The organism is uncultured Tenacibaculum sp. (assembly GCF_947498805.1).
Taxonomy (GTDB): domain Bacteria; phylum Bacteroidota; class Bacteroidia; order Flavobacteriales; family Flavobacteriaceae; genus Polaribacter.
This window is the reverse complement of record NZ_CANMLT010000002.1, coordinates 403700-461370: the sequence shown is the minus strand read 5'-3', so window position 1 is coordinate 461370 and position 57671 is coordinate 403700. Positions and strand designations below refer to the sequence as shown.

Annotated in this window: 46 protein-coding genes (2 of these 46 running past the window's edge); 9 read left to right on the top strand and 37 right to left on the bottom strand. The window is 30.7% G+C overall.

Translation table 11 applies throughout. The features are described from left to right. The 3 genes from Q0873_RS05065 to Q0873_RS05055 all read right to left on the bottom strand — a co-directional run. Positions 1-242, bottom strand: partial view of a nuclear transport factor 2 family protein gene (locus Q0873_RS05065; protein WP_299104811.1) — the start only. Its footprint begins 931 nt before the window's first position; the window shows 242 of its 1173 coding nt (coding positions 1-242); its start codon is at positions 240-242; its stop codon lies off the left edge, out of view. Between the two features lie 86 nt (positions 243-328). Then, positions 329-1744, bottom strand: coding sequence for a T9SS type A sorting domain-containing protein (locus Q0873_RS05060; protein WP_299104809.1), 1416 nt, complete (start codon positions 1742-1744; stop codon positions 329-331). A 165-nt stretch (positions 1745-1909) separates the two neighbouring features. Beyond that, a complete protein-coding gene (locus tag Q0873_RS05055; RefSeq protein WP_299104807.1) occupies positions 1910-3580 on the bottom strand; it encodes a helix-turn-helix domain-containing protein in 1671 nt (556 codons plus the stop codon). Between the two features lie 325 nt (positions 3581-3905). On the opposite strand from Q0873_RS05055, the gene Q0873_RS05050 reads away from it, so the two are divergent. Further along, entirely contained in the window at positions 3906-4118 is a 213-nt protein-coding gene (locus Q0873_RS05050) for a hypothetical protein (protein ID WP_299104806.1), read from the top strand. A 169-nt stretch (positions 4119-4287) separates the two neighbouring features. Here the strand turns inward: Q0873_RS05050 and Q0873_RS05045 are convergent, their stop codons facing one another. The 8 genes from Q0873_RS05045 to Q0873_RS05010 all read right to left on the bottom strand — a co-directional run bounded on the left by Q0873_RS05045 (position 4288) and on the right by Q0873_RS05010 (position 17822). After that, positions 4288-6081, bottom strand: a complete 1794-nt coding sequence (locus Q0873_RS05045; protein WP_299104804.1) for a DUF885 domain-containing protein — start codon at positions 6079-6081, stop codon at positions 4288-4290. Between the two features lie 58 nt (positions 6082-6139). Beyond that, positions 6140-7468: a hypothetical protein gene (locus Q0873_RS05040; RefSeq protein WP_299104802.1), complete on the bottom strand. Its 1329-nt coding sequence runs from the start codon at positions 7466-7468 to the stop codon at positions 6140-6142. An 89-nt stretch (positions 7469-7557) separates the two neighbouring features. Next, positions 7558-9450: a molecular chaperone HtpG gene (gene htpG / locus Q0873_RS05035; RefSeq protein WP_299104800.1), complete on the bottom strand. Its 1893-nt coding sequence runs from the start codon at positions 9448-9450 to the stop codon at positions 7558-7560. Between the two features lie 136 nt (positions 9451-9586). After that, positions 9587-11998 carry a prolyl oligopeptidase family serine peptidase gene (locus Q0873_RS05030; protein ID WP_299104799.1) on the bottom strand — a complete coding sequence of 804 codons (2412 nt, stop codon included), beginning with the start codon at positions 11996-11998 and terminating at the stop codon, positions 9587-9589. A 147-nt stretch (positions 11999-12145) separates the two neighbouring features. After that, complete coding sequence (locus tag Q0873_RS05025; RefSeq protein ID WP_299104798.1) at positions 12146-12967, bottom strand: hypothetical protein; 822 nt, start codon at positions 12965-12967, stop codon at positions 12146-12148. Next, positions 12948-15845 (bottom strand): carboxypeptidase-like regulatory domain-containing protein, encoded by a 2898-nt coding sequence (locus tag Q0873_RS05020; protein WP_299104797.1) that lies wholly within the window; start codon positions 15843-15845, stop codon positions 12948-12950. Before Q0873_RS05020 ends, Q0873_RS05025 begins: the two co-directional genes overlap by 20 nt. 16 nt (positions 15846-15861) lie before the next feature. Beyond that, the gene (locus Q0873_RS05015; protein ID WP_299104796.1) at positions 15862-16938 is read right to left on the bottom strand and encodes an aminoglycoside phosphotransferase family protein; all 1077 of its coding nucleotides are present in this window, start codon (positions 16936-16938) and stop codon (positions 15862-15864) included. Further along, entirely contained in the window at positions 16923-17822 is a 900-nt protein-coding gene (locus Q0873_RS05010; protein ID WP_299104795.1) for a sugar phosphate nucleotidyltransferase, read from the bottom strand. The genes Q0873_RS05015 and Q0873_RS05010 overlap by 16 nt, the downstream gene beginning before the upstream one ends. A gap of 70 nt (positions 17823-17892) precedes the next feature. On the opposite strand from Q0873_RS05010, the gene Q0873_RS05005 reads away from it, so the two are divergent. After that, positions 17893-19695, top strand: a complete 1803-nt coding sequence (locus Q0873_RS05005; RefSeq protein WP_299104794.1) for a sodium:solute symporter family protein — start codon at positions 17893-17895, stop codon at positions 19693-19695. Between the two features lie 72 nt (positions 19696-19767). On the opposite strand, the gene Q0873_RS05000 is transcribed toward Q0873_RS05005, so the two are convergent. Further along, entirely contained in the window at positions 19768-21579 is a 1812-nt protein-coding gene (locus tag Q0873_RS05000; RefSeq protein WP_299104793.1) for a DEAD/DEAH box helicase, read from the bottom strand. Between the two features lie 128 nt (positions 21580-21707). Beyond that, positions 21708-23066: a hypothetical protein gene (locus Q0873_RS04995; protein WP_299104792.1), complete on the bottom strand. Its 1359-nt coding sequence runs from the start codon at positions 23064-23066 to the stop codon at positions 21708-21710. Between the two features lie 183 nt (positions 23067-23249). Here Q0873_RS04995 and Q0873_RS04990 point away from each other — a divergent pair, with 183 nt between their 5' ends. Next, positions 23250-24872, top strand: coding sequence for an ATP-binding cassette domain-containing protein (locus Q0873_RS04990; protein WP_299104791.1), 1623 nt, complete (start codon positions 23250-23252; stop codon positions 24870-24872). 58 nt (positions 24873-24930) lie between these two features. On the opposite strand, the gene Q0873_RS04985 is transcribed toward Q0873_RS04990, so the two are convergent. From Q0873_RS04985 to Q0873_RS04970, 4 genes are all read right to left on the bottom strand, one after another. Further along, positions 24931-25212 (bottom strand): hypothetical protein, encoded by a 282-nt coding sequence (locus tag Q0873_RS04985; protein ID WP_299104790.1) that lies wholly within the window; start codon positions 25210-25212, stop codon positions 24931-24933. 109 nt (positions 25213-25321) lie between these two features. Beyond that, a complete protein-coding gene (locus tag Q0873_RS04980) occupies positions 25322-25864 on the bottom strand; it encodes an RsmD family RNA methyltransferase (protein ID WP_299104789.1) in 543 nt (180 codons plus the stop codon). Between the two features lies 1 nt (position 25865). Further along, the gene (locus Q0873_RS04975; protein WP_299104788.1) at positions 25866-26684 is read right to left on the bottom strand and encodes a DUF3822 family protein; all 819 of its coding nucleotides are present in this window, start codon (positions 26682-26684) and stop codon (positions 25866-25868) included. Beyond that, a complete protein-coding gene (locus Q0873_RS04970) occupies positions 26668-27402 on the bottom strand; it encodes a hypothetical protein (RefSeq protein ID WP_299104787.1) in 735 nt (244 codons plus the stop codon). The genes Q0873_RS04975 and Q0873_RS04970 overlap by 17 nt, the downstream gene beginning before the upstream one ends. Before the next feature lie 103 nt (positions 27403-27505). On the opposite strand from Q0873_RS04970, the gene Q0873_RS04965 reads away from it, so the two are divergent. Next, the gene (locus Q0873_RS04965) at positions 27506-28933 is read left to right on the top strand and encodes an AAA family ATPase (RefSeq protein ID WP_299104786.1); all 1428 of its coding nucleotides are present in this window, start codon (positions 27506-27508) and stop codon (positions 28931-28933) included. A 77-nt stretch (positions 28934-29010) separates the two neighbouring features. Further along, on the top strand, positions 29011-31506 hold the full coding sequence (locus tag Q0873_RS04960; protein WP_299104785.1) for a PIG-L family deacetylase: 2496 nt from the start codon (positions 29011-29013) through the stop codon (positions 31504-31506). A 74-nt stretch (positions 31507-31580) separates the two neighbouring features. Here the strand turns inward: Q0873_RS04960 and Q0873_RS04955 are convergent, their stop codons facing one another. Further along, a complete protein-coding gene (locus Q0873_RS04955) occupies positions 31581-33200 on the bottom strand; it encodes a class I SAM-dependent methyltransferase (RefSeq protein WP_299104783.1) in 1620 nt (539 codons plus the stop codon). 75 nt (positions 33201-33275) lie between these two features. Next, positions 33276-33806, bottom strand: a complete 531-nt coding sequence (locus Q0873_RS04950; RefSeq protein WP_299104782.1) for a hypothetical protein — start codon at positions 33804-33806, stop codon at positions 33276-33278. A 70-nt stretch (positions 33807-33876) separates the two neighbouring features. Here Q0873_RS04950 and pepE point away from each other — a divergent pair, with 70 nt between their 5' ends. Continuing rightward, entirely contained in the window at positions 33877-34587 is a 711-nt protein-coding gene (pepE, locus tag Q0873_RS04945) for a dipeptidase PepE (protein ID WP_299104781.1), read from the top strand. A gap of 36 nt (positions 34588-34623) precedes the next feature. On the opposite strand, the gene folD is transcribed toward pepE, so the two are convergent. Then, entirely contained in the window at positions 34624-35502 is an 879-nt protein-coding gene (gene folD, locus Q0873_RS04940) for a bifunctional methylenetetrahydrofolate dehydrogenase/methenyltetrahydrofolate cyclohydrolase FolD (protein WP_299104779.1), read from the bottom strand. Between the two features lie 74 nt (positions 35503-35576). After that, a complete protein-coding gene (gene ffh / locus Q0873_RS04935; protein ID WP_299104778.1) occupies positions 35577-36905 on the bottom strand; it encodes a signal recognition particle protein in 1329 nt (442 codons plus the stop codon). A gap of 191 nt (positions 36906-37096) precedes the next feature. Between ffh and Q0873_RS04930 the strand changes: the two genes are divergently transcribed. After that, entirely contained in the window at positions 37097-38260 is a 1164-nt protein-coding gene (locus Q0873_RS04930; RefSeq protein WP_299104777.1) for a hypothetical protein, read from the top strand. Positions 38261-38373: 113 nt separating this feature from the next. Here Q0873_RS04930 and Q0873_RS04925 read toward each other — a convergent pair whose 3' ends face one another. The 13 genes from Q0873_RS04925 to Q0873_RS04865 all read right to left on the bottom strand — a co-directional run bounded on the left by Q0873_RS04925 (position 38374) and on the right by Q0873_RS04865 (position 53232). Beyond that, positions 38374-40320, bottom strand: coding sequence for a DUF4114 domain-containing protein (locus tag Q0873_RS04925; RefSeq protein WP_299104776.1), 1947 nt, complete (start codon positions 40318-40320; stop codon positions 38374-38376). Between the two features lie 20 nt (positions 40321-40340). Beyond that, on the bottom strand, positions 40341-41660 hold the full coding sequence (locus tag Q0873_RS04920) for a glycosyltransferase (RefSeq protein ID WP_299104775.1): 1320 nt from the start codon (positions 41658-41660) through the stop codon (positions 40341-40343). Then, positions 41657-43033 carry a hypothetical protein gene (locus Q0873_RS04915; protein ID WP_299104774.1) on the bottom strand — a complete coding sequence of 459 codons (1377 nt, stop codon included), beginning with the start codon at positions 43031-43033 and terminating at the stop codon, positions 41657-41659. The genes Q0873_RS04920 and Q0873_RS04915 overlap by 4 nt, the downstream gene beginning before the upstream one ends. Before the next feature lie 23 nt (positions 43034-43056). Then, a complete protein-coding gene (locus tag Q0873_RS04910; RefSeq protein WP_299104773.1) occupies positions 43057-44427 on the bottom strand; it encodes a nucleotide sugar dehydrogenase in 1371 nt (456 codons plus the stop codon). Positions 44428-44541: 114 nt separating this feature from the next. Next, positions 44542-45564 carry a hypothetical protein gene (locus Q0873_RS04905; protein WP_299104772.1) on the bottom strand — a complete coding sequence of 341 codons (1023 nt, stop codon included), beginning with the start codon at positions 45562-45564 and terminating at the stop codon, positions 44542-44544. Then, positions 45561-47078 (bottom strand): hypothetical protein, encoded by a 1518-nt coding sequence (locus Q0873_RS04900; RefSeq protein ID WP_299104771.1) that lies wholly within the window; start codon positions 47076-47078, stop codon positions 45561-45563. Before Q0873_RS04900 ends, Q0873_RS04905 begins: the two co-directional genes overlap by 4 nt. Before the next feature lie 495 nt (positions 47079-47573). Next, a complete protein-coding gene (locus Q0873_RS04895) occupies positions 47574-48098 on the bottom strand; it encodes a DinB family protein (protein ID WP_299104769.1) in 525 nt (174 codons plus the stop codon). A 37-nt stretch (positions 48099-48135) separates the two neighbouring features. Then, a complete protein-coding gene (locus Q0873_RS04890; RefSeq protein WP_299104768.1) occupies positions 48136-49779 on the bottom strand; it encodes a serine hydrolase in 1644 nt (547 codons plus the stop codon). Positions 49780-49820: 41 nt separating this feature from the next. Next, on the bottom strand, positions 49821-50648 hold the full coding sequence (locus Q0873_RS04885; RefSeq protein WP_299104767.1) for a helix-turn-helix transcriptional regulator: 828 nt from the start codon (positions 50646-50648) through the stop codon (positions 49821-49823). 71 nt (positions 50649-50719) lie between these two features. Further along, on the bottom strand, positions 50720-51256 hold the full coding sequence (locus Q0873_RS04880) for a GNAT family N-acetyltransferase (protein WP_299104765.1): 537 nt from the start codon (positions 51254-51256) through the stop codon (positions 50720-50722). A 23-nt stretch (positions 51257-51279) separates the two neighbouring features. After that, positions 51280-51834, bottom strand: a complete 555-nt coding sequence (locus Q0873_RS04875; RefSeq protein ID WP_299104764.1) for a DUF1572 family protein — start codon at positions 51832-51834, stop codon at positions 51280-51282. A 46-nt stretch (positions 51835-51880) separates the two neighbouring features. After that, positions 51881-52363 (bottom strand): peptide-methionine (R)-S-oxide reductase MsrB, encoded by a 483-nt coding sequence (gene msrB / locus Q0873_RS04870; RefSeq protein WP_299104763.1) that lies wholly within the window; start codon positions 52361-52363, stop codon positions 51881-51883. Further along, positions 52360-53232, bottom strand: a complete 873-nt coding sequence (locus Q0873_RS04865; protein ID WP_299104762.1) for an alpha/beta hydrolase — start codon at positions 53230-53232, stop codon at positions 52360-52362. Before Q0873_RS04865 ends, msrB begins: the two co-directional genes overlap by 4 nt. 127 nt (positions 53233-53359) lie before the next feature. Between Q0873_RS04865 and Q0873_RS04860 the strand changes: the two genes are divergently transcribed. Next, positions 53360-54172: a M48 family metallopeptidase gene (locus tag Q0873_RS04860; RefSeq protein WP_299104761.1), complete on the top strand. Its 813-nt coding sequence runs from the start codon at positions 53360-53362 to the stop codon at positions 54170-54172. A 75-nt stretch (positions 54173-54247) separates the two neighbouring features. On the opposite strand, the gene typA is transcribed toward Q0873_RS04860, so the two are convergent. The 3 genes from typA to Q0873_RS04845 all read right to left on the bottom strand — a co-directional run bounded on the left by typA (position 54248) and on the right by Q0873_RS04845 (position 57548). Then, positions 54248-56020: a translational GTPase TypA gene (typA, locus tag Q0873_RS04855; protein ID WP_299104760.1), complete on the bottom strand. Its 1773-nt coding sequence runs from the start codon at positions 56018-56020 to the stop codon at positions 54248-54250. Positions 56021-56082: 62 nt separating this feature from the next. After that, on the bottom strand, positions 56083-56385 hold the full coding sequence (locus Q0873_RS04850; protein WP_299104759.1) for an LETM1 domain-containing protein: 303 nt from the start codon (positions 56383-56385) through the stop codon (positions 56083-56085). Next, the gene (locus Q0873_RS04845; protein ID WP_299104758.1) at positions 56385-57548 is read right to left on the bottom strand and encodes a proline dehydrogenase family protein; all 1164 of its coding nucleotides are present in this window, start codon (positions 57546-57548) and stop codon (positions 56385-56387) included. The genes Q0873_RS04850 and Q0873_RS04845 overlap by 1 nt, the downstream gene beginning before the upstream one ends. Positions 57549-57649: 101 nt before the next feature. Here Q0873_RS04845 and aroB point away from each other — a divergent pair, with 101 nt between their 5' ends. Further along, positions 57650-57671: the 5' portion of a 3-dehydroquinate synthase gene (aroB, locus tag Q0873_RS04840; RefSeq protein WP_299104757.1), read on the top strand. Its footprint extends 1037 nt past the window's final position; 22 of the gene's 1059 nt are visible here — the first part of the coding sequence; its start codon is at positions 57650-57652; its stop codon lies off the right edge, out of view.

Sequence of the window (57671 nt, the reverse complement as noted above, 5' to 3'; positions counted from 1 at the left end):
CTATGGGTGTTTAGATTGTATGCTAGAATATCCGTTTGTCCGTTGTTATTAGAAGCAAATATAACAGTGTTGTTATCGTAAAAATGAGGTTGACTATCATATCCATCATTATTAGAAATGTTTTGACCATTGGAAACAGTCCATTTTTTATTATTTTGTTTTAAATCAAATAAATGAACTTCAGTATTTGTTTGAGCAATAGCATAAGAGGTAATAAATAATGAGAATAATAGCTTTTTCATTGGTAATAGTATTAGGTATCCAAAATACAAAATCCAGAGCTTTAAAACTCTGGATTTGATGAATAATCTAAATTAAATTTCAAAACTTATTCCTTTACGAACTTTTTTAAGATTGATTCATTTTTGTCTGTAACCATTTTAACCGAGTAGACACCTTTTTCTAGTTTAGATACATCAAGAGTAGTAGATGTCGTTTCTAGAACTTTTATAGCATTTAGATTATAGATTTCAATTTTTTGAATGTTTTTTCCTCCTTTGATATTTAAAATATCTATAGTTGGATTAGGGTAAATTGCTATTTCAGTGCTTGTTTTATATCCACCTATAGGAGAAGGTCCAATAACTGATTTGTCCGGTAGTACTGCATCGATTGTTTCTGCACAAGGATAAATGCTATATGTAGCACCACTATCTTTACTCCAAGAACTATTTGGTGTAAAGCCATTGTCAATTTGAATACATTTCAAGTTTGGATTATTAGTAACATTAAAAGTTGTAAAAATGCTATTCATTCCATTTGCAACATTTACTGTTTTTAAATCACAATTCCAGCTACTTAAGTTATTTAGACTTGTATTCTTAACTAATGATAATTTTTCTATAGGATTTCCCGCACAAAAAAGAACAGTTAAGTTTACGTTTTTATCTACATTTAACTTCGTTAGGTTATTTCCAGCACAAGCCAGAAAGGTAAGGTTTGTAAAAGCCTCTATTCCTGTTAAATCATTAATGTTTTTACTACCAATATTTAGATATGGTCCGTAGGCTTGTGCCTCAGAAACTTGAATTTCTCCATCGTTATTTGTATCAATTGCAGGAGTGTTATTTAACAAAGCATTTTTAAAATTACTATCTGGGATATTCACAATTTGTGATGAGCTACTTTTATATCCTGTTTTTGGAGCAGGAACAAAAACAGTTTTATCTGGTAATGCAGGATCTATACTTTGTCTACAAGGATAATTGCTATAGACTGCATTGGCATCTTTATTCCAATTGCTTAAAGGATTAAAATATCGATCTATTTGAATACATTTTAAGCTTGGATTTTGCCTTAGATCAAAAACTGTTAAGGCCGCATTATTGCCATTGGCAACATTTACACTTTTTAAATTATTATTATATGCGTAAAGAGTTTGTAACTGATTGTTATGAGTTAAAACTAACTTTTCTAACTGATTCCCCATGGCGAATAACATCGTTAATTTTGTGTTATATCTGAGATTTAAAGTGGTTAATTTATTCCCATCACATGCTAGTATTGGTGTGTTGATAAAGGCTTCAATCCCAGTTAGGTCAGTGATGTTTTTACCCGAAACAACAATTGGATTTGTCCATGCATGTGCTTCAGAAACTTGAATTTCTCCATCATTGTTAGTATCAATGCTGTGGGTGTTACTTAATAGTGCATTTTTAAAGTTGGAGTCAGGAATGTTTACGGTTTGACTAAATCCTAGATTGGAAGCTAAGAATAAAGCAAGTAAAGTAATTGTTTTTTTCATTTTAATTTTATTTGTTGGTTATTGATTTGTGAAAACAAAGTAAAAGGGGAGAAGAGGTTAATGAATAAAATACTTTCCGAAATGCTTATTTGGTTTTCCGAACGAGAAACAAAAAATCCACCTTAAGTAATTAAGATGGATTTTTATTGTTAAATAAAAATAAAATTAACTGATTGATTTTATATAAGATGAAGGTAATAAACCGGTATGTTGCTTAAAATACTTAGCAAAAGAATCTGAACTTTTATATCCAATTTCTTCTGCTATACTTTGTATACTATACAATCGAAAACGTTTATCATTTTGAAGTTTCTCAAGAACAAAATGTATCCTTAAATCATTAATGTAACTATTAAAGTTTTTTTGATAATGAGAGTTTATAACAATTGAAAGATAAGATGTATTAGTTTTTATTCTTTTAGCAGTGTTGTACGCATTGCACTCTTTATTTAAATAATATTGTTCTTTTTCTAACTTTTTTAATCCAATTAAAATATGTTCGATAATTTCTTTTTTTATAGGAGAAGCGTTTTTCTTTGAAGGTAACTGTTGAGTTAATTCGGGCACATTTTTTCTGTTTTTAAAATAATAAAATAAAAAGATGCCGATTAAACCAGTAACAACAGTAAAGCTCACCAAAAGTTGATACTTTATTTTGTGTTTTTTAGATTTTAAATCATTTAATTCTTTTGATAAAGAAGTGATTTCTTTCTTTTTAATAGTAGAAGAAACAGAGTTTAAGATATCCGTAAAGCTTTTAAAAGCAACTACATGATTATCATAATATTGATTAGATTTCTTAAAATCACCTAATTGTCGATAAGAATTTGCTAAGGAAAGAAATTCAGAATTTAACAGTGGGCAAGAAGGAGTATTTGTAATAGGTAAATTTTTAATAAAGTTAGAATTTTCTATAATTGATATTGATTCCTTAAATTTTCCCTGTAGATAATAGATATCAGAAAGTAACAATTGATTGTAATAGTCTAGAGGATGTCTTAACGCCTTTTGTAAATTTAATTTTGCCTTTTCGTCATCATGTAAACGAGTAGCTATATAAGCTTCCATGAGATACATTTTCGATAAAGCCAGATCATCTTTGATATTTAAAATTTCATTTGTATGAATAGTATTGTATTTAATTAATGTATCAAGTTCATATGGTTTTTGAATTCTATAATATCTAAAAAAACGTTCTGAAATGTCTACTTTTAAAAGATTTAGGTCTTTCTGAAAGAAGTTAGGATAGGTATTGTTTTTTAACTTTTGATACAAATTTTTTAACTCATCTAAACCTTTGACTTCATCTATAGTGAAAGAAATAATGTAAGAGTGATATAATTCAGCGTTTAATTGGGTTATTAGATCTTTTTCTTTTTTAGCTAAAGAAGCACTTGCTTGAAATAATTTTAATGATGTCGCCCAAGTTCCATTAAAAAAGTGACAATATGCTTCTAAGAGTTTCAATTTTGCTTTGTAAGGTTTATTAATCGAATGATTAGAAACAAATTCTTTATAAATGTTTACGTATCTATAGTTTTCTAACAAATTTCTATTTTTCATATCAACTATGGTATTTAAAAAATAGAAATCACTCTTTAAGGTTGGACTTTCTTTTTGTTTTATAGTTAAAAATAAAGTATCCAATTCTTCAGAAACTCCTTCAAAACCTTCTGCTTGGAACCTTAATTTATAATAATTGATTGATTGATATAGTGTTTTTCCAGTAAGCTTTTCAAAAGAAACATTAGCGCTAGGTATAGTGCTTTGTGCTTTTGATACGATACTTATCAATAAGAACAAATAAGCAAACGGAAAAATCTTTGAGTATATCATACTTGTATTAGAGTAGAGTTCAGGCTAAATGTAACAAGTAAATAGTATTAAAATTTGAGTGGAATCCCATATTTATAAATTTAGGGCAACTGTTGTTATGTAAGTTTTTGATTTTGTTTTTGTTATGAGTCTTGTTGTTTTGGTTGAATTTGTTAGTATTTAGGTGTCAAAATTTATAAATACAGGAATACTTCATTTGTTATCCCTTTTTTTATAAACTTTCTTTGAGGTGTTACTTAATTAAGAACAATTTTCGCGAAGAGAGACAGAAGCTTTAAATGTCTGAAAATAATTTAAGGTATTAATTTTTAAAGAACAATAGATTATGAAAAAAACAATTTTAAATTTAGGAACAAGTATTAGTAAGAATGAGCAAAAAGAAATAAAAGGAGGATTACGTCATTTTTTAGGTAATGAGTGTAATACAGATTATGATTGTCTTTTAATTGCTGAACAAGGTTCTGGAGTTAAATGCTGCTCTGGAAGTTGTATAATTACTCCTGCTCCGATTTATCTTGAAGGATTAACTTGTGCTTAGTTTTATAATATTTAAGCTTTAAACTAAACCGTAAGGAAAAAAATCCTCAGGAATTTACCCTGAGGATTCTTTATAAAACATTATTCTATTAGTCGTTTGTTTAACGTTGTAGTTTTTAAAAGCTACTATTCGACTATTTTTTAAGTTTATATAAATGGATCGAGATTATTTATTTTACAGAAACTATCCATCTATTAATTTTATTTTCTAATAAAGCTAAAGGAATACAACCTGTCTCTAAAACTTGATTGTGGAATTCTCTAATATCAAACTTATCACCAAGTTCTTTCGAAGCTTTATCGCGTAATTCTCTTATTTTTAACTGACCTATTTTATAAGACAATGCTTGCCCAGGATTGGCCATATAACGTTCAATTTCTGAAATGATACTTGCTTCGCTTTCTGCTTCATTATCTAATGAATACTGAATAGCTTTCTCACGGCTCCATCCTTTGGCATGCATACCTGTATCAACTACTAAACGAATTGCACGGTGCATTTCCATTCCTAACATTCCGAAGTATTGATAAGGATCTGTATATAAACCTAATTCTTTTCCTAAATTCTCTGTATATAAAGCCCAACCTTCTCCGTAAGCACTATACCATAATGTTTTTCTAAAAGCTGGTAATTCTGTACTCTCTTGTGTTAAAGAAATTTGATAGTGATGTCCAGGAATAGCTTCATGTAAGAATAAAGCTTCATCAGAAAACACATTGTATTTAGAAGCATCAGGAATTGGCGTATAGAAAACTCCCGGACGTGTTCCATCTAAAGAACCTGGATTATATTCAGCACTTGCAGAAGCTTCTCTGAATTTTTCTGTTTGTTTTACGATAAATGGAGTTTTAGGTTTGTTACCAAATAATTTTTCCAATTGCGGTTTCATTTTTTCATGAATAGCATTGAAATTGTCTATAATTTGTTGAGGCTCTGTGTACGGCATTAATTCCTTGTTATCACGAACATAATTGAAAAACTCTTTCAGAGTACCTTTAAAACCAACTTCTTCTTTTACTTTTTCCATTTCTGCCAAGATACGAGCAACTTCTTTCAATCCTAATTCATGGATTTCATCAGCGGTCATATTAGTAGTGGTGTAATTTTTAATTGCATGTTGATAGTATTCTTTTCCTTGAGGAACACCATCAACTCCACTATCTTCTCTACCAGCAGCTAAATAATCTGTTTTTAAGAACTCATAGATAGCTTTAAATGAAGGAATCAATTTATCATTTAATATGCTAGTATAGTCTTTGGTAAGCTTGTCTTTTTCTTCATTAGAAAATTCAGCTGGAAAGTTTTTAATTGGAGAGAAGAAAAGGTGATCTTCTAATTTTGTAGTAGCTAAAACTTCAAATTGCGGAATTACTTTTTTGATTAATGACTTGGGAAGAACGTATCCTTCTTTAATTCCTTGTTCCATACGAACCTTAGCAGATTCCAACCAAGTGTTATATTGTTCTAATCTACGTAACCAATTTTCATAATCTTTAACTGTAGTAAAAGGCTGTGCACTACTTCCACTAGCTAATTGACCCATGGTTAGATTTACTGTCCACATTTGATTAATAGGCATTAATAAATCATTTTTATAGCTTGCTTGTGCTAAGACCATATCACAATCCCAATCCAACACAGCTTTACTCATTTGTTGACTTTCCGTTAAGTCAGCATCTTTAAATTGTGCTAGTTTAGTTTTATAATCATTGAAAAAGTTATTGCTTTTTTGTCCATATTCATCCGACAGAAAATTAGGAAACTGATCATTATAACGACTATCACCAGCAAAGGTTGCATTCAGTGGATTTAACTTTAGTTTTCCTTCGTTATAATCTTTTAATAATTGATTAAATTCAGTGTTTTCTTGAACAGGGGTAGTAGTTTTAACTTCCTGTTTTTCTTGTTTACATGAAACAAATAGGGTAGTAGCAGTTACTATAGTAAAGAAGATTTTCTTCATGGTTATATTTTTTATTGCAAACAAATATACCAAAAAGAAAATCTAAGATTTTGTGAAATCAATTATGTTTATAATACCAAAAAGGAATTTCGGCAACTCTTTCTATGTTGTCTTCTTGAGTTTTGATATTTCGTACTTTCCTTTTAATAGCAATTAAATGTCTTCCTTCGGGTATATCTTTTAAAGGAATAACACTTTCAAAGCCCAGTTGTTTGTTGGTTGTATTAATAATAAAATCTGAAGAGAATTTAATACTATCAATGACAATGCTATAAGTATCATTAAAAGTATTTAAATACTTCGTGTAAATGCTATCTCTTTTACGAGAATAACCTTTTTTTCTTCTAAAAAAGTTAAAAAAACTACTATTTAGACCTCTTTCATCTTTTTCAGGAACTAAGTTCTTATTTCTAGCTAAAAGAATATCTTCAGTTTTTTTCTTAAAAGGGATAAAGACAGTTACATAGGGTTTGTTAATAATTTTTGTTGGAATAGCTACGTCTTTTACAAACTCATTTTTTTCAAGTAAATCTAAGTAGTTATTGTTTCTTGCGTAGTTTATGGATGAATAGGATTTCGTATCTAAATAGTTAGATCTTACATTGTTTAAAGTACTTAAATACAAGATAGACATGTATAAGGGGAATAAAATTAAGGCGATTCTACGTCCAAATTTGTTGTCTAAAAGATTGTATACTAAGGGTCTATATAAGAATGATAAGGTAATGATACTAAATACTTTATATATAGGCATGTATAAAAAAGAGGTCCATTCTTTTTTCTTTAAATATCCTAAGGTTATAAAATCAATAAAAACAACAAAGGCTAAACCTAAAAAGCCTAACGTGAAAAAACCATAAAAGAAAGCTCCTATTTCACGAGAAAATAATAAGCCTTCCATAAATAAGTTTCCGGCAAGGATGACAACAAAAATAACTGCGAAAAAAGAGATTAGATAAAACAGCGTAATAAAGGTTACTGCAAATAAGATACTACAGTAGTTTTCTAATCGAGCAATATAACCATCAAAAGAACCTACTTTCTTTTTTAAGTACTTAGTAAAACGTTCGTGATAATTGAGTTCTTCATAATCAATATCATTGGAAACATATCTTAAACCAATAGCTCCAATCCATAACCCACGTAAAATTACATGCACAACAAGGTTAATAATCAAAATATAGCAAGACAGTCGAATAACAGGATAATAGAATCGACCATAATGTTGAAGAGCTACGGCTTCGTTATGAGCTGCTTCAATGGGTTCAATTAAACTAATTAAACCAAAAATGGCAAACCCAGTAATAAGTAGTTCTAATTGCCAACTTTCTTGCTGTAATTTATCTAAAAGATCTTTAAATTTTGAGTTTTTATAATCGTCATTCATAGTAAGTTTTTTAATTGATCGGATTACAAAAAAACAAAACCTCTTTGATTAAACAAAGAGGTTTTTTATAGTTTACATAAGTATATTACTTATTTTATCAATTCGTAACTACGCTTTATAAAGTTTGTTAACTCTTCACCGTGTAATAAGTTTTGAGATAATTTAGCTAAATCAAACGCTTGTGTAACTAATTGTTTTTGCTTGTCTTCATCTGCATTTAAGATGTCGCTTACTAATTCATGATTGGTATTTACAACTAGATTGTACATTTCTGGTAAATTACCCATACCCATCATTCCTCCGCCACCACCAGAAGCTTGCATTTCTTTCATACGACGCATAAATTCTGGAACCGTAATAATAAAAGGAGAAGCACTAGAATCCATTGCTTCTAATTGAACCGTATAATTAGTATTGTTTACAGCTCCTTCAATTACTGGTTGTAACTTCTCTTTTTCTTCTTCAGAAAGTTTAGAAATTACCGTGTCATCTTTCTTAATTAAGTTATCTACATGATCAGCATCTACACGTTTAAACTGAATTTTAGCATCTCCAGAGCTCATTTCTAGCTTCTGCATTAAATGACTTACAATTGGAGAGTCTAATAATAATACTTCATATCCTTTTGCTTTTGCATCTTCGATGTAGCTATGCTGAGCATCCTTGTTTGCAGCGTAAAGAATAATGTGATTACCATCTTTATCAGTTTGCGCATCTTTAGTTTTTTCAACTAATTCATCAAAAGTAAAATATGCATCATTTACAGTAGGGTATAAGGCAAATTTCTTAGCCTTATCGAAGAATTTTTCTTCAGATAACATTCCGTACTCGATAATCACCTTAATATCGTTCCACTTTTGTTCAAAATCTTCACGGTCTTTCTTAAATAAAGAAGATAATTTATCGGCTACTTTTTTAGTAATATATCCTGAAATTTTCTTTACAGCACCATCTGCCTGTAAATAAGAACGTGAAACGTTTAAAGGAATGTCCGGAGAATCAATAACTCCTTTTAACATTTGTAAGAAATCAGGTACAATTCCTTCAACATTATCTGTAACAAAAACTTGGTTTTGATATAGTTGAATTTTATCCTTTTGGATGTCCATGTTTTGAGATAAACGTGGGAAGTATAAAATACCAGTTAAGTTAAAAGGATAATCTACATTTAAATGAATGTGGAATAAAGGCTCCTCAAATTGTGCTGGATATAATTCTCTATAGAAAGTTGTATAGTCTTCAGCTTCTAAGTCAGCTGGCTTTTTTGTCCAAGCAGGAGAGGTGTTGTTGATAACATTATCAACTGTTTTAGTTTCTGGCTTTGCATCTTCAGCAGCATCTTCTGGTAAAGGCAACGTTTCTTCTTTGGTTCCGAATTTGATTGGAATTTGGTTAAAACGGTTGTATTTACTTAATAATCCTGAGATTTTATGATCTTCTAAAAAGTCTTTTTCATCTTCAGAAATATGTAAAACGATCTCTGTTCCTCTTTCAGTTTTGTCATGTGCTACTAAAGTGTATTCTGGAGAACCATCACAGGTCCAATGAGCAGCAGGTTCATCTTTATAGGATTTAGTAATAATTTCTACTTTATGTGCTACCATAAAAGCAGAGTAAAAACCTAATCCAAAATGTCCAATAACCCCTGTTTCGTTATTAGAGTCTTTGTATTTTTCTAAAAATTCCTCAGCTCCAGAAAACGCAATTTGATTGATGTATTTTTCAACTTCATCACCAGTCATACCTAAACCTTGGTCTATGATATGAAGTGTTTTATTGTCTTTATCAATTTTAATTTCGATTTGTGGAGTACCGTACTCAACTTTAGCTTCACCAATAGAAATTAGGTGCTTTAATTTGGTAGTTGCATCAGTGGCATTAGAAATAAGTTCACGTAAAAAGATTTCGTGATCAGAATACAAGAATTTTTTAATCAGTGGAAATATATTTTCAACCGATACATTAATGTTTCCTTTACTCATAAGTATATATTTTATTTGATATTATTTTCTGATGAGAGTTTAGTCAAAAAAAATACCAAATATAGATTAATGACAAGATGACATAAAAAAACGCCTTCACATTGTAGTAAAGGCGTAGGATTTGTTTTTTGGACGTTTATTTTTTGTTTTTAACGTGCTTTTCTAACCATTGATCTTGTTCCCAAAGCATGTGCATGATAGATTCTTTTGCTCTATAACCATGACTTTCTTTTGGTAACATTACTAACCTTACTGGGGCACCTAATCCTTTTAACGCATTAAAATAGCGCTCACTCTGTAAAGGATAGGTTCCAGAGTTATTGTCTGCCTTTCCGTGAATTAACAATAAAGGGGTTTTCATTTTATCTGCGTGCATAAAAGGAGACATGTTGTAATATATTTCAGGAGCTTCCCAATAGTTACGCTCTTCACTTTGGAATCCAAATGGTGTTAAAGTTCTATTGTACGCACCGCTTCTTGCTATTCCAGCAGCAAATAAGTTCGAATGTGATAATAGATTTGCAGTCATAAATGCACCATAAGAATGTCCACCTACAGCAACTCTATTACGATCTATATATCCTAAATCATCTACGGCATCAATAGCTGCTTTTGCATTTCCTACTAATTGCTTTATAAAAGTATCGTTTGGTTCTTCTTCACCTTCACCAACAATAGGGAAAGAGGCATCATCTAATACTACATAACCTCTAGTTACCCAATAAATAGGAGAACCGTACCAAGGATAAGTAAATTCATTAGAACTAGAGGTACTTTGTCCTGCACTGCTTTTATCCTTAAATTCTCTAGGATAAGCCCACATAATCATTGGATATTTTTTCCCTTTTTCATAACCCTTTGGTAAGTATAATGTACCAGATAATTCTAATCCGTCTTCACGCTTATATTTGATTACTTCTTTATGAACATTTTGAATACTTTTAAATGGATTTTCAAAAGTAGTTAATGGAGTAGGTTTTGTTTTCTTCTTTATATTTCTGACAAAATAGTTAGGAAACTCATTTTTAGATTCAAGACGCACTAAAATTTCACCTTTCTTCATATCTAAAGCTGTTAGAATTCCTTCAACTTTATCGGTTAATTTTGAATGGTATAATCTTGTTGTTTTTTGAGTTTTCAAGTTTAGTTTATCTACAAAAGGAAATTTTCCTTTTTTACTATACCCATCTCCAATTAAAAATATGTCATTGCCAACCATTTCTAAGATATATTGCCCATATTTATTACGTTTAGTAACAAAAGTTCCTGGGTCGCTATATCTATCTTGATAATTTCTATCTTCAATGGTAGTTGGTTTTACTCCATTATTTGAAGGATTGAATACATATGATTTGGTATTTCTTGTATTCCACCAATAATCTTGTGCAATAGCTGTTTGATCATTACCCCATCTTATACTATAAAATCTACCAATTGTTTTTAATAAAGGCGTAGCTTTTCCTTTAAATGGAGCAGCTAATTCGAAGACTTCATCCCTAAATTCTACTTTGTTTTTAGGATCTCCACCGTCTAAAGCTTCAGCCCAAAATAGGGTTGCAGGTTTATCACCACGCCAAGCGATATTTCTTTTCCCTTTTCTAACAGCCATAAATCCTTTTGGAAGATCCTCGATTAAAGGAACTTCTAAAACAGTGGTAACCAGTTTAGCATTAGTATCATAAACATTCGTTTTAGCTGGAAATCTGTAATAAGGTACTAGGTAAGAAAATGGTTTTTGAATAATCGTAATCATTATATAGTTACCATCTGGAGAAAAAGAAACACCTCTATACATATTGCTTTTCATCCATTCACTTTTAGTACCATCAAGATTTACTTTTTGTAATTCAGATAAGGCTAATTGTTCAAAATTATGCTCATCAGTTTTATTTTTTAAAAGATCTTGATATGTACGGTTTTGTGCTTTTTTACCTTTTTTATTTACAGAAATGGTAGGACCTGTAGGAATACTTAATTTCGTATCAATTAATTCTTTTTTGTTTTTAGAAACAAACTTTACTAATAAAGACTTACTATCTTTAAACCAAGAAAATGGTCTACCCATATTAGCATTAAGAGTAGCTGAAGTTAATTTTTTAGCATTTTTACCTTTGATGTCTAAAACCCATAACTCTACTCCAGTGGTAGTTGTATTGGTAAAAGCCACTTTTTGTTGATCTGGAGACCAAGAAAAATAAGCAAAACGGCCTTTGTTTGGTAAGCCGGTAATGGTAGTTTCTTTACCATTTCTACCAATTCTAACTTTTACATTGTTAAAATAACTTTGTCTGCTATTAATGTTAGTCTTCGGATTAATTCGTAATCCTCCAAGACGCATTTCTTTTTCTGATAATGTTTCAATACTCTTATAGTTACTTCGGTATAAGAATAAAATGTTTTCAGCATCACTACTCATCCTAATTCTAGGAGTTTGCGGAGCATTTGCCAGTTCTAAAATTTCTTTTGCAGGTTCTTGGTATCCAATATTTTCTTGAGAAAAGCTCAAAAAAGAGATACTAAGTAACAATAGTAGACTTATTTTTTTCATATAGATATAGTTTTGAATCTCAAAGATATAACCAAGATGTTTGAAGGAAATATCGTAAATGTTAAAATTAACTTAAATACGATTACGCATGTTTAGAAATATCAGAGAAATAAAAAAGGATGAAGTTTTAATTTCATCCTTTTTTTATTATTGACTACAGTTACCGTCTATGATTTCTTGTCTTGATGGATTAAAAGCATTATTCCAGATAAGGCTATCTGCTCCAATTTTTTCAAAATTATTTTTTACAAGTGAAGTTATAGCGCATAAATCAACAAGGTTTGTATTATCTTGTATAGAAAAAATAACGACATGGGATTGTTTTATTCCCGTTAGTTTTTTTAGGTTAGACAGTCCATTTAAATTATACAAATTTTGATTCCTTATTATTTGTAAATATCCAACAGATGATAATTTCATTAAATTTTCTAGGTTGGTTATTTTAGGGTTACCTAAAACACTTAAAATAAAATCAATTGACCGTAGGTTATCTAATCCCTTTAAACTAGTTAAATTTTCATTGGATTGTATAAACAAACTATGCTCTAAATATTTGACTTTTTCTAGTCCCTCGAGGTTAACAAGTGACTTGTTTTCAATTATATCAATTCCCGTTACAGAATTTAAATTTTTAAAACCGTTGATGTTTCGTAGGTTAATGTTATTCCTTATTTCAATTTTTTTATCAACCTTATGAAGTTGTTTTAAACCATCTATATTTAGAACGGTGAGATTATTAATACGTAAATTACCAGTAATTCGAGTGTAATTGTTTTCTATGAATTCATGATACTTTTCATTTGTGTCTAAAATAACATCACCTTCAAAAATATGTTCGTTAGTAATATCATTATTATCAGTGCAAGACCATGAAAGAAGAAGTAAAAGTGCAGTAGTGAATAATTTTTTTACTATGGATAGATTAATTTTCATAATCGTATTTTGGGTTTTATTGACTGCAGTTTCCATTAATTATATCTTGTTTAGTAGGGTTGTATTTGTTCGAAGAAACTAAGTAATTATAGTTATTACCGGTAGTTAAGACATTTGTTAATCCACAAAAATTGGTTAGATTTTCATTCGAATTAACGTATAACCCACCAACGGTTTTTAGATTTTCTAAATGATCTAAGTTTGATATTGCTGGATTATAATTTATAATTAGTGAAGTTTGAATATAATTCATATTACTAAGTCCCTCTAAGTTTAACAAATTCTGGTTTCCTTCAATTGTTAAATATTCTAAAGAATTTATTGAACTAAGACCAATTAGATTTAACAAGTTAAAATTTCTCAATATTTTAATTTGGTTTACTGAATTTAGGTTTTCTAATCCATTAAGGTTTTGTAAATTTTCATTATCGTATATTTCTAAAGAATTAATTTTTAAGAGCTTTTCCAACCCATTGAGGTTGTCTAAGGAATTGTTAAATCTAATAACTAAACCACTTAAACTAACTAAGTTATTAATTCCAGCGAAACTGATTAATTTTTTATTATTTCCAACGATTAATCCAAGTATTGAATTTAGTTTTTCTAGTCCCATGAGATTTGGTAAGTTATCATTAGCTTCAATTTCTAAAGATCTTGATACCCTTTCTAAGTTATTTAAACCTGTTAAACTGGTTAAATGGAAGTTTTGGAGTATTTTACCTTCATAAATATACTTTAAACGTTCTAATCCAATAAAGTTCTTGAGTTTATAATTGGATTGTACTTCAAAAGATCTTGATATTTTGCTCAAATTATTTAGACCATCAAAGTTTTCTAATGAATTATTATGTTTAACATCAAAGAACTGAATTTCGGTTAATCCAATAAGACCTTTAAAATTAATAAGATTACCATTTCCTTGAATATCAAAAGTGTGTTTAAATGAAGTTAGGTTTTCAAGCCCTTCAAAATTTCTTAAAGAATTATTTTCTCTAACCGAAAAAACCTGCATGCGATTAGCTACTGAAATCAAACTATTTAATCCTTTGAAATTTAGTAGTTTATCGTTTTTTTCAACAAAAAATCTGGCTTCTATTGTAGTAACATTTTCTAGTCCCTTAAAATTTGTTAATTGGTCATTATTTCTTACTGTGAAATCCGAATTTATTTTTGTTATACCGTTTAGTCCTTCAAAACTAAGTAAATTGTTATTGTTCCATATCGTCAAACCTCCATTAAGCTGTTTTACATTTTCTAAGCCTTTTAAGTTGATTAAATTGTGATTATCCTTGACATATAAATGGTTTAAAACTTTTAAGGTATTTAGTTCTTTAAAATCAGTATTTGATAGGTTCTCAAGAAACAAAGTTCCAGTAACTTCAGTATACCCAAACTTAATAAAAGATTTATATTTTTCGTCTGAGTCAATAGTAATATGTCCCTCATAAATGCGGTCAGTGCTAGTTTCAATTTCACCATTACAGACTGTAATGTCTCTAATTTTGTTATCAGTTTCAAAAACAAATTCATCAGTTTTTACAATGTCATTAGCGCCGTCAAATACTCTAATTTGTACAGTATATGTTGATGTTGTATTATAGTTGCATAATAATGAAGTAACTGTATAATAACCATCTTCATTGGTATAAGCACTTATGGTACTTTTTTTATTACCATTGTCTAAAATCATAATAAAAGCTTTATTTCTAAGAACTTCGTTGTTACACTCTTTTAAGAATCCATGAAGAGTAATGATTCTTGGTTTAAAATAAGAAATGATAAGTTCTTTAGAACTAGTCTCATTGATTATTTCGTTAAAAACAACAATGTTTTCACAAGAGGTAATAATTTCAATTTTATAGAGTGCTCCTTTAGGAGCTCCATTAATTTTAAATACTCCTTTTTCGTCTGTTTCTATATAGATACTATATACTCCATTGTTGTTGGTAGCCTTTATAATTGCTTTTTGATTTGCCAATAATTGTCCATTAGTATCTTTTAAAACTACAGTTAAATCAATCGTTTCTCCTGGAATATCGAGGTTATAAGTAGAAAAATGTGTAACCTTAGCTGTATAAGAATTCCCATTTTTCGTTGCGGTTCCAGTTTGAACCCAAATTCCCTTTTCTTCATTTAAATGCCAAAGAGGTATTGTTGTAGGATCGTTGTTTAATGCAGGTAATGTAATAGTAGCTTCCTTACCTTCAAAAATTTCTAATTCATTTCCATTTGTATCGGTTAAATCTACTTTAACCATTCCTTTTGAAATTAAAGATTGAAGACTATTGTTATCATCTAACCCTACCAGTGTTCCTGGCATAGTTTCAGCAAAATTTGCGGCAGTTGGATTATAATATGTTACCGTAGTTGTTACTTCCCCTTCAAATAAATCACCTTGTTGATCGGCAATGGCATCTTTTGGAAATTTAATTGAAATTCCACCATCGGAAACGGTACCACCCTCAATGGCAGAAAAGGTTTTTATAAAAGTAGGTTTTAATAAAGTGACAGTAACGTTAGTAACCCCATTTGAAGAAGGAGTAACAGTTTTTACTGTAGAACTAAATCCATTTGCTTCTACTTTAATTGATTGAAATTCTTTATTCACATTGATATTCTCAATAAGAAGAGAACCATTACTATTGGTTTGAACTCTCTTATCTCCAATAGAAACAGTAGCATTTGGAATACCACTTTTATCTTGATCTAGAACTGTTATACTGAAATTAGTACTTATAGTTTCAGTAGTTATAACTTTAGTTAAACGATTAGTTTCATTATTGTTAGCTTCTATGCCAGTGTTAATACCAGTTGTTTGCTTTTGTATGATATCATCTTTACTACAAGCAGATAGTAATGTAAAAGTTATGAACAAACTTAAATATTTGTTTATAGCAACTTTATTAATTTTCATAATCATGGTTTTGATTTTAGCGGTGCAAAAGTAAGTTTTTACTTCTAAAAATTTCGTTGTTTATTTCTAGTTGCACTTTTTTGATTTTTGTTACCAATGTAAATTGATTAATTGCTCTATCTAAGTTATGGTTTGGGTACTTAACTTTGTAGTAAATATTATCATTTAGATAATCGGTTAGAAATCTCAATCCCATAATAAAAGTCATTATTTTAGGACTGTGAGGTAAGAGGTGAATTTCTTTTGAAGTTAATTTTCCTTTTAAAAATTTAAAAAAACCTGAAGAATAGTGTTTAAAGTAGTTAAAATTAAAGTTTACTTTTTCTAAGTCCATTTCATCTTCAGGAGCTGTACTACAAATAGTTCTAATGGCATCTCCATAATCAAAATGAATACAACCTTTCATAACAGTATCTAAATCAATCAAACAAATAGCATTTTTATTTTGATCAAACAAAATATTTGAGATTTTAGTGTCATTGTGCGTTATTCTCAGCGGAATTTCATTGTTATTCAAAGCATGATCAAGAACAATCATTTCTTCAATATGATTAAAAACGAAATTTATCCATTCTTGCGCTTTCTCTTTTCGTATTTGTGAAGTAGTAGTTAAGGATTGTTTAAATTGTTCAAAACGCCATGATATAGAGTGAAAATTAGGTAAAATCTCAATCAAGTTTCCATTAAAATCTGTAGTGTTTGCTAAAAAGTTACCAGTAGCTACACCAGCTTGATATGCTATATCGTTTGATTCAACTTGTAAAAATGTTTGAGAGTTTTCAATATACTTGGATAAGCACCAATAATTAGCTTTTGCATCCTCAATATACATTTTACCCTCTTTTGTTGGAATGAACTCTAGGCTTTTACATCCCTTTTGTAACAAGTGATTGGCAATAGCAACCTTGTTTTGAATTAGATCAACGGAATTTTTAAAAACATTTCCATTTATTTTTTGAAGTACATAAGAAGTGGAACTATCAGTATATATTAAAAATGTATCATTAATATGTCCAGAATTAAAAGTTTTAAATTCTCTAAAACTAGTATCAATGTTAAATTGAATGAAAATTTGTATTAATTCTTGTTCCATAAGTTTAAAGGATATATACCTTCTTTTTTATAAGAAGTAATTTGTGAGACTACCGCTGCTTTATCTTCTTTATAAGTAACTCCCATCCAGTTAGCATCGGTTTCAATCACTTTAACAGAAGTATTATTCTTTTTAAGTAGATGATTTACAACTGTAGGTAAGTAGAATTCATTTTTTTCTGTTAAATGATTTTCTTTTAAAAATTGATAAAAGAGTGGTTCTAGTTCTTCAAATATAGTAGGAGTAAAGCCCCAAAAATTCATTGAAACTAATGTGTTTTCTTCAATTTCTTTTTCTTGATTATTATCAATGTATACAATACGTTTTTGAATAGCGGAAATATTAGTTCTTTCAATCACTTGTTTCAAATTCCCATCATTATCTAAGGTACATTCACCTCTTGAAACACTTCCGCTCTTAGAAAGCGTATTTTTAATTCTAAAACCAATCATTGCATATGTATTCGTATTTTGTAGGGTGTTTGCAAAAAAAACAGCCATTTTACTAAAAGATGACCTACCATAAAAGTCATCAGCATTTATGACGCAAAAATTGCTGTCAATAGTATCTTTAGCAACTAGAAGTGCATGTGCAGTACCCCAAGGTTTTTTTCGGTTGGGGTTTATAAATTCAGAAGGAACATCGGTTATCTCTTGACAAACAAATTCAATATCAATTAGATTCTTTAATTTATGGCTATAGGAGTTTTTTAAGGTATCTAGTATTTCTTTTCGAACGATAAAAACAACTTTTTTAAAACCACATTGTATGGCGTCATAGATAGAGAAATCAATAATAGCTTCATTTTGATCACTAACGGCATCTACTTGTTTCAATCCGCCATATCTGCTTCCCAATCCCGCTGCAAGAATTACAAGAATCATAATTTTTATTTTAAAAGGTGAATATAATTTAAATTGATTGATTATTTTGGTCAAAACTAAATTTAACTTCATGAATTTAACTTCGATTGACTACGCTTTTATTTTCATTTTTTTCAGTATTACTTTAGGAATCGGAATTTGGGTTTCCAAGAAATCTAAACAAAGTACTTCTGAGTATTTTTTATCTGGAAGAAATATGCCTTGGTGGTTGTTAGGAGTATCTATGGTGGCAACAACTTTTTCAACAGATACACCTAATTTAGTAACAGACATTGTTAGAACAAATGGAGTTTCAGGTAACTGGGTTTGGTGGGCTTTCTTGTTAACGGGAATGTTAACCGTTTTCATATATGCTAAACTATGGAGAAAGAGTAAAGTAACAACAGATTTAGAGTTTTATGAGCTTAGATATGGGGGAAAACCAGCAAAGTTTTTAAGAGGTTTTCGATCATTATATTTAGGTGTATTTTTCAATGTATTGGCAATGGCAGGAGTAACTTTAGCTGCTATTAAAATTGGAGAAGTAATGCTTGGATTATCACCTATTCAGACCATAGGAATAGCTTCAGTAGTAACAGTTGCATTTAGTGCATTAGGAGGTTTTAAAGGAGTGGTTTATACCGATTTTTTATTGTTTTTCGTAGCAATGATTGGAGCAATAGGAGCAGCGGTGGTATCTGTAAATCATCCAGAAGTTGATGGATTAGGAAATTTATTAACCCACCCAAACGTAACAGATAAACTATCTATTTTACCAGATTTTAGCAATAAAGAATTATTAATTTCAATTTTTATAATTCCTTTGGCGGTGCAATGGTGGAGTGCTTGGTATCCTGGAGCAGAACCTGGAGGAGGTGGATATATAGCACAAAGAATGTTGGCTTCAAAAGATGAAAACCACGCAATAGGTGCTACTTTTTTCTTTAATATTTTACACTATGCATTACGTCCATGGCCATGGATTATTGTTGCACTAGCTTCATTAGTAGTGTTTCCAGATTTAGCAAGTATAAAAGAAGCGTTTCCAAATGTTTCAGATAGTAAATTAGGACATGATTTGGCATATCCAGCAATGTTAACGTACTTACCTGAAGGTTTAGCAGGAATAGTGTTAACTTCACTGATAGCTGCCTATATGAGTACAATCTCTACACATTTAAACTGGGGTGCATCATATATAGTAAACGATTTTTACAAACAGAATGTTAACCCAAACGCATCTGAAAAAACGTTGGTAAATGTAGGGAAGCTGTCTACAGTGGTTTTAATGATTTTTAGTGCAATACTAGCATTGTCATTTACAAATGCATTGGAAATCTTTAAGTTCATCTTAATGTTTGGAGCAGGTACTGGATTGATCTTTCTATTACGTTGGTTTTGGTGGCGAATTAATGCATGGAGTGAGATATCGGCAATGTTAGCTTCAGGAATATTCTCATTAATTTTTCATTATAATTCTGAATATTTGTTTGGAGCAGAGGGATTATTTGAGAGTTATTGGCAATTTCCATTGGTAGTATTACTTACAACACTTGTTTGGGTGTTAGTAACTATTTTAACAAAGCCAGAAGATGATAAGGTATTGATTGAGTTTTACAATAAGATTCAGCCTAAAAAGGAAGGGTGGAAACCGGTTTTAAGTAGTGCTAAGGATCAGGGAATAATAATAGAAGAGAAGGAGGTAAGCACTAATTTAACAGATGGGTTATTAGCCGTCTTTATAGGATGCGTTTTAGTCTTTAGTTGCCTTTTTGCAACAGGTAATTGGATATATGGAAATTATGGGCTGGCTGTAGGTTTGTCGGTTTTAACCTTAGTTTCTGCTTTTGGATTACTTAAGCTATGGAAGAAAATTAAGGTGAATTTCTTGTAGTGAATACTATGTACATAATAAAAAAAAGCACCTGTGAAAACAGGTGCTTTTTTTATTATGTTGAATAAAGAATTATCTTCTTCTACGTCTTCTACTAAAGTTTTCCGAATTCTGTCCTTTTTTATTAGAACTCTCACTACGTCTTCTTCCAAAACCTTTACTAGGCGTTTCGTCGTTACTTCTTCTTTTTCCGCTAAATTGACCTTTTCGACCTCCATCTCTTCTGCCACCATCTCTTCTTGATCCTCTTCCGCGTCCGCGTCCGCCACTTCCTCTATCAGTTTTAGTAACTTCAACGTTTACATTTCTACCATTAAAATCAGGGCTATTAGCCGCAAAAGCTTCTAAGGTATCACCTTCAAAGTTTTTGTCGATTTCAAAGAAAGAGAATGTGTCTAAAATATCAATAGCTCCAATCTCAACTTTATCACCAATCTTTTGATCATTGATTAATCCAATTAATTTCGCTGGATTTAACTTGTCTTTTCTACCAATATTAATAAAGAAGCGAGTCATGTTTTCATTTGAAGATCTTCCTCTTGAATTCTCTCTTGATGATAAATTATTTAAATCAGGAGCGTTTTCATAATAAGATAAGAAGGTGTTAAATTCTAATGAAACGAACTTTTGAATTAGTTCTTCACGACTTAAATCTTCAAGTTTATCATAAATACTTGGTAAAAAACTTTCAATTTGATTCGTATTAACCTCTGTATTTTGAACTTTATCAATTAAATGAAATAATTGATTTTGACAAATTTCACTTCCCGAAGGAACTGGGGTATGCTCAAATTTCTTTTTTATAATTCGTTCTATCGGACGTAATCTACCTTGTTCCTTTTTTGAAACTAAAGCAATAGAAATTCCTTTGTTTCCAGCTCTACCAGTTCTACCACTACGGTGGTTATAGTTTTCTATTTGATCTGGTAATTTATGGTTAATAACATGCGTTAGGTTATTAACATCTAAACCACGAGCAGCTACATCGGTAGCAACTAATATTTGAATATTTTTTTTACGGAATTTTTCCATCACAGAATCACGCTGAGCTTGTGATAAATCACCGTGTAAAGCATCTGCGTTGTATCCGTCTCTAATTAAATTATTTGCAACTTCTTGTGTTTCTCTACGCGTTCTACAGAAAACAATTGCATAAATATTAGGATTTAAATCAGCAACTCTTTTTAAGGCAGGGTAACGAGTTTTTTCGTTTACTAAATAGTATTCGTGGCTAACATTGTCTGAACCTTGATTTTTTTGTCCTGAAGTAATTTCAACAGGATTACTCATATAGTTGTTCGCAATAGCTTCTACTTCTCTTGGAAAAGTTGCAGAGAATAATAATGTTTGTTTGCTATCAGGAGTCGCTTCTAAAACTCGATCAAGTTCATCCTTGAAGCCCATGTTTAACATTTCATCAGCTTCATCTAATACTAGCCATTGAACATTACCTAATTTTAAAGCTCTTCTTTTGATAAGATCAACCGTTCTACCTGGTGTTCCTACTACAATTTGAACCCCTCTTTTAAGCTTTCTAATTTGTTCTTCTATGTTAGCTCCACCATAAACCGTAGCAACTTTTAAGTTTGGTAAGTACTTAGAGAAATCTTCTATGTTCTTTCCAATTTGAACAGCTAACTCACGTGTTGGAGATAAAATAATAGCTTGTGTATTTGCATTGGTCTGATCTGCCAATTCAATAATCGGTAAACTAAATGCTGCAGTTTTACCAGTACCTGTTTGAGCAAATGCTTTTAAATCATCTGTAGATGCAATGATTTGAGGAATGGCTTTTTGTTGAATAACTGTTGGTGTTTCGTAACCTAAATCAGTCAACGCCTTATTAATAGGTTCTTGTAAACCTAAATCTATAAATGTAGACATAAATGTGAATTTTATTGAATCCACAGATGCCCATCTATGAATTCCTTAATATTTAATTATAATCTCTGTTAAGGAGATTTTTGGACGGCGCAAAAGTACGTTAAATAAAATAAACAGAAAGAATGAATCTAATGTTTTTCTAAATTGGCTATTTGATCGTTTAATTTTTCAGAGCTTAAACTGGTATAACCGTTTTTAACAATTCCTTTTTCATCTACAAGAATCATTCTAGAAAATTTACTCGACAAAAACTCTTTGGCTTTACTATTTTCCGAAAGTCTTACTTGATTTTTAATGTCAATATCCTTTGTAAAACAAGAAGCGTTTTTACAAGAATTTACAATTAAGAAATTGATTTTTGGGTTCGTTTTGATAAGATGATTAATTCTTGAAGAAACATATTCATCAGAAGAAAACTTGTGGTTTTTAAAGTAGATTACAGTCTTTTTACCTTTTGAAAACTTTGATACATCAACCATTTCTCCAGTAGGAGCAATCAACTCAAAAGAAGGAAGTTGATCTCCTTTTTTTATTTTTTTGGTGTCGTTTATCAAACGCTGAATTTCCTTTTTATCATCAATACTTGTGCTAAACTTAAAGAAGGTATACAATGTTTTTTGACTGTTGTAATTACAGGTTTCTGAAAAGAAATGTTTAACTGTAGTATTAAACAATAATCTATTTCGTACTTGCTCATCTTTAATATTACTATTGATACTATTTAGTAATTCCAGTGTGATGTTTTCTGAATTTTGACTAACTCCTTTTTGATATACATCATTATAAATACTACTTATTACAAGTTGATTATACGGGTAATAAAACATAATGGAATCTAAAGAACGATTTACATTTTCTCTATAGTCAAAATAGTTATCAACCAATTTTTCAGGAGTCTTTTTTAAGCAGTTTTTTATTGCTGATTTCTCTAAGAAAATATATGGTTGGTGTGTAAGAGCAATTTTTAATAAACTTAAAAATCGTTCTGAAGTTTCAGGAAAGTTGTTTTTATAACTATTATAGTAGGTATCCTTTATTTGTAACAGCGAATCTGTTTTTTCTTTTAGAAGATTAGAATTTAATTCAAAAGTTTCGTAAAGGAATTTTTTATCGATCTCGTTGTCCAAAAAGATTTCAATTAAGGCATTGTTTTTTTCTGCGTTGTCTCCGCTAAAAACAAGTGACTCATCAAAATCCCAAGTGTTTAAACGAATTAGAATACTATCTTTTGGTTCAATATAAACATATTGGTGTTCAGGACCGTGTTGAAAAAAGTACAATCCTTCTTTAAGATTTTTGTATCTACTGTTAAAAGTGTTGTCTGATTTTAAAGGAATAGTATCAGTAAATTTATCGTGATCTGTAAGTAGTACAAATTTAGATTTAGGATTAATAATTTTACCACCAAATGAAGTTAATTTTTCTTCTTTGGCACCATTACATCCTACTAAAATTAGGAGAAGAAGGGGTAATATGTATCTAGTCATTAACACTGTTTTCAACTTCAATCAACAAATAACATTCAAAAATACTTATCTAGCTACTTTTAGGGTGTTAATTCGTTGTTAAAAGAATTAAGTCGCGCAAATTTAAACTGTTAAATATTTACTTGCAAATTCTTTTAAAAAGTAGAGATTGTTTACTTTTGCACGGAATTTAAAAAAAGAATAATGTTATCAGTTTCTAATTTATCAGTTCAATTTGGTAAACGTGTTTTATTTGATGAAGTAAATACTAAATTTACTCAAGGTAATTGCTATGGAATTATTGGAGCTAATGGTGCTGGAAAATCTACCTTTTTAAAGATTTTATCAGGACAGATTGATCCAACTTCAGGGAATGTACATTTGGAGCCTGGAAAACGTATGTCAGTACTTTCTCAGGACCACTATGCTTTTGATGAGCAGCCTGTTTTAGAAACTGTAATAATGGGTAATAAAGACTTGTATGCTATTAAAAAAGAGATAGATGCATTATATGCCGATTATACCGATGAGAATGCTGAGAAAATTGGAGAGTTACAGGTAAAGTTTGAAGAGATGAATGGTTGGAATGCCGATTCTGAAGCGGCAGCAATGTTGTCAAACTTAGGTATCAAAGAAGATTTACATTATTCATTAGTTGGTGATTTAGATGGTAAACAAAAAGTACGTGTTTTATTAGCACAAGCTTTATTTGGAAGCCCTGATGTATTAATCATGGATGAGCCAACGAATGACCTTGATTTTGAAACGATTTCTTGGTTAGAACATTTCTTAGCAAATTATGACAATACAGTAATTGTAGTATCTCACGACCGTCACTTTTTAGATGCAGTTTGTACACATATTTCTGATATTGATTTCGGTAAGATAAACCACTTCTCAGGGAATTATACATTCTGGTATGAATCTTCTCAATTAGCAGCAAAGCAAAGAGCACAACAGAATAAAAAAGCGGAAGATAAAAAGAAAGAATTAGAAGAATTTATCCGTCGCTTCTCTGCAAACGTAGCAAAATCAAAGCAAGCTACATCTCGTAAGAAAATGATTGAAAAATTAAATGTTGAAGAAATAAAGCCTTCGAGTCGTCGTTATCCAGCAATTATTTTCGAAAGAGATAGAGAAGCAGGAGACCAGATTTTGAATATAGAAGGTTTATCTAAAACAGATGTTGAAGGAGAATTGTTATTCTCTAATATAGATATTAACTTGAATAGAGGAGATAAGGTAGCTATTATCTCAAAAAACTCTAAAGCTACCACAGCTTTTTACCAAGCAATTACTGATAATGATAAAGCGGATTCAGGAAAGCATAGTTGGGGAGTTACAACTACTCAATCATATTTACCATCGGACAATTCTGAGTTTTTTCAAAATGGAGAGTTGAACCTTGTAGATTGGTTACGTCAGTATGCTCAAACAGAAGAGGAAAGAGAAGAGGTGTTCTTAAGAGGTTTCTTAGGAAAAATGATTTTCTCAGGGGAAGAGGCATTAAAGAAAAGTAATGTGCTTTCTGGAGGAGAAAAAGTTCGTTGTATGTTATCTAGAATGATGATGACTCGTGCTAATATTTTATTATTAGATGAACCAACGAATCACTTAGATCTTGAATCTATTCAAGCGTTAAACAACTCTTTAATTAATTTTAAAGGAACAGTTTTATTTACCACGCATGATCATGAGTTTGCACAAACTGTGGCAAACAGAATTATTGAAATTACCCCTAAAGGTGTAATTGATAAATATGCAACTTTTGATGAGTATTTAGATGACCCTAAAGTGAAGGAATTAAGAGAAAAGATGTACTCTTAATAACTTGATAACTTATATAAATAAAAAAGCCATTGTAATATTACAATGGCTTTTTTATTTAAGCGATATTTTTATAATGTATTTCGTCTAAAATGTCTTTTGCACCATATCCATAAAATAAGAGTACTTTTTCTTTTTTTAATGAATGTTTATACAAAGTAAGAATACTTTCAATGGCTACTTTGTCAATAGTAGTAACCTTACTTATATCTAAGGTTAAGTTACTGTATTTATTAAGTGCTTGATATGTTACAAACTCAAAAAGTTCCAAGCTGCTTTTATTAAGTTCTCCAGAAAGTTTCAGTGAGTTTTCGTTTATATGTCTAATTCTAAATTCCATAATTTCAAAGTTTTAAGAATATTTAATACTTCAAAATTAAGTTTGATTATAGAAAAGACTTCATTTTTTCGATAAATGAATGTAAGTTGTCGTTTAAAGGTGTTGATTTTTAGACATTTACTGAAAAAAAACTAAAAACATTTCCTCCATAACGTTTTTCATAGCTAAATTGAGGATGCTCACTTAAATTGGTTTGTTTAGAGTGCTCAATAATTAAAACGCCATCTTCATTTAATAGTTTGTTTTCAAAAACAAGATCAGCAATCTTTAAGAATTGATTTTCTTCAAAGTCATAAGGAGGATCAGCAAAGATTACATCTGTACTAAGATTAGTTTTTCCTAGAAATTTATACACATCACTTTTAAAAGTGGTAATGTCTACATCTAAGTCTTTTGCAGTTTGATTTATAAACTTAATGCAAGCATAATGAGCATCTACGGCATAAATATTTTCGGTACCTCTTGAAGCGAATTCATAACTAATGTTTCCAGTTCCAGAAAATAAGTCCAGAACAGAAATTCCTTCGAAATAAAATAGATTATTTAAAATATTAAATAGGGCTTCTTTCGCCATATCCGTAGTAGGTCGAACAGGTAAGTTCTTTGGTGCAGTAATACGTTTACTTTTATATTTTCCTGAAATTATTCTCATTTTAAGAAACTAATATAAAATTTGAATGGTTTGAAAACTCGTTACTTCCTTCAAAAAAGTTAGACTCTTTATTTAAAAAGTTAACATTTCTAACATAATTGTAAGTAATATTAAATAACTCAGAGTCTTTTTCTATTTCTCCAATCAAATACAGTTGTAATTTATCTGGATCCATTTCTAATTGTTCTGCGGTAAACAAAACATAGTATAAAAAATCTTCTTTGGTTTTATAGGGAAAAGAATTGTATAAGAATAGCGTTTCCTTATTACAAACGACAATGTCTATATGGTTATGAGAAACATGTACATAAAATTGTTTCTCTTTATTAGTAGTTAGGTCTAGTAACTTTTCTATTAAAACGGTTGAATGATGTTTATATTCAAACTCTCCAAAATTTTGGAATAGAAAATTATTAATATTTACATAAGGAATGTAAATATTATTTGACGCTATATTCTCAATTTCGTCGTAAGTAATAAAATCCGTAGCTAATGTTTTTACAGAATACTTTAAATAAGGTTTTAAATTGTTTCTGTCAAAGTACAGAGTAGGAACTAAACTGCTTAGGTTGTTTTGATGTACAGCAAATACAGTTTTGAATTCGTGTTGTAAATCTTCATCCTTCTTAAAAACTTCTATTAGATTCGTTAATAAAAGCTCTGGTGAGGAAATAGGTTTCTTAAAAGAATACTCAGTAAAAACAATAATTTCTCCTGTATCATCATTAGTAATACAAAAAGAAAATCCATCCAAACTAAATTGGATGGATAATTTTTTATGTTGCGCAATAACGCTTTTTTTTCTACTCTTCTTTTGCAACTTTCTCTCCTTTATCGTAGTATGGAGGCCAGTTACCACCAGTAGTTACTTCAGTTAAAGAACCTACAGATACAAATTCTCCTTTAATTTGATCAGTTTCAACAGCTTCTAATTCTTGCTTAATTAAAGAAGGATTCATTCCTTTTAAAATAGGCTTTTTACTAACCTTAGCTTCGAATACTGGTACATTTAATCCAGCTACCTTTTCAACAGTTCCTGTAGCCATCTGAAATTCAACGTCAGTTCCAGGTACTTTAAAGATTGCTTGTAAATCTTTTCCTTCGAAATATTTTGAAGCAGGCTCATAGTCTACAGTATCAATTACTCTTACAGAAATTTCTTTAGTAATACCACCACCTAATTCAACAGTCTTTTGCTCATTCCTAGCTTCAGTAATAGCTAAAGAGTCATTTTGGATAAAATTAATTAATTGGTTTTTATCTTTAGCATAAGTTCCTTTTGCTTCATTGAACTTAACTTGAGCATCACGAATTAACTTTAAGTTTTCAATAACTTTAGCGTAACGTACTTTTTTATCTTTGTTAAAGTATATCGGTTCCATAATACCTCCATAAATTTTATAAGCTAAAAAACCTGAAGCTACTAATAATAAAATAGATACTAACCATCTCATTTTCAATGGAACAAATTTTACTATTAAAAAAGCTAATAGAATTGCAACTGCAACAGCTGCTAAAATCATTAATAACAAATTCATTTTTTTAATTTTTAATATATGATATTCGCAAATCTACAATTTTTTTTGAATGATAAAAACAAATAATCTATAAATAGATTTATCTTTGTGAATTATTTAAAATATGATAGAATCTGCTTCTACTTTTTATAAAGAGTTATTACAAAAATTTCCTTACCAACCTACAGATAAGCAACAAGAGCTTCTTGATGCTTTAACAGACTTTATATTTGACAACAACAACCGTGCCTTATTCCTGCTAAAAGGATATGCAGGAACAGGTAAAACAACCATTATAAGTACGGTAGTAAATAATCTATGGAGAGTAGGTAAGAAGTCAGTGTTATTAGCTCCTACAGGTAGGGCGGCCAAAGTAATTTCGGGATATTCAAAAAAACAAGCATATACAATTCATAAGAAAATTTATTTCCCTAAAAAACAGAGTAGTGGAGCTGTAAATTTTGTAATGCAACCCAATAAGCATACAGATACTTTATTTATTGTTGATGAGGCTTCCATGATTTCTGATGAGAAGCAAAACGCGAAATTGTTCGAAAATGGCTCTTTATTAGATGATTTGATATCTTATGTATATTCTGGTAAGAATTGTAAAATAGTTTTTATTGGGGATACAGCGCAGTTGCCACCTGTTAAATTAACAATGAGTCCGGCCTTAGAGGCAGATAAACTTTCTTTTGAATTCAATAAAGATATAACCGAGATAGAGTTGGATGAAGTAGTACGTCAACAAGAAAACTCTGGAATTCTAATGAATGCGACCGATTTACGTTTGTTAGTTCAAAATGATTCAGAGCATTTTAAATTTGATGTAAACTTCCCTGATATCGTTCGTTTACAAGATGGTTATGATATTCAAGATGCTATTACACAAGCATATGATGGCGATATTGGAGTTGAAGATACTGCAATTATTGTACGTTCTAATAAAAGAGCCAATCAATATAATCAACAAATAAGGACCAAAATAAGAGGGCAAGAAAATGAAATCTCGGTAGGAGATTATGTAATGGTTGTTAAGAACAATTATTTTTGGTTGAAGGACTCTTCTTCAGCTGGCTTTATTGCCAATGGAGATATTTGCGAGGTAATGAGGATTAATTCGATCAAGGAGTTATATGGATTTAAGTTTGCGGAGGTTGAAATAAGAATGATTGATTATCCTGATATGAAACCTTTTGAAACGGTACTATTGTTAGATACTTTAACTAGTGAAAGTCCTTCTTTAAGCTATGAAGAGTCTAATCGTTTATACGAAGCAGTAAAAGAAGATTTTGCTCATGAGAAATCAAAGTATAAGCAGTTTATGGGAGTTAAGAAAAATAAGTTCTTTAACGCACTTCAGGTAAAGTTTTCTTATGCCATGACCTGTCATAAATCACAAGGGGGACAATGGAAAACCATTTTTATAGAGCAACCTTATTTACCTGACGGACCTTCTGTAGAATATTTAAGATGGTTATATACAGCAGTAACGCGTGCCCAAGAAAAGTTATATTTGATTGGATTTAAAGACGAGTACTTCATAAGTTAAAAATGTTAGTGTTTTGTTAATTTAATTGGTTAGCTAGTCAAAAAAACTATTTTTGTTAGGCAATCAAATATTAAAAAATGAACAAAAAAATAACTGTTTTTATTTCATTTTTATTGATGACTACATCAATAATCGCTCAAAAGCCCCAAAAGCTTACTTCTAATCAGATTTATGAAAAAGTTCAAAAGCTTAATTTTTTAGGCTCAGCTTTATATATAGCGGCGCATCCAGATGATGAAAATACTCGCTTAATAGCTTATTTAGCAAATCATGAGAAAGCCAGAACGGCATATTTGTCTTTAACAAGAGGAGATGGTGGACAGAATTTGATAGGTCCAGAAATTAGAGAATTGTTAGGAGTAATAAGAACACAAGAACTATTAGCAGCTCGAGGGGTAGATGGAGGAGAACAACGTTTTTCTAGAGCCAATGATTTTGGTTATTCTAAACATCCAGATGAAACCTTGAAGATATGGGATAAGGAAAAGGTACTTGAGGATGTAGTTTGGGCAATTCGAACTTTTAAGCCTGATGTAATTATAAATCGTTTTAATCATAGAACTCCGGGAACAACTCATGGGCATCATACTTCTTCAGCAATGTTGAGTGTTGAAGCATTTGATTTAGCTGGAGATAAAACTAAGTATCCAGAGCAATTAAAGCATACACAAACATGGCAACCGAACCGTTTATTTTTTAATACATCTTGGTGGTTTTACGGAAGTAGAGAGAATTTTGCAAAGGCAGATAAATCTAAGATGATGAGTATGGATGTAGGAGTTTATTATCCGTTAAAAGGTTTGTCTAACAATGAATTAGCATCTATTGCAAGTAGTCAACATTTATGTCAAGGTTTTGGTCGTCTTACTACTAGAGGTACTCAAACTGAATGGGTAGAGTTTTTGAAAGGAGATTTCCCTAAAGATAAAAACGATATTTTTTCTGGGATAAACACTACTTGGAATCGTATCAAAGGAGGAGGAGAGATAGGAGATATTTTATATGAAGTAGAAAAGAACTTTGATTTTGTACACCCAGAGAAACATTTACCAAGCTTGTTAAACGCCTATAAAAAGATACAAGGACTAAAAGATGAGCACTGGAAAAAAATAAAGACTAAGCAGTTAAAAGAAATTATAGAAGCTTGTACAGGATTATATTTAGAAGTTTCTGCAAATAGTTCTAGTACAACGCCAAATGGTTCAGTAACCCTTAACTTTGAAGCGTTAAATAGAAGTACAACTTCAATGGAATTAACTTCTATTGAGATCTTACCAGAAGGTAAGAACATCGCGAAAGAATTAGATTTAGCTCCTAACAAAAAACAAAATTTCAAAGAAGAAATTGTTTTAGGTACTATGGATTATTCCGCTCCATACTGGTTAAAAACTCCATGGACTTTAGGAATGTACCAAGTAAATGATAAAACAAAAATAGGAAATCCTGAAAGTGCAAGACCTATAAAAGTTAAGTATACAGTAACAATTGAAGGAGAAGTAATTTCTTTTGTAAAACCAGTAGTTTACAGATATTCTCAGAGAGATAAAGGGGAAATTTATGAACCTTTTGAAGTATTACCTGAGGTAACAACAAAGCTTACCGACAAAGTATTAATCTTTGCTGAAAAAGCTTCTAGAAAAGTTGCAGTAGAAGTTAGAGCAGGGAAAAACGGAATTACAGGAAAAGTTGGATTAAATGTTCCGAATGGATGGAGTGTAAGTCCAAAGGAAATTCCTTTTTCTATAGAACAAAAAGGAGACATTCAAAAAGTTAATTTTGTAGTTACTCCAACATCAGAAGAATCTGAAGGATATATCAAAACTGTTGCAACTGTAAAAGGGAAAACATATGAAAAAGAATTGATAGAAATCAATTATGACCATATACCAAAGCAGTCTGTATTATTGCCATCACAAGCAAAGGTAGTACGTTTAGATATTAAGAAAGAAGGTTCTCAGATAGGATATATTCAAGGATCAGGTGATGCAGTTCCTGAAAGTTTACGCCAGATAGGCTATAAAGTAACAGAGATTAATATTGGAGATATTGGAGAACAGAATTTAAGCCAATTTGATGCAGTAGTAATTGGAATTAGAGCTTACAATACCAAAAAAGAATTACAGTTTAAACAAAAGTATTTGTTAGACTATGTTAAAAATGGAGGGAATGTTATTGTACAATATAATACCAACAGAAGAGTAGATGTAAAAGCGCCATACGAATTAAAGTTATCTCGTGATCGTGTTACTGACGAAGAAGCGAAAGTAAGCTTATTAGCTAAAGAACATTTAGTATTACAATATCCTAATAAAATTACTGATAAAGATTTCAATGGTTGGGTTCAAGAAAGAGGATTGTATTTTCCGAACTCATGGAGCAAAGAATATACTCCAATACTTTCTATGAATGATAAGGGAGAGTCTCCAAAACAAGGTAGTTTATTAATAGCTAAGTATGGTAAAGGAAATTATGTTTATACAGGATTGAGTTTCTTTAGAGAACTTCCAGCGGGGGTTCCAGGAGCGTATAAGTTATTTACCAACTTATTATCGCTAAAAGATAATAATGAATAAAAAGATATTCTCTACGGGGAATATGATTAAATAATATGTTTTTAAAAACTGCTACAGTATTTGTAGCAGTTTTTTTATTTCTTAGATTTAAATAGATTTATAGAAACTGTTGCTAATTCAGAATTAGGAAATTTTCTAGAGCTAATATCTTCAGAAACCAATCCAATAGCGTCCATTGCTTTCAAATACTCCTCCAATTCAATGATATACTGATCTGAGTATCCATGAGTGGCGTCATATGCTGTAGCAGCTGTTTTTCCTATGTTTTTTGCTACTAACTCTGGTTTAGAAGTATGTAATTCTATGAGCAATAACCCAAATTTATTGATATAAGGTTTCCATTTGTTAAAATGTTGTTTTAAAGATTCGATGACAAGATTGTTATTTAAACGTTTCCCTCTATAGGCATATGCACCTGTAGATGATGTATTCACTAAAGTTTCAACAGGGTTTGGTTCTTGCCAAATACGGTTATGATCTAAAAAAGTTCGAACATTAAGAAGGTCGGATAAGTTAATTCCATATTTCTCTTCTAAGTCTTCAGATAATGCTTTCGGATTTCCAATATCTCCCCAAATAACTTTAGCCCAGATATCTGCTTGAACTAAATTTCTACGGGTAATTTGTAGTGCAGCTTCATTATAATCTACACCAATAAGTAACAAAGGATGATCTTCTAGTTGTTTTCCTCTTGATGTCTGATTTTCGATAACATTGAATAAATGTTTTAAAAACGCACCGTTACCACAGCCAACATCTAAAATGCCTTTTGGTTGCTCATGTATTGGTTTGTTAAACAAATTAATAATTATCTCATCAATAACTCTAAAATAGGCCGCATGAGCACCACCACTTCCCCAAACATTCATTTCTCTATCTACATGAATTTCTTCATTTCCTATGCCTTCTGTTCTGAATATGTTAGGATTTCCAAAAATCAGTTTATCAAGCTTTCTTAAGGTAGGAATATAAGAAACAGTAACTCCGTATGCACTAGCTCTTCTAGCAAAGAACAATCCTTTGTCGGTAAATTCATAGGAACTATTAGTTTTAGAAAACCATCCAAGACTTGTGAGAATATCTAATAATCTTCCAAAGTTTTTAGGATCTTTATGAAACTCTTCTGCTTTAAATTTTGTTTGCATAAAGTATTTATGAAACATACCACTCATACCTAATAAAACGATGGTTGGACCAATTATAATGCCCTCAATATGCATTAGAATTTGCGATAAAATTTCTTTTTCAGTTTCAGATTCAGGAAGATTTATATGAAAGTTATTGGAGAAATCATTGTATAATTTTTCAAGCTGATAAAAAGATTCTGATTCAAACTTTCGAGAATTAAAATTCTGAGAGGATTTTAAGAGTTCAAAAGCTTTTTTGTATAAATGAAAATATTTAAAAGCACTTTCAGAAACCTCATTACAACTGTATACAACGGTGTTATTTTCGTTATTTACAACCTGGGTTAACCATCCTTGAGAGCATAATGTTCTTAAGGCTACATTCAAATAACCATCATTGACTTTGAATTGAGTTTTTAGGGCTGTTAAACTTGCAGTCTTCTTGTTTAGTAAATAAGTAGTTATTCCCTTGTCAAATAAAATAAATGCCGTAGGGCAAACAACAATACCATCTAAGTGACGAAACAATTGACTTCGAAGGGTAGATTTTTCTAATTTTGTAAGCATAAATAGAACATTTTCTTCTAAAGATAAGTATTAGATCTTGTGATTAAAAAAAAATGTTCAATGAGTGTACTAATTTTATACTCTTTCTAAGGTGAGATTGTAAACACTGGTTTTTGTGGAGAAGTCCGAGTTTAGAGTATTTACTGTTTTTCGTTGATATATATATTGTAATTCTAAGGTGTTTTTGGTAAAGCTTTTAATTTCAATTTCTTGAGTGAAGTCTATTGTTTTTAGAGTGAGTAAATTTCCTTCTAATTTCCAGCTTGAAGGAGGATAAACTCCATCAATTCCTTTTACATCTTTAGAATATTCTTTTTTACCCCATTCATTAATAATTTCTAAGTCAAAAAAGCCTGCTGCGGTTAATTCATTAGGGGTTGAGTTAAAGGTATAGGTTAGTGTAAAATTGCTCCCAATATTTTCTAGCTTTTCAGTACTAGTTATTCCTTTTATTGATGATTCTAAGGTTTCAGAAAATTCCATTGTGGTTATTTTCCATTGACCATTTAAATCTAATGTAGGGTTAGTATTTAGTTTTAGTTCAGTTTCAGAACATGAAAAAAGAATGGCAAAAACGCAAATAGAGAGAAGGGATTTGAGTTTCATTATTGAATTTTTAAAAAGTTGAGTGGGCAAATATATTTAAAATTATTAGTTTTGATTTTAAACAATTATAATGAAGAAACTTATAATAGCAAGCACATCTACGGTTCATGGAAGTGGTTACTTAGAATATATTTTACCAACTCTTTCAGAGTTTTTTAAAGGGGTAAAAAGTATAGTATTTATCCCTTATGCAAGACCAGGAGGAATATCGTATGATGAGTATACAGATATAGCTCGCAAAGCTTTTGCAAAGATTGATATATACGTTAATGGTATTCACGAGTTTGATAGTCCAAAAACAGCTCTTCAGAATGCTGAAGGAATTTTTACAGGTGGAGGTAATACTTTTGAACTAGTAAATCAAATTTATAAAAATGATGTATTTACTGATTTAAAAGAAGTTGTAGAGAATGGAACTAGGTATTTTGGAACCAGTGCAGGAAGTAATCTTTGTGGGGTAACAATGATGAATACGAATGATATGCCAATTGTATATCCACCTAGTTTTAAAACTTTTGAATTTATTCCTTTCAATATTAATGCTCATTATTTAGATCCGAATCCAGATTCTACCCATATGGGAGAAACACGTGAAACGAGAATAAAGGAGTATCATATTTTTAATGAAACTTCTGTGTTAGGACTTAGGGAAGGAAGTTGGTTAGAAGTTAATGGAGAATCAATTAAACTAAAAGGAGATTTAACAGCTCGTTTATTTGAGCAAAATAAAGTTCCAGAAGAATTGAATTCAAATGAAGAAATAGGACAATATTTCAAATAAAAAAAACTCCAAGTTCAACTTGGAGTTTTTTTTATTTTAAGAATTTCTTCGCTCACATGCGAGCAATGTGTTTTTTAACAACATGGCAATCGTCATTGGTCCAACCCCGCCAGGAACTGGAGTGATGTGAGAAGCTTTTTCAGAAACTTCGTTAAAAGCAACATCTCCAACTAAACGGAATCCATTTTTCTTTGAAGCATCTGCAACACGTGTAATTCCTACATCTATAATAACAACACCATTTTTAACCATGTCACCTTTTAAAAATTCAGGTATCCCTAAAGCTGCTACAATAATATCAGCTTCCTTAGTAACCTTAGCAAGGTCTTTAGTTCTACTATGGGTTAAAGTAACGGTTGCATTTCCAACTTTTCTTTTTTGAGAAAGTAATATACTCATAGGACTTCCTACAATATGACTACGTCCAATAACTACTACGTTTTTCCCTGAAGTTTCAACATTATATCTGTCTAATAATTCTAAAATCCCGAAAGGAGTTGCTGAAATAAAGGTTGGTAAGTTTAAAGCTAATTTACCTACATTCATAGGGTGAAAACCATCAACATCTTTATCTGGATCTACAGCCATTAAAACTTTTTGTTCATCAATATGATCGGGTAGGGGAAGTTGTACTATAAATCCGTCAATATCATTGTCTACATTTAAAATATTAATTTCATTTAGTAATTCTTCTTCAGTTGTTTCTTCTGGCAAACGAATTAAAGTAGATTCAAACCCTACACGTTCACAAGCTTTTACTTTTGCATTTACATAAGTTAAACTAGCACCATCGCTACCTACAATAACAGCAGCTAAATGCGGAACTTTTTTGTCTTGATTTTTTAATTCTATTACTTCTAAAGCAATTTCTTCTTTAATGTCTGCTGAAGTTTTTTTACCGTCTAGTAAAATCATTTTTAGTGAGTTGTGTTGTTAAGTTGTGTTGTATATAAAGCAAAAGAGAAGCCGTAGCTTCTCTTTGTAATTTTTTATTTCATTCCGCGCATCATTTGCATCATTTTTCTTCCGCCACCGCCTTGCATCATCTTCATCATTTTGCTCATTTGGTCAAATTGTTTCATCAATTGGTTTACTTCTTGAATAGTCGTACCCGAACCTTTGGCAATTCTTTTTTTGCGACTTGAATTTATAATTGAAGGTTTACCTCTTTCTGAAGGAGTCATAGAATGAATAATAGCTTCAATTCCTTTAAAAGCATCATCGTCAATATCTACATCTTTTAAAGCTTTTCCTGCTCCAGGAATCATTCCTACTAAATCTTTCATGCTACCCATCTTTTTGATTTGTTGAATCTGATTTAAGAAATCATCAAAACCAAACTGGTTCTTAGCAATCTTCTTTTGTAGTTTTCTTGCCTCTTCTTCATCGTATTGTTCTTGAGCACGCTCTACTAATGAGATAACGTCTCCCATTCCTAAAATACGATCGGCCATACGATCAGGGTGGAATACATCAATTGCATCCATTTTTTCTCCTGTACCGATGAATTTGATAGGCTTATCTACAACAGACTTAATAGATAAAGCTGCTCCACCACGAGTATCACCATCTAACTTAGTTAATACAACTCCGTCAAAGTTTAATACATCATTGAAGGCTTTAGCAGTATTTACTGCATCCTGACCTGTCATAGAATCTACAACAAATAAAGTTTCTTGTGGATTTACAACTTTGTGAATGTTAGAAATTTCATTCATCATTTCTTCATCCACAGCCAAACGACCTGCTGTATCTATAATTACTACATTCTTACCGTTTGCTTTCGCATGTTTAATAGCGTTTTGAGAAATCTCAACCGGATTTTGGTTTCCTTCTTCTGCATATACCTCAACACCAATTTGCTCTCCAACAACGCGTAACTGGTTAATTGCTGCAGGACGATAAACATCACATCCAACTAAAAGTACCTGTTTAGATTTCTTAGTTTTTAAGAAATTAGCAAGTTTACCAGAAAAAGTAGTTTTACCAGAACCTTGTAAACCAGACATTAATATAACAGTAGGAGAACCTCCTAAATTAATACCTACGGTATCACCTCCCATTAACTCGGTTAATTCGTCTTTAACCAATTTAACCATTAATTGTCCTGGATTTAATGTAGTTAATACATCTTGTCCAATGGCTTTTTCTTTTACTCTTTTAGTAAATTCTTTTGCAATTTTAAAGTTAACATCGGCATCTAATAAAGCTCTACGAACTTCTTTTAAGGTTTCAGCAACATTAACCTCGGTGATTTTTCCGTGTCCTTTTAGCGTATGTAACGCTTTATCTAATTTTTCGCTTAAATTATTAAACATGTATCAGCTTCATTTTAAGAGGCACAAATATAGCAATTTTGTTGTACTTTTTTTGATTTAATTTACTCGGATTTAGAAAGGGGAAAATCCTGTGCTAGTTTTTTATTTAAGTGATTGATTTTTCGTAAATTAGAATGTTTTTTCCCGTTAGATTGTATTTTTTTATTAACAATTAAACGCCCCCCGCGATCATGAAATTTACTTATTTTTTGAAAGGGCTAGTATTAGCCTTTTTTTTATTGTCTTGTAATGCAAATGAAGACATTAACCAACTAGAAGAAGTTACTGCAAACAAAGCAGATGAGAAAACCTTACAATCACCTGATCTTCAAGGAAGATGGTTTTGTAATATTCAGAAAAAAATTAAGCACAGAGGTATTTACATTAATAATTTTGAGAATGATATTCTTGGAAATTTTGTAGAAGAAACAAAATTGTTGATGTGGTGTAATCGAAATAATTTCAAAGAAATTACCCTCTATACTGTAAGTTCTATTTTAAATAGCCCTGCCCAAAAAGAAAAACTCACAACATTTGTTATTCAAGCGCATTTGTTTTATGGTATAAAAGTCTCCTTTAGTGCAGCAAGTAAAGAAGCCATTATAAAGATTAAAAATTATCAAATGGAGTTAAATTCTCCATTAGAAAAATGCGATGGGATTTTTACTGAGTACGAGTTTTGGAATCCAAATACTAGTGGAGTTAATTACAATTATTATAAAAATGACATGCTTGGTGTCTTGGAAAATCTTGCTCCATCTATATCTCAAAAATTTAAAAACAACCTATATGTCTATAACTTTAGTGATGCAAGTGGTCAATATACAGATAATCAGGTTTTGGAAGATATTGTTGATTTCATAAAAAGAAAAAGAAACAAACATCGATTAGTACTGGTTAATTATAGAGCTAATGCTCAAAATTTTCCAACAGATATAAATTCGAATTACTACAAGAGAATCCAAGATTTAGCAAATATAGCAGCTGCGAAAAATGTAAAAATAAAAGTAATTGTCTTATACATGACAAGAAACGATGTTGCATCTTCTATGTATAATTATTTTGCAGATAACGGTTTAGGAAATGATTTTGAAGATGCTTTTATTTCTTTTAAGAATGGTTTTAAAAATTCTACGATTCAAAATAAAAGGTATTTAAATTTATTTGGTTATCAGATTTATAGATATTCAGATGCAAAATTAGCTAAACCTTTGGGTAATGGATTTAATTTTGATGTTTCGGAAGAGGATGAAGATGACTATTATGAGGATGAATACGATGATGAGTATGAGGAAGAAGAAGGTGATGAAGACGACGAAGAAGAGGAGGATGATGAAGAAGATGATGATGACTAAATATTACTATGCTATAAGAAGAAGTAATAAAAGTTAAAAGTAAAACTGCCTTACAATAAAATTACTTTATTGAAAGGCAGTTCATATAAACAAACAACCTATTAAATTTGTGATTAATTACCTATTTGATTGAAGGTATTTACTTCTAATGCAGCTGGATTTGAAGCTGTAATCTCAAAAATGGCATCATTAAAATCATTATCTCCATTTGGTACAGAGATGTCTTCAAAAGCAATTACCACCGAGTTGCAAGTTGCATCGTGAAAAATTATACTTTGTTGTCTTCCACTTAAATTGTAATCAATATCTGTGTGTTGTGAATAGTATCCGTCAGTTATTTTTCCATTCCTCCATCCATTGGCAATTAAGAAAAAACTAACAACAGTTCCTGATTCAAAGGTTCCTAGAAGACGCATAGTGTTTCCTCTTACCAAGTCTCCTCCTGATCTTTCCGCAGAAGCATTTGGGAAAATTACAACTTTATCAACTTGATCTGGACTTGCAGGTTTATTACCTTCTTGATAGGTATAATAACCCAATACGTTTTTATAACCTGCACCTTCGTCAATAAAAGTCAATCTTAACTCAGTAGTTTCTTTAATAACAAGATTTTTTACTGGATTTGTAAAGTATTCAGGATGAGCCGTCATTGCATTTTGCCTTTCTGGTAATACGTTTGCATAAATATTAGTTAACAAAGTGCTACATATGGTTTTATCTGGTTCAAGTCCATCTGGTTTTCCTCTACTACCATAAGTAGTGATGGTTTTGTACTCGTCTTTGGTACGTTTTCTTAATATTTTAAATCCACCACCACCTTTTGCTACAAAGACCCATTCACCATCAGCAATGATATAGTTTGCAGAAGCTCCTTCTTCTGCCATATCCCAGTAAAAAATTGGTTCAATATCTTCTCCGTTAGAAGATGGGTGAGGAGAAATAGAAATACCATCGGAACCGTTTGCGGTATATACATAGTCATTATCGGTACTAACACCATTGGTGTTCCCAACAACGATCATACTTCCTTTAGATTCGTTAGTAATGCTCCCATTGGTAACGTCTACCAATGCTAAACCATCTTCTCCTTTGGCAACATAAAGTTTGTTTGGATCTATAGGAGAGAATTCCATAGTTGATTTTCCTCGATAGGTTTCAACTACATTTTGATGTTTAATACTTCCAATATCATAGCTAGTACTTTCTAAACCATTCCCAACATTGTTTACCTTTAAACTAGCGTTATCACCAGTTACTAAACTTACAACTTTTGATCCGTTGTTAGTTCCATTAACAGCAATGTATTTAGCATCTCCATAACTTTCTGAATCAATAGCTTCCAATGTATTCTTGTTTAATTGTACAGTACCTCCATGTGTTTTTCCCGAAGTAATGTATAAATAGTCATTTGTTACAGCTATTCCATTTGCAGAGGCAGAAACACCTGAACCATTAAGTACATTTGATAAATTCTTTCTTCTAAATGTTTCAGAGAAAAGTCCATTATTGGTTTCTAGTTCATAAAGCTGGGCACCAAGTTTAGAGTCTGACATGGCCAGCCATACTTTGAGATTAGATGATCCACTAATAGTTCCCGATGTAACCGCATTGATATCTGAGTTTAGAAAATTAGCTTGTGTAATAATTGAAGGAAAGTTTGCATTAGTTAAGTCAATTACTTCAACAGCCCCTATGTGAGTGTCTCCTTGTTTATGATAACTCACATAGGCTTTGTTGTTGTCAAGTGTAATATGAGTTGCACTTAAAGTTTCTCCGCTAACAACAAGCGGAGCAACCTCGGCAACATGCTCCCAGTAATAAAGTTCTTGCGTACCGTTAACTCCAGAGTTACCTTTTGCATTTACACCTGAGACTAAAGGGGTAATGGTTGCGGTTCTATTGATATATGTGATTCTTTTAGAAAGTTCTGAGCTGTTATTATTTACAATAAAAGCTTTTTCGGTTAAATCAGGTTCTATATTCTCAGTGGTTGGCGAACTACAGTTTGTTAGTAGTAGTAAAGCCAAAATAATAATGAGGGGGGCTGATTTTGTGTTCATAAAATTATTTTTAAAGTTAGTTAAAACCCAGCTCTTTTAGCTTGGATAGAGGATTTGTAGGGATTCCAAGGATCTTCAAAAGATCGTTTGAAAAAGAATTCTTTATAATAGGCTATGGTACGTACAATTCTTAAATAAGTACCTGTATATATAGACATCATAGAAACGTAAGGCCATAAGTATAGCTCTTCTTTTCGTCGTTCTGAGTATAAATAAATGCTAAACATTTGTACATATGACATTACAAAGTACAATGTGAAGTTCATTGGTATTACAAACTTTAGTTGGCTCGTATAATTCACAATGATGTCAATTATGTAAATCCACCAAAGAATATCTAGAATTACATTGTAAAATACATTTTCAGCTAATGAAAAGAAGTTAGACCAGTTAAAATTTGCATTTGGAAAGTATACGTCCTTATGTTTTCGTACTCTAAAACGAATGATGGATTTATCCCAACGCAATCTTTGTTTGGTTAACACTTTAAACTTAGAGGGAGCATTGGTCAAACAAATAGCTTTTGGTTGAAAGTAAATTCGATATCCTGATTTTCTAATTTTTACAGTGATATCTCCATCTAATCCAGGACCAATATCCCATCCACCAATGCTGTCTGTAACATCCTTTCTAAAAGCACCAAATGCGCCAGAAATGATCTTGTAAATACCAAGGTATGATGTTACAATTCTACCTACAGAAACCGTTTTAAGATATTCTATAGCTTGTAATTTAGCACATAAACTATCGCGGTAATTTCTCACTTTAACATTTCCACCAACAGCACCTATTCTTTTATCTAAATAAAATGGGATAAGGACCTGTTCAATGGCGTCACAATCAAAGGAACAATCAGCATCAAGATGTACAATATATTTTCCTTTGCTATATCGTAAAGCCAAATTTGCAGCAGAAGCTTTTCCTCCTCTCATTTCATTCCTTAAAAACATATCTATCAATCCTAGTTTTTCAAGGTTTTTACCAATGATAGGAGTGTCGTCATCTGATCCGTCATCAACAATAATTAACTCAAAATTTTTAAAGGTTTGTTCTGCTAAAGATTTGGTCAGTTTATAAAGATGACTTCCTTCATTCTTTCCTGGAATAATTACTGAAACAAAAGGGTTTTCTGTAAATAGCTTTCGTTTAGCCTCAGCAAACTTCTCATTTCTACTTTTTCTTTGTAACCAATGTATAAAAGCAATGATATAATCAACGATGATGTATCGAGTAAATTCAAACAACACAAAGTACCAGAACACACGAATAAATTTCCCTAGTCCAACTACAAACCAGTAGTGAACGTATTCTGGTAATAAGTTATGAATACTCAGTATCATTGGGTAAAGAAATTATGTACTTGTTTTTCAGGTGTTATTTTATCATATCTAATTTCAATCTTCTGTTGAACGTTTTCTATATTATCACTTAAGAGCTTAGATAGATTGTATTGTATGTTTTCTAACCTTTCTAATTGATCTTCTTTTGTTTCTGGTAATAATAGATAGTAACAATTGAAACTATTAGAGTTTAAGACATCTGCTTCTTTTAAATATGATTTAATAATACCTGCTATTTCTTTTGTAAGTTCTTTTTTAACGTCTGCATTTAATAACTGTAATTGTTTGTTTTGGAAAGATATTTCTACAAAATAACTATTACAGTTAGTCGTTTTTACACGTTGTATTTCTTGTTTAAGTAAAATTCTAAACAGAGATAAACTTACATTACCAATGCTATATTCTTGTTTTTGACTATTCGATTTGTCAATAGATATCACTTGATTTTCTCCTTTTTGAGTAAGGCTATAACTTTGAATAGCTTTTTCTAAAAGTTCATCTAGTTCATGTTCCGTTTCACAATCAATACACAATGCTTTCATATTCGTGTTTTGAAATTCGTGATTACAGGTATTACATGAGTAGATGGTAGATGGTTTATCATAATCAATACCAATATGTCTTAATTGTTTATTACATTTAGGACATTCTAAACCATCTTCTACTTTAAAATCTTTTTCTGGAGCAACATGAGCACATACAAAATGATGTACCATGTCGTGAGGCTTAATATCTATAGAATCGCATTTTGGACAACATTCTCTAAAGTTTACATAACTACTTGCACAAGACTTACATAAATGAACATAATCATCTAGGGTAGTAGTTAATAGTTTGTCTTCAGATAGTTTATTAAGTAAACTAAGCATTGAAATCATTTCAGAAGACTTAAACAATAAAGAGATGTAAGGAAATTCGTATCCAATTAAACTATCTCTTGAAGCAATTGGACTAATAGTTTTATTTCTTGTAAAACAAAAAGCAAGTATTTTAAACTTAATCAACTCTTGATGAGAGTCTAAATCTGGTACAATAAGCTGATTAATTCGTTTTTTAATTACCAGAACTCTTTGAATATAAGATGAAGACATGTTGATATCTACTGCACCATCTGAATGTATCTCAATACTTTTAGATAACTTATACATGCTATTAATAAAAATAGGTAATAATCCAATTTTTACTTTTTCCAAAATACGTAATTGTTTCAGAATATCTCGAGCATGTTGTATGTCTTCAGTATCAATAATAAAACCATCTAGATATTCAAGCTGCTCATTTTTTAATTCATTAATATGAGAAACCATGAGCAACGAATATCCATTGTACGCTATTTTCCTGGCGTTATTATTATATTTAAGTAGGTTGATCATTTTTTAGCTTTTTAAACTTTTGTTTAGAGAGACATATAAACTTCTTCGGGAAATTTATCTTTTTTGTCTCCTTTAATATCAAAGATTAAAGTGTCTTTGGTACCATTTTTTAAATGGTCATAGTATGCTAAGTATTTATAATTTTCATGATCAACTGCTAGTATGATAACGTCAAATTTACTTGAGGTATAGTTATTAACTTCTAAGCCATATCTTTTTTTAACTTCACTAGTATTGGCGAGGTAATCTTGAATTAAAACTTTAAAACCTCTTCGTTGTAGTTCTAAACATAATTCTGCTGTTTTTGAGTTTCTAATGTCGTTTACATTTTCTTTAAAAGTGATTCCTTTCACAAGAATAGAAAATTCGTCTTTTAGATGTTTCTTTGCTTGAAGTTTATCCTCAATTCTGGTTGCAATATGTGTAACCATACTTTCATTTACTTCTCTGGCTTGCTGAAGTAATCTAGGGGTGTAATGGTTTTTACGGGCTTTACTAATTAAATAATATGGATCTACACCTATGCAATGACCTCCTACTAATCCTGGAAAGTAGTTATGGAAGTTCCATTTTGTACCTGCAGCTTCCAAAACATCTTTGGTATTGATATCTAGAATTGAGAATATTTTTGATAGTTCATTCATTAAACTAATGTTTACATCTCGTTGAATGTTTTCAACTACTTTAGCTGATTCAGCAACCTTAATACTTGGAGCTCTATGAACTCCGGCAGTAACGACTGTTTCATATATGTTGGCTACTAGTTCTAAAGTTTCTGGCGTACTACCGGATACAATTTTTTGAATTTTAGTAAAAGTTCTTTTTGTGTCTCCGGGATTTATTCTTTCAGGGGAATATCCTACGGTAAATTCTTTGTTGAATTTAAGATCAGAAATTCGTTCCAAAATAGGTACACATACTTCTTCCGTACATCCAGGATATACCGTTGATTCAAATACCACACAATCACCTTTCTTTAAAAATTGAGCAATGGTTGCAGTAGCCGCTTTTATAGGAGTAAGGTCTGGTTCTTTAGTATTATCAATAGGTGTTGGAACAGCCACAATATAAACTTTAGCGTTTTTTAACTCGCTAATAGTTGAAGTGAACTGAATGTCTTTATTTTCAAACTCGTTAAAATCTACTTCTTTACATGGGTCAATTCTATTACTTAAGCTGTCTATTTTTTGAGAGTTAATATCGAAACCTATAACTTTAAATTTAGCAGCTATATTTAAGGCTAAGGGTAGCCCAACATAGCCTAAACCCACAACAGCAATAGTTTCTTCTTTTTTAATTAGCTTGTTATAAAAATCACTTTTTTTGTAAGCAATAAAAGGGTATTTACTTTCTAATAATTGTAGAGAGTCTTGGAGTTTTGGTAATGTTGTCATAATTGGTTGTTTTAATAAGATCCATAATTTTAATTTTAGTAGGTTATTGTTTTTTGTTTCTTCGAAAAGAAATGTAGTTTAGGGAGGTAGTTGTATTCTCATAGATAAAAGGTTTTAAATTTTATTAATTTTAACCTTTAGATTTAGTTTGTAATACCTTCCCCAGTCAGGTATCTCTTCTTTATCTAAAGGTATGATTTCGGCCAAAATGTTTCTTTCAGTTGGTTCATACTTTTTCTGAAATTCAGTAGGGGCTTTATAAGTAGAGATGTACAGTTTGTTGATAATACCTTTTGAAAGTGACTTATCTGGAAACTCTACATATACTAAACTTCCTTTTTTTACTTTGGCTATGTCTTTTATATTGAAATAAGCTTTGATAAAAACCTTTTCAACATTATGTATGGTCATTACATTTTCTGCTTTGTAACAAACTTCTTCGCTATTTTTTAAAATTTGCCCTATAATTCCTGTGATAGGAGAGTGGTAGGTATTGGTAAAATTTTGGTTACCAGAATTTATATTGCTATTTCCTTTTTTATGGGTGTCTTTTTTAAGCAGTGATAGTAAGTAAATCTCATTTTTTAAAAGGTCTATATCTCCTTGTAATTTTAGTTTTTGAGTATTTATTTCATCAGCTTTATTCTTAGTATAAACGTCTAGTAATACTAACTTGATAATTTGTTTTTCTTGAAACTCTAAAAGTGATAGTCGCTTTTTTAAATGTTGTAGTTTTATATAATTCAAACGTATTTGTCTCAATATATCATCATAGTCTGAAGAGTATTTTTCTCTTTTATCTAAATTTTTTAAAACGATTGAAGCATCGCTGTCAAAATCATCTTGAAAATAATTAAACAGATTAGTATTTAAATGAACGGTATCTCCTTCATTAATAAATATTTCTTTAACTCTGATATCGTTGGTGAAGTTTACATCTACTTTCTCCATTAGCATTTGTCCATTACCATACACCCAAACCGTTTTTTTATAAACAAAACTAGCAAGCCATACAACTAACAGTATTAATAGAATAAAGTATAGGACTCTATCAAAGTTGAGTTTTTTCTTTTTTATTTTGGGCTCTTTTAAGGTTCTAATAATGGCCTTACCCTTTTTGTAGCTAAATTTTTTCATTTAAATATTCTTTTAAATTCTCGGTTGAGGTACTCTGCTACCGTTTGAAAATTTTCCTTTTTAGATATAATTTTAAAAGGGATGTTACGTTTCTTTAAATAGGCTCTAGCTTTTATGTCATCCTTATGTACGTAGATGAGTTTTTGTTGCTTTGAAGCCAATATTTGCATTTGAAATTTTAAAGAGTAAGTTTCATGAGAAGTTAATAGCCTTGGGGGGCTGGTATCTATGTGCGAGTAATAGTAAGGTTTTATCAAACTATTAATATTATTGCTATTATGTAGCTCGAAAATGTGAGCTAGAATAGTATATAGTTGTCGTTTAACTTGAATAATATTTTGAAGTATTTTAAATTGTTCTTCAATCAATCCTAGAATTAGATATCCTGTTTCTTCATTATTAAATTCCTCTTTGATTACTTTTAAAATTCGAATTCTTTCATTGGTAACATCCCAGTTTTTATATTGGTTTTGAAGGTCTTTTAGTTTTTCATTATAAGAGTTTACTTGTGTAATTACTCTATTTAATTTTCCAACTTCTCTATCGGCTAATTGAGCACTTAGAAGTTTAAGTTCTTCATTGATTATTTTTTTTCTGTGATTAAAGCGTATTGGTGCTTTAAAGCGTATTCCTACACTTGGGAAATATTGATCGGTTTTAGTACTTATTAGGTAGTTTTGACTTGCATATATTGATAAAGACAATTTGTTAATGGCTTTGTGTTTCAGTACAATATTTTCCTTTAAATATGGTGTTTCATCAACTTGTTGATGTTTCAGTTGTAAACTGTCAATATTTAATAGAAAAAGAGGTAGCTTGTGTATGATCCTATTGTTTTTTGAAACACTATCTTTTATAATTGCGTTCTCTTTTTCAATAACTTCTATTTGTTTTTTGAGTATATGAATTTGATTTCCAACCTTAATCAATGGTTCACGTTTGATAAGCTTTTTGTTGTAAACATCTGTTAAAAAGTCGAAGTACTCATTTTCAAAGTCAAGGAACTTACTAAATAAAGCTATTGCCTCTTTGTTGTAGATATAACTGTAATCAATTCTAAACTGTCTTCTCCATAAAACTTTTTCCTCTTTTAAATTCTTATGTTTTAGAACACCTATCTCATTGCACAGTTCTCTCGACCTAGTTCTATTATGTATGTATCCATTTTTTAGAATGTTCCATTCCAATTCTAAATTAACCCTACCCACATTGAAAATGTTAGTTTCATCTTCTAAGACATTTCTAAAATTGTAACTGGCATTTGCTTTAAATACCAATCCTATATCTTGGAGAAACTGTGATGATTCTAACTTTTTAAGATTTATAAGAATACCATTTCTGTTCTTTGACTCATCGACATTTGTTGAAAAAGAAAATATGTTTTGATGCTCTGAAGTTTTTGAAAACTCTAGAGTAGCCTTTGTTTCCTTATAAATCAATTCAGAACTATGAATTAAATTATCTAAAGATTGGGAACGAGTAGAAAATGGTATGTATACGAATAGAATAAACATATATTTTAATAATCGAAACTTTAACAATATTCTCTTTTTTATGTACGCGACCTCATGGCACGTACGTTAACATAACCGCGTGCTTATACAGTTTAAAAGTTGTTACTTTTAAATTTTTAAGGGGAGTGAAAAATCTTTTGATTTAGTGTGTCAAATCACAAAAGCTATTGAAGCTCTAATAATCTGTAGCGTCCAAACAAATTGTAAAATGACAAATAGTGAGATTTTAAATGTAATAAGTTCACCCGTTTAGGTGATGAATCGTAAGTAGATTTATCTACTTCTTTTAAAGATTGACAGGGCACAATTCTCCTGTCCATAAATAAGTAATTTCTCATAGTTTCGGGGGGCTAAATTAAATTTACTTCTTATAGTTTTATACGTCGTATGCTATTAATTATCAGTAGCATATAGTATAAATATAGGAGATAGAATTAGAATTAAAAAAAAATGGTCGTTTTTTTCGATGAATGACAGTTAATTGGATAATATCTACTAATTATTGTCCTTTAAAAGCTTGGTATGATGCTCTGTATGGTATGCAGTCCACATAATAATTTCTCTAATAGGCATTTTACCCATTAATGGATGAGGTAATATTAAATTATCTAAGTCCTTGTCTTTCCATTTATTAGTTTTATGCTGTAGTTTTTTGTTTTGTATTTCTAATGTGGTAAGCAGTTGTCTGTACTTTTCTAAAGAGGGAGTTTTTACCTTAATATTAAAAGCTCTAGCTTTTTCTTTATTTTTAGAAAGCTTTTCTTGATACCTTTTAACAATATCATCATATGCACGTACTTCTCTATTGGATTTACCAAATTTATATTTCAATAAAAATTTAGGAAAGCTTAAGGCATAGTTTACTTGTTTAATTGAATCAACCAAATGAACTATATGCTGACCTGTAGTCCATTTGTCACTAGGAACTTTATCAAAAGAGTCCTCTGGTTGTTCATTGATCCAATTAAATAGTTCTTGATGTTTTTCTTCAAGTATATTAGAGATAGCTTCTTTATTCATTCTTTATAAAAGTTGGTGAAGCGTCAATATACAAATATTAATTTGTTAGTTTAGGTAGAATATATGTTTGAAAAATGCTTTCCGGAAGTTGCGTAAGCTTACTATTATAATTGCCTGCTGTAATTACGCATACAACTTCTAGTTTAGGAATAATAAAGATATATTGTCCTCCATTTCCTCGTGCTTCGATAGACTTAAATTTTTGTTTGTTTATAGAATAACTACGATGCCACCATAAATATCCATACCCATTTTTATCTTTTACATTCGTTAAATTATGATAAGTTTTAAAAGATTTATCTACCCATTCTTTAGAAAGTATTTGATTTCCTTTCCAAGTACCCTTTTGTAAATATAACTGTCCAAATTTTAGCATATCTCTTGGAGTCATATATATACCACCAGCAAAATAAGATGTACCTGTTAGATCTTTTTGAATAGTGTAATTGGAGATATTCAAAGGCTTGAATAGATGTTGATCCATATATATGTGCGTTGGAGTAGGAGTTATTTGTTCTATTGCAACACCTAGTAAATATGGATTGGCAGAACCATATTCAGCAATTGTTCCTGGTTGATGAATTATAGGAGCAGAAAGAACAGTTTTTAGCCAATTTGGAGAGTTTTGATAGGTTTGTTCTGAAGCTTTTGATTTGACATCGAAACCAGCACTCATGGTTAATAAATCAACTATTTTAATGGTTGATTTTAAACTGTCTTTTGTATGTTGATATTCATTAGGAATAAATTTGTAAAGAAGTTCTTGCTCGTTTTTTAACAAGCCTTGCTCAATAGCAATTCCTGTAATAGCTGAGGTGATACTTTTTGAAGCTGAACGTTGATCATGAGGAATATTTGAGTTATAACCTTCAAAATAGTTTTCATAAATTGTATTTCCTTTTTTGGAGATTAAAACACTATGAATATTAAGTAGTTTTTTTGTTTGGATACTGTCTTCTAATCCTGTTAGATTAAGCTCGTTTTGTATTTGTTGTGGAGAAATACGATACTTTCCAAACTCCCATTCCTTTATAGATTTTTTCAAACGTACTGAGGTAATCACTTTATTTGAAAGAAGAATATCTAAATCAATAGCGTTCTTTAGCAATTTTCCTTTGAAATGTAATCCTGTCCTAAAGTCTTGAAAACTAATAGTGTCTTTTTTCTTTTTAGAATTCATACACCAAGTACCGGCAAATCTTTTATCTCCAAAGAATGGATATGCATCAAAAGTGTCGTTGTTTACATTTTCAATACTTAAAAAGATATCTTTAGAAAGTAGCTTGTCTAATATAAAAATATTCCATCTACCTTTATAGGTGTTATTTGTATGCTTTTCTAATTTAATATGATAAAAGTAAATTCCAGAACTAATGAATCCGTTAATTTCTGATCCATCTTTTTCTAAAACACCATTAAATAATATCGATTTATTAAGATTAAAATTAAGTATCTTTTTATCGGAAGAAGATGTTTCTTTTTGAATAGTAAATTCATCATTTGATATAGCGAAAACATATTTTTCATTGCCTAGAACTTTTAATGTAACATCAAAGTTGAGTACATGTTGATTTTTAAGTTCACCTTCCCAGTGGCCTTCGTAGGTTTTAATGTTTGTTTGTGCAAATGAAATAACGTTGCATAGTAAAAGAAAGTAGAATTGTAAAAATGGTAGTCTCATAATATTTGTTTATAAGGACAAAAATCAGTTAAAAGGGAAGTCTAAAATTGTAAATAATTAACCTCCTTTATAATTTTTGAAATTTTTAATGGAGATTGATGATAGATCTTTTTAAAAGAATTGATAAAATGACTTTGATCATAAAAACCACATTCATAACAAATCTCTGTCATGGATAGTTTTTTTTGAGCAATTAGAATAAGTGCCTTATTAATTTTTTGAGTTCTAATGTAATTGCCAATAGTAGTGTTGAAGTGCTTTGGGAATTCTCTAGATAAATAGACCGGATGAATATTTAAAACAGTTGCTAATTGATTTAAATTAAGAGTATCAATTTCGTTGGAATGTAAAATATCTTTAAGTTGAGAAACCCATTTAGGTTTTATTCTATTATTGATTTTTTCTTTTACTTGTGAAAAGTCAAGAGAGCTACTAAGAAGCATTTCAATACTAAGTAAACTTTGAGTGTCTTGTATTTTAGACTCAACAAATATTTTATTAATACATTGTTTTATAAGCGGATTGTTAATATGTATACTGCCTTGAGAATTTTCATGAGAGAGGTTGTTTTTTTCAAACCATTTTGGGCTTAACTCTATATGAAATCCTCTTGTGAATTTTGGAGGCTTTATGTTAAAATGTGAATCTTGCCAATTGTGGTACACTAAACTACCCGAAGAAAGATGGTATCCTTCTTTTTTATTCTCTTCATACACTTCACCTTCTAAAATATAAGTAAAATATGGGTTTTCATGATAGTGCCAATCTACTTTTGAATGAATGTATTCAGTATCTGTAATACAAATACCATCGTATATCACTTTTTGATAGTGATTACCAAAAAAGTTTCCCTTACTTAATTTTATCATAGTTTTTCAAAATCATTAATACCAGTTAAACAATTGTTTACTAGGTAGACGAGGTACTAATGACTTTGTAACTATGAGTTTTTAATGGTGTATAAAACGCAGGTTTCTAGTTTAGGGTATTCTGTTAGTAAAGGATGTACAAATTCTTTCTCTTTTTGCATACCAATTCGTTCCATAACGGTTATAGACGGAATATTGATAGCTGGAGCAACAGAAACTATCTTTTTTATTTTTAAGTTGTTAAAAGCGTATTTTAAACAAGTTTTAGCACCTTCTGTAGCATATCCTTTACCCCAGTGTTTGGGATGTAATCTCCAACCAATATCAATAGATGGATTAAAATCGATTTCATAGGTTTGTTCAGACAATCCAACAAAGCCAATGAATTCATTGCTTTCCAATACCTCAACAGCAAAATAGCAGAAATTGTTTTTGGTAAACTGTTCTTGCATTCTTTTGATAAATGCTTCTGCCTGTATTTTTGTTTGGGTAGAAGGGAAGTAACGCATAACCTCTTCATTTGAATTAAGTTCAAACAAAGCATTAACATCAGTAGTTTTCCAATTTCTAAAGCCTAATCTTTCTGAAGTAAAAAGGTAATTTTCCATTTAAGCAAAAGTAATCATCTTACTTATAAATCATCTGTAAAATGTGTACGAGTTTTTTCTTTTGAGAATTTGTTATCATTATAAGCTTTAGAAGCATTTTTAGGAATAGATAAAGATTTCCATGACTCATTTTTTAGTATTTTTCCTAAAAATACAATTTGCCCGATATGATAAGGGTAATGACAGATTTGTCTATTAATAGCTTCTACAACAGTATGTCCTTGGTTTCTTATGTAAATAATACGTTCTAAATCTTCATTTTTTAAGGACTCAATAGTGTTTAAAAAAACACTCCAACCTTTTTCCCAATAGGCTAGCATTTCTTCTTTAGAATGAAAAGTATTTATAAATTCTTCATCTCTATTTCTCCAGTCTTTTTCTCCATCTTCTATAAAAAAGTTGGTCCATCTAGAGAGCATATTTCCAGCGATGTGCTTTGTAACAATAGCAATAGAATTACTTTCTTCATTTACTTGATGAAAAAGCTGTTCTTGGGTAAGTTGATCAAAAGTTTTGTCGCCTAAACTTTTGTAATACCTAATCTGTTTTTTTACACTATTTAAATAAGAATTGTCCATAAAAAAAGAGCTGATTTTATCAGCTCTAATTTACAATTTTTTGAATTTATTTCTTAGGAACAAATTCTAAGGCAACACCGTTAATACAATGTCTTTGCCCTGTTGTATTTCTAGGGCCATCATCAAAAGAATGTCCTAAATGTCCTCCACAGGTATTACATTTTAATTCAGTACGTGCATATCCAATTTTGTAATCTACGTCAAACTCAACGTTTCCTTTTATTTCCCTATCAAAAGAAGGCCAACCAGAACGTGAATCATATTTATGTTGAGATTTGTATAATGGTGTTTTACAACCAGCACACACGTATATTCCTTTTTTATAGTTCTTATTCAATGGACTTGTAAAAGGACGTTCAGTACCTGCTTCTCTTAAAACATAATATTGTTTTGGAGTTAAGGCTTTTTTCCATTCCTCCTTAGTCTTGGTTACTTTATATTTTTGAGTTTCTTTTTTCTTAGAAGATTGAGCAGAAACATTAAAACTTGTACATAAAATAATAAAAGATAAAACTAAAAATTTGTTCATTCGTCTTGAGTTATAAAATTTACGATTCTAGAAGATACTTCTTGATTACGTAAAATTTTGGTATGCCCCAAACCTCTTGTAACTAAAAGTCTTCCTTTTTGTAAATTTTGACGAATACTTACTGCATTACTTACAAGAACATCTCCATCATTTGAATCATGCACAACCAAGGTGGGAATGCTTATTTTATTAGCCATAGCGCTTGAAGCATGTAAATCAATGTCAGTATTCCATTTTTTATCAAATAAGTACTTCATTTTTTTAGCAACTACTGGCTTTACTTTTAAGTTATTAGTAAAGTTTAAAAGTATGTCAGATATTTTGTCTCCTGAACCGATAGTTACCAATTTTTTAATATTGAATCCTTCTGGTATAGCATTATACAAACACATTCCTCCAAAGGAATGTCCAATAGCCGCTTCAAACGGACCAAATTGCTCGTTGATTTTAGTTATAGTAGCTAGAAATTCTGGCATCGCAGTGGTTTTTCCTGTAGATTTTCCGTGAGCAGGTCCATCAAAAGAAATAATCATATATCCTTTTTCTAATAGCTTGTCAGCTAACATATACATTTGGGTACTTCTTCCAGCCCAACCATGTACTAATAGTACTTTTTTTGTTGAATATCCATAAGATAATAAGTGTACCTTTTTTTGAATAGCATCAATTGTGATTGTCTGTTTTTGAGCACTTTCAAACATTTGGTGTTCTCTCTTAGGAGTAGGAAAAGAAATAGGGGTAATAAAGAGTTTTGCTCCAAATTTTGCAACTAGATTGTAAGAGAAAAACTGTAATATTTTGGCAAAGAATATAATAGGTTTTGGAATAGATAAACTTTGAGGAAAAAGAGAAGTACTTTTAAGATTCATGAGTTATCGTTTTTATGATAAAGATAGAATTTGTAACTTTAATGGCATAATGATTGGCGTGATTTTGTGACGAAATAGCAAAATCAGTGTCTTAATAGATATACAACAAAAATATACCGAAATAAAGATGAAAAGACTAATTGCATTAGCCTGTGTTACAGTATTGTTTATTCAATGTAGTACAGTGCCAATAACGGGAAGAAAACGAATTAATATTGTAAGTGATGCACAAGTATTACCTGCAAGTTTTGCACAATATAAAGGGTTTTTAGAAAAAAATAAGGTATCTACGAATTCAGCAAAAACAAATCAAATAAAAAGAGTTGGTAAGAGAATTTCTGGTGCTGTAGATAGATTTATGCGTGCTAATGGAATGAAGGCAGAAGCAGATGCGTATAAGTGGGAGTTTAATTTAGTAGAAGACAAAACAGTAAACGCTTGGTGTTTGCCTGGTGGAAAAGTAGTGTTCTATACAGGGATTTTACCAATTTGTGCAAATGAAGATGGAGTAGCAGCGGTAATGGGACATGAGGTTGCACACGCTTTCGCAAAGCACGGACAAGAGCGTATGACGTCTGCATATGGACAACAATTAGGAGGAATTGCAGTAGCGTTAGGAACTCAAAACAAAAAGAATGCACAACTTTGGAATATGGCCTATGGTATTGGATCACAAGTTGGAATGTTAGCGTTTAGCAGAACCCATGAGACAGAAGCAGATAAATTAGGATTGGTATTTATGCTAATGGCTGGTTATAATGGAGAAGAGGCAGCAGAAGTTTGGGTACGAATGAGTCAACGTGCAGGTAGTAAAAGTGCTCCGCCAGAATTTTTAAGTACGCACCCTTCTAATGAGAGTAGAATTCAAACATTAAGAGCTTATTTACCAGAAGCAAAACGCTTAGCAGCAAAATATAATGTACCTGCTGTGAATAAATAAGTCATTTATAATTAGAAAGCATAAAAAAACACCTAATGAAAATTAGGTGTTTTTTATTTTATATAGATTGTAAAATTACTTTACAAAGTTAATTTTACGCATACGTAAGCTTTCTGGAGTAACCTCTAAATACTCATCAGGTCTAATATATTCCATACATTCTTCTAAAGAAAAATCAATTTTTGGAGCAATCTTTACTCCATCATCAGAACCAGAAGCACGTACATTGGTTAGCTTTTTACCTTTAATTAAGTTTACCGCTAAATCATCTTGTTTAGAGTTTTCTCCAACTACTTGTCCTTTATAGATTTCTTGGTTAGGATCAATAAAGAACTTACCTCTATCTTGTAAACGGTCAATTGCATATGCTGTTGCTTTACCAGTTTCAGAAGAAACGATAGCACCTTTTAAATCTTCAGAGAAATCTCCTTTATAAGGACCATATTCACTAAATCTATGGTTAATGATTGCCTGACCAGCTGTTGCAGTTAATATTTTATTACGTAAACCAATTAATCCTCTTGAAGGAATTGTAAACTCTAAGTGTTGTAAATCTCCTTTAGGTTCCATTACTAATAAATCCCCTTTTCTAAGAGATACTAAATTAATAGCTTTAGAAGCAACATCCTCAGGAACATCTATAGATAATGTTTCATATGGTTCACATTTAACACCATCAATTTCTTTTAAAATTACTTGCGGACGACCCACTTGTAATTCATATCCTTCACGACGCATTGTTTCTATTAAAACAGATAAGTGTAATACTCCACGTCCGAAAACGTTGAATTTATCTTCTGTATCGGTTTCATCAACACGTAAAGCCAAGTTCTTTTCCATCTCTTTAAATAAACGATCACGTAAGTGACGAGATGTAACATATTTACCTTCTTTTCCGAAGAAAGGAGAGTTGTTAATCGTAAATAACATACTCATGGTAGGTTGATCTACTTCAATTCTTGGTAATGCTTCTGGACTTTCAAGATCAGCAATCGTATCACCAATTTCAAAATCATCAATACCTGTTACAGCACAAATATCTCCACTACGTACTTTGTCCGTTTCAGCTTTACCCATTCCTTCAAAAACGTGTAATTCTTTAATACGTACTTTTTTCGTAGTTCCATCTGCTTTACAAAGCATGTAATCTTTATTCTTTTCTAAATCTCCACGGTATACACGACCGATAGCAATTCTTCCTTTAAAAGAAGAATAATCTAAAGAAGTAATTTGCATTTGAGGAGTTCCTTCACGGTAAGGAGCTTCAGGAATAGTTTCTAAAACTGCATCTAATAAAGGAATGATATTATCTGTTGGCTCTTGCCAATCAGTACTCATCCATCCATTTTTAGCCGAACCGTAAATAGTTGTAAAATCTAATTGCTCTTCTGTAGCTTCTAAAGCAAACATTAAATCGAATACTTTTTCATGAACTAAATCAGGAGTACAATTCTCTTTATCTACTTTGTTTACAACTACAATAGGAGTTAAACCTAATTCAATAGCTTTACCTAAAACAAAACGTGTTTGTGGCATTGGCCCTTCAAAAGCATCAACTAATAATAAAACACCATCAGCCATCTTTAATACACGTTCAACCTCTCCACCAAAATCGGCGTGCCCAGGAGTATCAATTACATTGATTTTTACATCTTTATAATTTACAGATACATTCTTAGAAAGAATAGTAATTCCTCTTTCTCGCTCTAAGTCATTATTATCTAATAATAAGTCGGTACGTTCTTTACGTTCGTCTAAGATTTTAGCTTGATCTATAATCTTATCAACCAAGGTAGTTTTTCCGTGGTCAACGTGTGCTATAATAGCGATGTTTCTAATTGATTGCATTCTTGCTTATTTTGAAGCTGCAAAATTAGTATTTTAAAAATGAATAGAATAAGGAAGTTGAATTATTTTTCTTTCTCTAAGTCATTATCGTCTTCTCGAAATGCACTAGGAAGAATATCTGGAATTAATTTTATTAATAATGGAAGTAATAATGCGCCTCCAGGAAGCATAAAAACAGTAAATGCAGGAATTGCTTTACAGATATCAAGCAATTGATGTTTGATTTTATCTTTCTCTTCATCAGAAAGAGAAGTTGACATTGATTTTTTAATCAAAAATATCAACTCCTTACTTTCTTGAAGTTCTTTAGCTAATCGTTTTTTGTTTTTTTGAATAGCTTCTTTTATTTCATCTACTGTATTCATTACAGTTTACGACGCTTTTTTTCAGTTTTTAATAAATTCAATTCTCTTGAAGTTTGTCCAGCTACGGAAGTGTTTTCTTCAGCTCTTCTAATTAAATAGGGCATTACGTCTCGAACAGGACCAAAAGGAACATATTTTGCCACGTTATAGCCTTCTTGTGCTAAATTAAAACTAATATGATCACTCATTCCATACAATTGACCAAACCACATTCTAGGATCATTAGAAGAAACTTTATACTCTTTAGCTAAATCCATTAATAAATATGAACTGTCTTCATTATGAGTACCAGCAAAAATAGCCATGTTTTTATGTTCCATCATAAAACGAACAGCTTCATTATAATTGTCATCTGTGGCTTGTTTGTCTTTGCAAATAGGAGATTCATATCCATGTTCTTCAGCTCTTGCTCTTTCTTTTTCCATGTAAGCACCGCGAACAACTTTCATTCCAATATGATATCCTTTTTGATGTGCTCTTTGATACAACCCTTTTAAGTACTCCATACGATCGTGACGATACATTTGAAGTGTATTAAAAACAATAGCTTTTTCTTTGTTATATTGCTCCATTAACTCTTCTATCAAATCATCAGCGGCATCTTGCATCCAACTTTCTTCTGCATCAATTAATAAAGGAACATCTTTTTCTACAGCGGCTTTACAAACTACATGGTAACGTTCAACAATCTTATTCCATTCTTTCTGCTCTTCCTCAGTAAAAGAATTTCCTTCAGTTAATTTTTGATACAAAGCAAAACGACCAAAACCTGTAGGTTTAAAAACGGCAAAAGGAATGGAGTTTTTCTCTTTGGCAAACTCAATAGTTTTTAAAGTCATTTGTAAAGCATCATCAAACTGAGCTTCATCTTCTTTTCCTTCCACTGAATAATCCAAAATACTATGTACATTTCCTTTGTCGTACATTTTCTCAATATTTGGAAGACAGTCATCTTCTGTAACTCCACCACAAAAGTGATCGAATACAGTTGAACGAATCAATCCTTCCACTGGTAAATGCGCTTTTAAAGCAAAATTAGTAACCGCAGTTCCTATTCTTACCATTGGTTGATTTTGGATCATTTTAAATAAAAAGTAAGCGCGTTCTAATTCTGAGTCTGACTTTAATTTGAATGCTATTTCTGTGTTATCAAAAAGTTTCATTTCCCTTTGAAAATTATTTAGTTGTTTCGTGACAAATATAAAAGACAGAGGTTAAATAATTTGATTTTTTCTCATTATTTTCGCTTTTAAATTTTTTACGAATGACAACTATTCAAGCAGCAA

What these genes read in the sequence shown, in the direction of transcription:
- Q0873_RS05060 (WP_299104809.1), bottom strand. Translation starts at nt 1,744, where the DNA reads ATGAAAAAAACAATTACTTTACTTGCTTTATTCTTAGCTTCCAATCTA.
- Q0873_RS05055 (WP_299104807.1), bottom strand. Translation starts at nt 3,580, where the DNA reads ATGATATACTCAAAGATTTTTCCGTTTGCTTATTTGTTCTTATTGATA.
- Q0873_RS05050 (WP_299104806.1), top strand. Translation starts at nt 3,906, where the DNA reads ATGAAAAAAACAATTTTAAATTTAGGAACAAGTATTAGTAAGAATGAG.
- Q0873_RS05045 (WP_299104804.1), bottom strand. Translation starts at nt 6,081, where the DNA reads ATGAAGAAAATCTTCTTTACTATAGTAACTGCTACTACCCTATTTGTT.
- Q0873_RS05040 (WP_299104802.1), bottom strand. Translation starts at nt 7,468, where the DNA reads ATGAATGACGATTATAAAAACTCAAAATTTAAAGATCTTTTAGATAAA.
- htpG (WP_299104800.1), bottom strand. Translation starts at nt 9,450, where the DNA reads ATGAGTAAAGGAAACATTAATGTATCGGTTGAAAATATATTTCCACTG.
- Q0873_RS05030 (WP_299104799.1), bottom strand. Translation starts at nt 11,998, where the DNA reads ATGAAAAAAATAAGTCTACTATTGTTACTTAGTATCTCTTTTTTGAGC.
- Q0873_RS05025 (WP_299104798.1), bottom strand. Translation starts at nt 12,967, where the DNA reads ATGGAAACTGCAGTCAATAAAACCCAAAATACGATTATGAAAATTAAT.
- Q0873_RS05020 (WP_299104797.1), bottom strand. Translation starts at nt 15,845, where the DNA reads ATGAAAATTAATAAAGTTGCTATAAACAAATATTTAAGTTTGTTCATA.
- Q0873_RS05015 (WP_299104796.1), bottom strand. Translation starts at nt 16,938, where the DNA reads ATGGAACAAGAATTAATACAAATTTTCATTCAATTTAACATTGATACT.
- Q0873_RS05010 (WP_299104795.1), bottom strand. Translation starts at nt 17,822, where the DNA reads ATGATTCTTGTAATTCTTGCAGCGGGATTGGGAAGCAGATATGGCGGA.
- Q0873_RS05005 (WP_299104794.1), top strand. Translation starts at nt 17,893, where the DNA reads ATGAATTTAACTTCGATTGACTACGCTTTTATTTTCATTTTTTTCAGT.
- Q0873_RS05000 (WP_299104793.1), bottom strand. Translation starts at nt 21,579, where the DNA reads ATGTCTACATTTATAGATTTAGGTTTACAAGAACCTATTAATAAGGCG.
- Q0873_RS04995 (WP_299104792.1), bottom strand. Translation starts at nt 23,066, where the DNA reads ATGACTAGATACATATTACCCCTTCTTCTCCTAATTTTAGTAGGATGT.
- Q0873_RS04990 (WP_299104791.1), top strand. Translation starts at nt 23,250, where the DNA reads ATGTTATCAGTTTCTAATTTATCAGTTCAATTTGGTAAACGTGTTTTA.
- Q0873_RS04985 (WP_299104790.1), bottom strand. Translation starts at nt 25,212, where the DNA reads ATGGAATTTAGAATTAGACATATAAACGAAAACTCACTGAAACTTTCT.
- Q0873_RS04980 (WP_299104789.1), bottom strand. Translation starts at nt 25,864, where the DNA reads ATGAGAATAATTTCAGGAAAATATAAAAGTAAACGTATTACTGCACCA.
- Q0873_RS04970 (WP_299104787.1), bottom strand. Translation starts at nt 27,402, where the DNA reads ATGAATTTGTTATTAATGATTTTAGCAGCTGTTGCAGTTGCAATTCTA.
- Q0873_RS04965 (WP_299104786.1), top strand. Translation starts at nt 27,506, where the DNA reads ATGATAGAATCTGCTTCTACTTTTTATAAAGAGTTATTACAAAAATTT.
- Q0873_RS04960 (WP_299104785.1), top strand. Translation starts at nt 29,011, where the DNA reads ATGAACAAAAAAATAACTGTTTTTATTTCATTTTTATTGATGACTACA.
- Q0873_RS04955 (WP_299104783.1), bottom strand. Translation starts at nt 33,200, where the DNA reads ATGCTTACAAAATTAGAAAAATCTACCCTTCGAAGTCAATTGTTTCGT.
- Q0873_RS04950 (WP_299104782.1), bottom strand. Translation starts at nt 33,806, where the DNA reads ATGAAACTCAAATCCCTTCTCTCTATTTGCGTTTTTGCCATTCTTTTT.
- pepE (WP_299104781.1), top strand. Translation starts at nt 33,877, where the DNA reads ATGAAGAAACTTATAATAGCAAGCACATCTACGGTTCATGGAAGTGGT.
- folD (WP_299104779.1), bottom strand. Translation starts at nt 35,502, where the DNA reads ATGATTTTACTAGACGGTAAAAAAACTTCAGCAGACATTAAAGAAGAA.
- ffh (WP_299104778.1), bottom strand. Translation starts at nt 36,905, where the DNA reads ATGTTTAATAATTTAAGCGAAAAATTAGATAAAGCGTTACATACGCTA.
- Q0873_RS04930 (WP_299104777.1), top strand. Translation starts at nt 37,097, where the DNA reads ATGAAATTTACTTATTTTTTGAAAGGGCTAGTATTAGCCTTTTTTTTA.
- Q0873_RS04925 (WP_299104776.1), bottom strand. Translation starts at nt 40,320, where the DNA reads ATGAACACAAAATCAGCCCCCCTCATTATTATTTTGGCTTTACTACTA.
- Q0873_RS04920 (WP_299104775.1), bottom strand. Translation starts at nt 41,660, where the DNA reads ATGATACTGAGTATTCATAACTTATTACCAGAATACGTTCACTACTGG.
- Q0873_RS04915 (WP_299104774.1), bottom strand. Translation starts at nt 43,033, where the DNA reads ATGATCAACCTACTTAAATATAATAATAACGCCAGGAAAATAGCGTAC.
- Q0873_RS04910 (WP_299104773.1), bottom strand. Translation starts at nt 44,427, where the DNA reads ATGACAACATTACCAAAACTCCAAGACTCTCTACAATTATTAGAAAGT.
- Q0873_RS04905 (WP_299104772.1), bottom strand. Translation starts at nt 45,564, where the DNA reads ATGAAAAAATTTAGCTACAAAAAGGGTAAGGCCATTATTAGAACCTTA.
- Q0873_RS04900 (WP_299104771.1), bottom strand. Translation starts at nt 47,078, where the DNA reads ATGTTTATTCTATTCGTATACATACCATTTTCTACTCGTTCCCAATCT.
- Q0873_RS04895 (WP_299104769.1), bottom strand. Translation starts at nt 48,098, where the DNA reads ATGAATAAAGAAGCTATCTCTAATATACTTGAAGAAAAACATCAAGAA.
- Q0873_RS04890 (WP_299104768.1), bottom strand. Translation starts at nt 49,779, where the DNA reads ATGAGACTACCATTTTTACAATTCTACTTTCTTTTACTATGCAACGTT.
- Q0873_RS04885 (WP_299104767.1), bottom strand. Translation starts at nt 50,648, where the DNA reads ATGATAAAATTAAGTAAGGGAAACTTTTTTGGTAATCACTATCAAAAA.
- Q0873_RS04880 (WP_299104765.1), bottom strand. Translation starts at nt 51,256, where the DNA reads ATGGAAAATTACCTTTTTACTTCAGAAAGATTAGGCTTTAGAAATTGG.
- Q0873_RS04875 (WP_299104764.1), bottom strand. Translation starts at nt 51,834, where the DNA reads ATGGACAATTCTTATTTAAATAGTGTAAAAAAACAGATTAGGTATTAC.
- msrB (WP_299104763.1), bottom strand. Translation starts at nt 52,363, where the DNA reads ATGAACAAATTTTTAGTTTTATCTTTTATTATTTTATGTACAAGTTTT.
- Q0873_RS04865 (WP_299104762.1), bottom strand. Translation starts at nt 53,232, where the DNA reads ATGAATCTTAAAAGTACTTCTCTTTTTCCTCAAAGTTTATCTATTCCA.
- Q0873_RS04860 (WP_299104761.1), top strand. Translation starts at nt 53,360, where the DNA reads ATGAAAAGACTAATTGCATTAGCCTGTGTTACAGTATTGTTTATTCAA.
- typA (WP_299104760.1), bottom strand. Translation starts at nt 56,020, where the DNA reads ATGCAATCAATTAGAAACATCGCTATTATAGCACACGTTGACCACGGA.
- Q0873_RS04850 (WP_299104759.1), bottom strand. Translation starts at nt 56,385, where the DNA reads ATGAATACAGTAGATGAAATAAAAGAAGCTATTCAAAAAAACAAAAAA.
- Q0873_RS04845 (WP_299104758.1), bottom strand. Translation starts at nt 57,548, where the DNA reads ATGAAACTTTTTGATAACACAGAAATAGCATTCAAATTAAAGTCAGAC.